The 57671-nt window shown below is 66.2% G+C and carries 48 protein-coding genes (2 of these 48 cut by a window edge); 25 read left to right on the top strand and 23 right to left on the bottom strand.

Translation table 11 applies throughout. The annotated features are described in order from the left end of the window. From NL241_RS07890 to NL241_RS07880, 3 genes are all read right to left on the bottom strand, one after another. Positions 1 to 680, bottom strand: partial view of a crotonase/enoyl-CoA hydratase family protein gene (locus NL241_RS07890; RefSeq protein ID WP_487690684.1) — the 5' portion only. Its footprint begins 259 nt before the window's first position; the window shows 680 of its 939 coding nt (coding positions 1-680); it begins with the start codon at positions 678 to 680; its stop codon lies beyond the left edge, outside the window. Positions 681 to 768: 88 nt separating this feature from the next. Further along, positions 769 to 2391 carry an acyl-CoA dehydrogenase family protein gene (locus NL241_RS07885; RefSeq protein WP_494397238.1) on the bottom strand — a complete coding sequence of 541 codons (1623 nt, stop codon included), beginning with the start codon at positions 2389 to 2391 and terminating at the stop codon, positions 769 to 771. A gap of 46 nt (positions 2392 to 2437) precedes the next feature. Continuing rightward, positions 2438 to 3586, bottom strand: a complete 1149-nt coding sequence (locus NL241_RS07880; RefSeq protein WP_494397237.1) for a hypothetical protein — start codon at positions 3584 to 3586, stop codon at positions 2438 to 2440. A gap of 65 nt (positions 3587 to 3651) precedes the next feature. Here NL241_RS07880 and NL241_RS07875 point away from each other — a divergent pair, with 65 nt between their 5' ends. Beyond that, positions 3652 to 3987 (top strand): cupin domain-containing protein, encoded by a 336-nt coding sequence (locus NL241_RS07875; RefSeq protein WP_487690678.1) that lies wholly within the window; start codon positions 3652 to 3654, stop codon positions 3985 to 3987. Between the two features lie 111 nt (positions 3988 to 4098). On the opposite strand, the gene NL241_RS07870 is transcribed toward NL241_RS07875, so the two are convergent. The 3 genes from NL241_RS07870 to rpoB all read right to left on the bottom strand — a co-directional run bounded on the left by NL241_RS07870 (position 4099) and on the right by rpoB (position 12855). After that, a complete protein-coding gene (locus tag NL241_RS07870) occupies positions 4099 to 5013 on the bottom strand; it encodes a putative endonuclease domain-containing protein (protein ID WP_494397236.1) in 915 nt (304 codons plus the stop codon). Positions 5014 to 5361: 348 nt separating this feature from the next. Beyond that, entirely contained in the window at positions 5362 to 9309 is a 3948-nt protein-coding gene (locus tag NL241_RS07865) for a DNA-directed RNA polymerase subunit beta' (protein WP_487690674.1), read from the bottom strand. A 39-nt stretch (positions 9310 to 9348) separates the two neighbouring features. Beyond that, entirely contained in the window at positions 9349 to 12855 is a 3507-nt protein-coding gene (gene rpoB, locus NL241_RS07860) for a DNA-directed RNA polymerase subunit beta (RefSeq protein WP_487690672.1), read from the bottom strand. A 439-nt stretch (positions 12856 to 13294) separates the two neighbouring features. On the opposite strand from rpoB, the gene NL241_RS07855 reads away from it, so the two are divergent. Next, positions 13295 to 13699 carry a RedY/HapK family protein gene (locus tag NL241_RS07855; protein ID WP_494397235.1) on the top strand — a complete coding sequence of 135 codons (405 nt, stop codon included), beginning with the start codon at positions 13295 to 13297 and terminating at the stop codon, positions 13697 to 13699. A 429-nt stretch (positions 13700 to 14128) separates the two neighbouring features. Here the strand turns inward: NL241_RS07855 and NL241_RS07850 are convergent, their stop codons facing one another. Together NL241_RS07850 and NL241_RS07845 are read right to left on the bottom strand one after the other, a co-directional pair. Continuing rightward, a complete protein-coding gene (locus tag NL241_RS07850; RefSeq protein ID WP_494397234.1) occupies positions 14129 to 15238 on the bottom strand; it encodes an adenosine deaminase family protein in 1110 nt (369 codons plus the stop codon). Positions 15239 to 15256: 18 nt separating this feature from the next. Beyond that, complete coding sequence (locus NL241_RS07845; protein ID WP_494397233.1) at positions 15257 to 16192, bottom strand: isopenicillin N synthase family dioxygenase; 936 nt, start codon at positions 16190 to 16192, stop codon at positions 15257 to 15259. 86 nt (positions 16193 to 16278) lie between these two features. On the opposite strand from NL241_RS07845, the gene NL241_RS07840 reads away from it, so the two are divergent. From NL241_RS07840 to deoD, 6 genes are all read left to right on the top strand, one after another. Then, a complete protein-coding gene (locus NL241_RS07840; protein ID WP_494397232.1) occupies positions 16279 to 17325 on the top strand; it encodes an Lrp/AsnC family transcriptional regulator in 1047 nt (348 codons plus the stop codon). 289 nt (positions 17326 to 17614) lie between these two features. After that, on the top strand, positions 17615 to 18508 hold the full coding sequence (locus tag NL241_RS07835) for an ABC transporter permease (protein ID WP_494397231.1): 894 nt from the start codon (positions 17615 to 17617) through the stop codon (positions 18506 to 18508). After that, positions 18505 to 19350, top strand: coding sequence for an ABC transporter permease (locus tag NL241_RS07830; RefSeq protein ID WP_487690662.1), 846 nt, complete (start codon positions 18505 to 18507; stop codon positions 19348 to 19350). Before NL241_RS07835 ends, NL241_RS07830 begins: the two co-directional genes overlap by 4 nt. A 35-nt stretch (positions 19351 to 19385) precedes the next feature. After that, entirely contained in the window at positions 19386 to 20459 is a 1074-nt protein-coding gene (locus NL241_RS07825; protein ID WP_494397230.1) for an ABC transporter substrate-binding protein, read from the top strand. Next, on the top strand, positions 20456 to 21229 hold the full coding sequence (locus NL241_RS07820; protein ID WP_487690658.1) for an ABC transporter ATP-binding protein: 774 nt from the start codon (positions 20456 to 20458) through the stop codon (positions 21227 to 21229). Before NL241_RS07825 ends, NL241_RS07820 begins: the two co-directional genes overlap by 4 nt. Beyond that, positions 21229 to 21945, top strand: coding sequence for a purine-nucleoside phosphorylase (deoD, locus tag NL241_RS07815; RefSeq protein ID WP_494397229.1), 717 nt, complete (start codon positions 21229 to 21231; stop codon positions 21943 to 21945). The genes NL241_RS07820 and deoD overlap by 1 nt, the downstream gene beginning before the upstream one ends. Positions 21946 to 22067: 122 nt before the next feature. On the opposite strand, the gene NL241_RS07810 is transcribed toward deoD, so the two are convergent. Beyond that, positions 22068 to 22574: an Lrp/AsnC family transcriptional regulator gene (locus tag NL241_RS07810; RefSeq protein ID WP_487690655.1), complete on the bottom strand. Its 507-nt coding sequence runs from the start codon at positions 22572 to 22574 to the stop codon at positions 22068 to 22070. A 146-nt stretch (positions 22575 to 22720) separates the two neighbouring features. Between NL241_RS07810 and NL241_RS07805 the strand changes: the two genes are divergently transcribed. Next, positions 22721 to 26179, top strand: coding sequence for an indolepyruvate ferredoxin oxidoreductase family protein (locus NL241_RS07805; protein ID WP_494397228.1), 3459 nt, complete (start codon positions 22721 to 22723; stop codon positions 26177 to 26179). On the opposite strand, the gene NL241_RS07800 is transcribed toward NL241_RS07805, so the two are convergent. Beyond that, entirely contained in the window at positions 26168 to 26854 is a 687-nt protein-coding gene (locus NL241_RS07800; RefSeq protein ID WP_487690651.1) for a FadR/GntR family transcriptional regulator, read from the bottom strand. The two genes, NL241_RS07805 and NL241_RS07800, sit on opposite strands and share 12 nt — an antisense overlap. Positions 26855 to 26943: 89 nt before the next feature. On the opposite strand from NL241_RS07800, the gene NL241_RS07795 reads away from it, so the two are divergent. The 4 genes from NL241_RS07795 to NL241_RS07780 are packed head-to-tail and all read left to right on the top strand — an operon-like array spanning position 26944 to position 31282. Then, positions 26944 to 27702: a gamma-glutamyl-gamma-aminobutyrate hydrolase family protein gene (locus tag NL241_RS07795; RefSeq protein ID WP_494397227.1), complete on the top strand. Its 759-nt coding sequence runs from the start codon at positions 26944 to 26946 to the stop codon at positions 27700 to 27702. Continuing rightward, positions 27699 to 28466: an SDR family NAD(P)-dependent oxidoreductase gene (locus tag NL241_RS07790; RefSeq protein ID WP_487690647.1), complete on the top strand. Its 768-nt coding sequence runs from the start codon at positions 27699 to 27701 to the stop codon at positions 28464 to 28466. The genes NL241_RS07795 and NL241_RS07790 overlap by 4 nt, the downstream gene beginning before the upstream one ends. After that, on the top strand, positions 28451 to 29833 hold the full coding sequence (locus NL241_RS07785) for a glutamine synthetase family protein (RefSeq protein ID WP_487690645.1): 1383 nt from the start codon (positions 28451 to 28453) through the stop codon (positions 29831 to 29833). Before NL241_RS07790 ends, NL241_RS07785 begins: the two co-directional genes overlap by 16 nt. 6 nt (positions 29834 to 29839) lie before the next feature. Next, positions 29840 to 31282 (top strand): aldehyde dehydrogenase family protein, encoded by a 1443-nt coding sequence (locus tag NL241_RS07780; protein WP_494397226.1) that lies wholly within the window; start codon positions 29840 to 29842, stop codon positions 31280 to 31282. Positions 31283 to 31436: 154 nt separating this feature from the next. Here NL241_RS07780 and NL241_RS07775 read toward each other — a convergent pair whose 3' ends face one another. From NL241_RS07775 to NL241_RS07725, 11 genes are all read right to left on the bottom strand, one after another. Continuing rightward, the gene (locus NL241_RS07775; protein ID WP_494397225.1) at positions 31437 to 31757 is read right to left on the bottom strand and encodes a hypothetical protein; all 321 of its coding nucleotides are present in this window, start codon (positions 31755 to 31757) and stop codon (positions 31437 to 31439) included. Between the two features lie 343 nt (positions 31758 to 32100). After that, on the bottom strand, positions 32101 to 33591 hold the full coding sequence (locus NL241_RS07770; RefSeq protein WP_494397224.1) for an APC family permease: 1491 nt from the start codon (positions 33589 to 33591) through the stop codon (positions 32101 to 32103). Positions 33592 to 33727: 136 nt separating this feature from the next. Further along, positions 33728 to 36256 (bottom strand): Ig-like domain-containing protein, encoded by a 2529-nt coding sequence (locus NL241_RS07765; RefSeq protein ID WP_494397223.1) that lies wholly within the window; start codon positions 36254 to 36256, stop codon positions 33728 to 33730. Between the two features lie 91 nt (positions 36257 to 36347). Further along, positions 36348 to 37370 carry a hypothetical protein gene (locus NL241_RS07760; RefSeq protein ID WP_494397222.1) on the bottom strand — a complete coding sequence of 341 codons (1023 nt, stop codon included), beginning with the start codon at positions 37368 to 37370 and terminating at the stop codon, positions 36348 to 36350. A 467-nt stretch (positions 37371 to 37837) separates the two neighbouring features. Continuing rightward, positions 37838 to 39079, bottom strand: a complete 1242-nt coding sequence (locus NL241_RS07755; protein WP_494397221.1) for a hypothetical protein — start codon at positions 39077 to 39079, stop codon at positions 37838 to 37840. A 362-nt stretch (positions 39080 to 39441) separates the two neighbouring features. After that, positions 39442 to 40530: an ABC transporter ATP-binding protein gene (locus NL241_RS07750; RefSeq protein WP_494397220.1), complete on the bottom strand. Its 1089-nt coding sequence runs from the start codon at positions 40528 to 40530 to the stop codon at positions 39442 to 39444. 219 nt (positions 40531 to 40749) lie between these two features. Further along, the gene (gene rplL / locus NL241_RS07745; RefSeq protein WP_487691462.1) at positions 40750 to 41139 is read right to left on the bottom strand and encodes a 50S ribosomal protein L7/L12; all 390 of its coding nucleotides are present in this window, start codon (positions 41137 to 41139) and stop codon (positions 40750 to 40752) included. Between the two features lie 58 nt (positions 41140 to 41197). After that, positions 41198 to 41797, bottom strand: coding sequence for a 50S ribosomal protein L10 (gene rplJ / locus NL241_RS07740; protein ID WP_487691463.1), 600 nt, complete (start codon positions 41795 to 41797; stop codon positions 41198 to 41200). A 481-nt stretch (positions 41798 to 42278) separates the two neighbouring features. Further along, positions 42279 to 43175: an ROK family protein gene (locus NL241_RS07735; protein WP_487691464.1), complete on the bottom strand. Its 897-nt coding sequence runs from the start codon at positions 43173 to 43175 to the stop codon at positions 42279 to 42281. Further along, positions 43175 to 43744, bottom strand: a complete 570-nt coding sequence (locus NL241_RS07730) for a DUF7158 domain-containing protein (RefSeq protein WP_494397219.1) — start codon at positions 43742 to 43744, stop codon at positions 43175 to 43177. Before NL241_RS07730 ends, NL241_RS07735 begins: the two co-directional genes overlap by 1 nt. Positions 43745 to 43986: 242 nt before the next feature. Next, positions 43987 to 44781 (bottom strand): endonuclease/exonuclease/phosphatase family protein, encoded by a 795-nt coding sequence (locus tag NL241_RS07725; RefSeq protein ID WP_494397218.1) that lies wholly within the window; start codon positions 44779 to 44781, stop codon positions 43987 to 43989. A 38-nt stretch (positions 44782 to 44819) separates the two neighbouring features. Here NL241_RS07725 and NL241_RS07720 point away from each other — a divergent pair, with 38 nt between their 5' ends. After that, entirely contained in the window at positions 44820 to 45371 is a 552-nt protein-coding gene (locus NL241_RS07720) for a hypothetical protein (RefSeq protein ID WP_487691467.1), read from the top strand. Here the strand turns inward: NL241_RS07720 and NL241_RS07715 are convergent. After that, positions 45354 to 46310: a helix-turn-helix transcriptional regulator gene (locus NL241_RS07715; protein WP_487691468.1), complete on the bottom strand. Its 957-nt coding sequence runs from the start codon at positions 46308 to 46310 to the stop codon at positions 45354 to 45356. The genes NL241_RS07720 and NL241_RS07715 overlap by 18 nt on opposite strands. Before the next feature lie 61 nt (positions 46311 to 46371). Between NL241_RS07715 and NL241_RS07710 the strand changes: the two genes are divergently transcribed. Genes NL241_RS07710 through NL241_RS07700 form a run of 3 tightly spaced genes read left to right on the top strand, consistent with a single transcriptional unit; the run spans position 46372 to position 48087 of the window. Then, positions 46372 to 46911, top strand: coding sequence for a DinB family protein (locus NL241_RS07710; protein WP_494397217.1), 540 nt, complete (start codon positions 46372 to 46374; stop codon positions 46909 to 46911). A gap of 9 nt (positions 46912 to 46920) precedes the next feature. Next, positions 46921 to 47478 carry a DinB family protein gene (locus NL241_RS07705; protein ID WP_494398265.1) on the top strand — a complete coding sequence of 186 codons (558 nt, stop codon included), beginning with the start codon at positions 46921 to 46923 and terminating at the stop codon, positions 47476 to 47478. Positions 47479 to 47481: 3 nt separating this feature from the next. After that, a complete protein-coding gene (locus tag NL241_RS07700) occupies positions 47482 to 48087 on the top strand; it encodes a DinB family protein (protein ID WP_494397216.1) in 606 nt (201 codons plus the stop codon). Positions 48088 to 48411: 324 nt separating this feature from the next. Here the strand turns inward: NL241_RS07700 and NL241_RS07695 are convergent, their stop codons facing one another. Further along, on the bottom strand, positions 48412 to 48840 hold the full coding sequence (locus NL241_RS07695) for a hypothetical protein (protein ID WP_487691472.1): 429 nt from the start codon (positions 48838 to 48840) through the stop codon (positions 48412 to 48414). 148 nt (positions 48841 to 48988) lie between these two features. Here NL241_RS07695 and NL241_RS07690 point away from each other — a divergent pair, with 148 nt between their 5' ends. The 8 genes from NL241_RS07690 to NL241_RS07655 all read left to right on the top strand — a co-directional run. After that, a complete protein-coding gene (locus NL241_RS07690; RefSeq protein WP_494398264.1) occupies positions 48989 to 49447 on the top strand; it encodes a DUF5994 family protein in 459 nt (152 codons plus the stop codon). Between the two features lie 53 nt (positions 49448 to 49500). Next, positions 49501 to 50517 (top strand): zinc-binding metallopeptidase family protein, encoded by a 1017-nt coding sequence (locus tag NL241_RS07685; protein ID WP_487691473.1) that lies wholly within the window; start codon positions 49501 to 49503, stop codon positions 50515 to 50517. 109 nt (positions 50518 to 50626) lie between these two features. Further along, positions 50627 to 52783, top strand: a complete 2157-nt coding sequence (gene glgX / locus NL241_RS07680; protein ID WP_494398263.1) for a glycogen debranching protein GlgX — start codon at positions 50627 to 50629, stop codon at positions 52781 to 52783. A gap of 203 nt (positions 52784 to 52986) precedes the next feature. After that, the gene (locus tag NL241_RS07675) at positions 52987 to 54345 is read left to right on the top strand and encodes an ABC1 kinase family protein (RefSeq protein WP_487691474.1); all 1359 of its coding nucleotides are present in this window, start codon (positions 52987 to 52989) and stop codon (positions 54343 to 54345) included. Continuing rightward, entirely contained in the window at positions 54346 to 55338 is a 993-nt protein-coding gene (locus tag NL241_RS07670) for an alpha/beta fold hydrolase (RefSeq protein WP_494397215.1), read from the top strand. A 100-nt stretch (positions 55339 to 55438) separates the two neighbouring features. Continuing rightward, the gene (locus NL241_RS07665; protein WP_487691476.1) at positions 55439 to 56305 is read left to right on the top strand and encodes a cyclopropane mycolic acid synthase family methyltransferase; all 867 of its coding nucleotides are present in this window, start codon (positions 55439 to 55441) and stop codon (positions 56303 to 56305) included. A gap of 134 nt (positions 56306 to 56439) precedes the next feature. Continuing rightward, positions 56440 to 57324, top strand: a complete 885-nt coding sequence (locus NL241_RS07660) for a cyclopropane mycolic acid synthase family methyltransferase (protein WP_494397214.1) — start codon at positions 56440 to 56442, stop codon at positions 57322 to 57324. A gap of 100 nt (positions 57325 to 57424) precedes the next feature. After that, positions 57425 to 57671: the start of a YciI family protein gene (locus tag NL241_RS07655; protein WP_487691478.1), read on the top strand. The gene runs 455 nt beyond the window's last position; only the first 247 of its 702 coding nucleotides appear in the window; its start codon is at positions 57425 to 57427; its stop codon lies off the right edge, out of view.

Here is a 57671-nt window from a genome sequence, read left to right as displayed (position 1 = left end):
CGCTCGTCGAGATCCTCGGGTTCGGGCGCCTCGACGGCCAGGCCCCACTCGGCGGCCTGCTTTCCGCTGATGCAATCGCCGGTGAACAGCAACCGCTTGGCCCGCTGGTCACCGAGACGGTGGGCCCACAGCCCGGCCGCGGGCACTCCCCACACCCGCATCGGCGGGTACCCGATCTTCGCGTCGGCGGCGGTGATGATCTGGTCGGCATGCAGGGCGATGTCGGTGCCGCCGGCCACGCAGTAGCCGTGGATCTTGACCACCGTCGGCTTGTCGGCGCGCATCAGGCTGGAGAAGCCGCGCACGAAGCGGCTCATCATCTGGTAATCGATCATCGGATCCCAGGGCTGATCCGGAAGATGGTTGATGGCTTGGGTTTTCCCGGACAACACCGTGTCGCGGTAGGGGCTGCCGCCACCGGCCGACGACGAACCTTCGGCATAGGCGGACAGGTCGAACCCGGCGCAGAACCCTTCTCCCCTACCCGAGATCAGGATGACGTGGACGTTCGGGTCGAGGTCGGCGCGCTCGACCAGCGCCGAGAGTTCCAGTGGGGTGTCGGCGACAATCGCGTTGCCCTTTTCCGGCCGGTTGAACGTGATGCGGGCAACCCGGTCGGTGACCTCGTAGGTCATGGTCTTGAGGTCGTCGAAGTCGACGGGCCTGATGGCGTGCGTCACCGCGCCACCCCCACCTCTGCCGAGCGCGCGTGTCTGTACACAACACACCGGGCGATTCCGGTCATTTGCGCGCGCTCGTCGATGGAACTCATCCCTTGACCAGCGCCCGCTCGATGATCGGCGCCAGGTCCAGGCCCGTCGGCAGGGTGCCGTACGCGCCGCCCCACCGTCCTTCCATCCGGGTGGCCAGGAACGCCTCGGCCACCGCCGGATGACCGTGCCGCACCAGCAGCGAGCCCTGCAGCGCCAGGCCGATGTCCTCGGCGATCTGGCGGGCGCGGTACTGGATGTTGTCCAGATCGTTCAGCTGCGCCTTCAATCCGGCGACGTGGGCATCCAACCGGGGCTCGGCGGTCTGCGAGAGTTCGTCGAACAGCACCTCGACGCACTCCGGCCGGGTTGCCATGGCGCGCAACGTGTCCAGTGCGCTGACGTTTCCCGATCCTTCCCAGATGCCCATCAGCGGCGCCTCACGGTAGAGCCGCGGCATGCCGGATTCCTCGGCGTAGCCGTTGCCGCCCAGGCATTCCATCGCCTCGGCCGCATGTCCGGTGGCGCGCTTGCACACCCAGTACTTACTGGCCGCCAACCCGATGCGCCGCAGCATCGCCTCGCGCTGATCGCCGCGCACCGCCTTGTCGGTGGCGCCGGCCATCCGCATGGCCACCATGGTGGCGGCCTCGGACTCCACCGCCAGGTCGGCCAGCACGTTACGCATCAGCGGCTGGTCGATCAGGTATTCCCCGAACGCCTTTCGGTGCTGGGCATGGTGGATGGCGCGGGTCAGCCCGGTACGCATGCTGGTGGCGCTGCCCAGCGTGCAGTCCAGGCGGGTCAGGTTCACCATCTCGATGATGGTCGGGACGCCGCGACCTTCCTCGCCCACCAACCACGCTGTAGCGCTGTCGTATTCGACCTCGCTGGAGGCGTTGGCGTGGTTGCCCAGCTTGTCTTTGAGCCGCTGCAGGAACATCCGGTTGCGAGTGCCGTCCGGCAGCACTCGGGGCAGGAAGAAACAGCTGAGCCCGCCGGGCGCCTGCGCGAGCACCAGGAAGATATCGCTCATCGGTGCCGAGGTGAACCACTTGTGCCCGGTCAGCCGGTAGGTTCCGTCCCCATTGGGGGTGGCCTGGGTGGTGCCTGCGCGGACGTCGGAGCCGCCCTGCTTCTCGGTCATCGACATCCCCGCGGTGATACCGGCTTTGGCGGACGGCACTTTCAGTTCGGGGTCGTAGACGCGGCTGGTCAGCAGCGGTTCGTAGATGGCCGCCAAGTCAGGATTGGCCCGCAGCGCGGGCACCACCGCGTACGTCATCGAAATGGGACATATATGTCCCGGCTCGGGTGTCCACACCGAGTTCTTCGCGGCCCGGACCACATGCGAACCCGCCCGGTCGTCAGCCCAGGGCGCGGCGTGCAGACCGTGGCCCACGGCGACGGTCATCAGCTCGTGATAGGCGGGGTCGTACTCGACCTCGTCGACGCGGTGGCCGTAGCGGTCATGGGTGTGCAGGATCGGCACGTTGCGGTCGGCCAACTCGCCCCACCGTTGCGCCTGCCGGGTACCCGACAGCGCGCCGAGCTCGGTCACTTCATCGAGGCCCCACTCGCCGCCCTCGCGGATCAGCGCCTCGATCAGCACCGGGGAGGTCGCGGGGTTGTGGTTCTCCAGGGGTGGCACCTGGTTGGTGACGACATGCGTGTCGGACATGATCGCCATATTACAGTTTGACGACAACCGCACAATAGTCGTAATACTACTTCGCGGGTGGCTGATCGGCAGACCGCACGCTGTTGAGCACGCTCTGCCCCTGTTGATCAACGAGGCGGGTGAACAGCTCCTGGGCGTAGCCGAACACCAAGGCCCACGCCAAGATCTGCGCCGAGGTGTCCAGCGCGCTGAGACCGGGCACGAACTGGCCGCGCATGAGCATCAAGCCCAGGAACGCCGTCAGAGCGCCGGTCGGCAGCTTGAGCGCCGCGAGCGCGACAGGTATCCCGTGCCGCTCCGAGGAACCCTTGATGCGCCTGATCGCCGTCGCCGCCGCAATGGCCGCGGCGGTCAAACCGACGAGTTCCACCACGATGAGATCCCACCCCGTGACGGTCCGGGCCACCACGTCGTCGATGTCCTGCGCCAGCGGTTGGCCGATCCCCTGCGCCGGTGTGAACTCCTCCTGATTGATCGGGCACACCACCGTCACCCGGCCCGAGCCCTCGGGCGCGAAGCACAACGGGACCAACGCCGGGCGGAAGAACCCGGTCAGGCCCACGCCCGCCGCGAGCAGCCCCAGCAGGACGGTGGTGATGACGACGATGTTGCGGAAACTGCGTAGCCGCACGTGTTCTCGCAGCGCTTCCGAACTGGCGGCCCGCACGGTGGTGACGATCTTGCCGCGTTCCTGATCGACGGTGTCCACGGCCCGCTTCTGCTCGCCGTTCACCAGGCCGGCAGAATCCGGATTCGCGATGCCCACGCTGCGGGCGATCCGCTCGAATTCCTGACGTCCGGGGTCGGTCGGTCGCAAGTGCCGCTGCACGTGCCGCAGCAACGACGGCATCTGCCCGAGAACATATCTGGGCGGCGCGAGGTTCAGCAGTTGCGCCTCTGCGGCATCGAGATTGCTCGTCGCCCTTTCGATGAGCGAGCCGTTACGCAGCATCACAAATCGTCGGCGAGGATTCGTCTTGTCGGCCCGCGCCGCTTGCCGCGCCGCGTTCAGATGGCACCGGACCGCCTTGGCGAGCGCCCCCTGGTCACCACCGGAGTCCGTGGACACCAACCAATCGCACAGGGTCTCGAGTTCGTAAGCCCGCGTCAGGGTGCCCTCCCGCCACGCCACCCACACCGGGCCGCCGACGGGCCGAACCAGTGCGGTCGGTGGACGGTCCGCGATGGTGGTCATGCGCAGGAGCGTAGGTTCGCGTCCTCGCTTAGGGCATGAGTAAGTCACTACCTGATACTGATCGCATGGAACCCAACACCGTCGTCCATGCCGCCACCGTCGATCTGACCCACGAGTCCGTACCGGCCGACCAATCCGTCGGCGGCTCGCCCACCACCGGCACCACCGCGGTGGGCGAATTCAGCGGCTTCGAGGTCGGCGTCTGGGAGATGAGCGTCGGCGTGATGACCGACGTCGAAGCCGACGAGCTTTTCGTGGTGCTCTCCGGTTCAGCGACAGTCGAATTCGCCGACGGCAGCCCCTCTCTGCAGCTCGGTCCCGGCGACGTGGTGCGTCTGGCGGCCGGATCGGAGACGACGTGGACCGTCACCGAGACCCTGCGGAAGGTGTACGTCGCCTGACTTCACCGGTTGGCCCCTTTTCGGGGACATATGTGTGCGGAGGGACGCGACACGCCGTTGCGGCGTAGCGGTGGACATATATGTGCCGGAAAAGGGGGCAACACGATCACCTCACCCCCGCGCGTCGCCGATGAGCGTGTCTGGCAGAACCCACTCGCCGTCTCTCGGCCACGTCCGCGGGCAACCGCGAGAAGTCAGCGCATCGCTGACCCTGCCCAGAAACACCTGCGGACGGTTGTGCAGTATTCCACTGGTCAATCGGATGTCGGTCCAACCCAACTCCGGCAGTACCGCGTACCGCTCGACGTCCTTGCTGAACTGCTTCGGCTCGGTCCAGTGCTGCGCTCCTTCGAAGTCGACGCCGACCTTGTATTCGCGCCACCCCATGTCGATGCGCGCGACGACGAACCCGCTGCCATCGAGCACCGTGAGCTGCGTTTCGGGTACCGGAAAGTTGTTCTGCACCAACAACAGCCGTGTCCGCGATTCGTACGGCGACTCCGCTCCTCCGTCGACCAGCGCCAACGTATCCCGGAGCTGAACGAGTCCTCGTGCCCGCGGGTGCCGACGCGCGATTGCCTCGACGTCGAGAACCTTGACGTCGGTGGCGTTCATCAGTGCGTCGATGCGCAGGACCCCGTTCTCGAGGTCGAGTCGACGGCCGAGGTCATAAGCCGTACGAGCGGCAGTGGTGACGGGCAGACCTTTCGCGATCGTCGTCTCTCCGGGCAGCAGGCTGTCTGCATGGATGACTACCCCGACGGGCTGCCGGCGGTTGGAGTGGATCAACTCGACAGGTGTGTTTGCGTCAATCCACTTGGAGCCCAACGCCGCTGCAGCCGACAGGCCGGCCAGAATTGCCTTGCGCCGCGACCACAGCCACCCAGCCTTGCTGTACCCGACGATGGACAGGTCCGCGCAGACATCCACGAATACACCGGGGAAGACCTCCACGAAGTTCCGCTCGAGCTCGCGGAACGTCAGCTCTCCAGCGGCCACCGCCTCCGCTGCCAAGAATGGCTCCATCCCTGAACTCTGGCGGTTTCCGCGGCGCCACGATGTCCACTATCCACAGGGCCCCCCGCCGCGCCCACATATATGTCCACCACTACCGCGTCACGGCGTGTCGCGGCTCTCAGCACATATATGTGCCGGCGGCCAGGCCCCACCGCGCCCACATATATGTCCACCACTACCGCATCACGACGTGTCGCGGCCCCCAGCACATATATGTCGCCAAAAACAGCGCCAAAACATACGAAGCCAAGACATACGAAAAGGGCCCCCGCTCGAAAGCGAGGGCCCTTCCCGTCAAAGCGAACTACTGCCGGCTCCTCAGCGGGGCTCGTACCTCACCCCGCATCGGTCGTCGAACTACCGGTAGTCGCTGTAGCCGTAATCGTCCAGCGGCACCGCAGCACCGGTCGCCTGGCCGAAGTCCGGGCTGTAGTACTGATCCTCGTAGGACGGGATCGTGTACGCCGCAGCGCGGGCTTCTTCGGTGGGCTGCACCTGGATGTTGCGGTAGCGGTTGATACCGGTACCGGCCGGGATCAGCTTGCCGATGATCACGTTCTCCTTCAGACCCTGCAGCTTGTCGCTGCGGCAGTTGATCGCCGCATCGGTGAGCACGCGGGTGGTCTCCTGGAACGACGCCGCCGACAGCCACGAATCGGTGGCCAGCGACGCCTTGGTGATACCCATCAGCACCGGACGGCCGGCGGCGGGCTCGTTGCCCTCCGCCACCACGCGACGGTTCTCCGACTCGAACTCGCTGCGCTCGGTCAGCGATCCGGGCAGGAATTCCGTTGCGCCGGAATCGATGATGGTCACGCGGCGCAGCATCTGCCGAACGATCACCTCGATGTGCTTGTCGTGGATCGACACACCCTGGGCGCGGTAGACCTCTTGCACCTCGTTGACGAGGTGCACCTGGACCTGACGCGGACCCTGGACACGAAGAACCTCGTGCGGGTCGGCCGAGCCTTCCATCAGCTGCTGGCCGACCTCGATGTGGTCACCCTCAGCCAACGGCCGCTCGGAGCCGTCCTCGTGCTTGAACACCCGCAGGCGCTGACGACGCGGCAGCTTGTCGTAGACGACTTCCTCGCCACCATCGTCGGGAACGATGGTGATCTTGTAGAACTTGTCGGTCTCCTCCAAGCGCACCCGCCCGGTGACATCGGCGATCGGGGCCCGGTTCCGCGGAATGCGGGCCTCGAACAGCTCCTGCACGCGGGGCAGACCACCGGTGATGTCGCCACCGACGCCACCCTGGTGGAACGTACGCATGGTCAGCTGCGTACCGGGCTCACCGATCGACTGCGCGGCCACGATACCGACGGCCTCACCGATGTCGACGAGCTTGCCGGTGGCCATGGAGCGGCCGTAGCAGGTGGCGCACACGCCGGTGCCGGTGGTGCAGGTCAGCACCGAACGCACCTTGACGTCGGTGATGCCGGCAGCCAGCAGCGCGTCGATGGCCGGATCGCCCAGGTCGTGTCCACGCTCGACCACCACGTTGCCGTTGGCGTCGACCGCATCCGCGGCCAGCGTCCGGGCGAACGCGGAGGTTTCCACGTGCGGATCCCGGATCAGGGCGCCGTCGTCGGTCTTCTCGGCGATGGACACCACGATGCCGCGCTCGGTGCCGCAGTCGGTCTCGCGGACGATGACGTCCTGCGACACGTCCACCAGACGACGGGTCAGGTAACCCGAGTCGGCGGTACGCAGGGCGGTGTCGGCCAGACCCTTACGGGCACCGTGGGTGTTGATGAAGTACTCCAACACCGTCAGGCCCTCGCGGAACGAGGACTTGATGGGACGCGGGATGTACTCACCCTTCGGGTTGGTCACCAGACCCTTCATGCCGGCCAGGTTGCGCACCTGCGTCATGTTGCCGGTGGCACCCGACTTGGGCAGCAAGGTGATCGGGTTGTCCGCCGGGTAGTACTCCTCCAGCGCCTTACCGACCTCATCGGTGGCTTCCTGCCAGATCTTGACCAGCGATTCACGCCGCTCGTCGGCCGTCAGAGCACCTCGCTGGTACTTCTTCTCGATGCCGTCGGCTTCGCCTTCGTAGCGGTCGAGAATGGCAGCCTTCTGCGGCGGCACCAGCACGTCGGCCATCGAGACCGTGACGCCCGAACGCGTGGCCCAGTAGAAGCCGGCGTCCTTGAGCTTGTCGACGGTCTGCGCGACGACGATCATCGGGTAGCGCTCGGCCAGATCGTTGATGATCGCGGCCTGCACCTTCTTGTGCATCTGCTTGTCCACGAACGGATAGCCCTGCGGCAGCAGCTCGTTGAACAGCACGCGGCCCAGCGTGGTGTGCGCGGTCCAGGCGTCGCCCGGCTTCCAGCCCTCCGGGAACAGCTCGGCCTCGAGCTCGGCCGGCGGACGCAGACGCGTCATCCGGACCTTGATCTTGGCGCGGACACTCAGCGCACCGCGGTCCATGGCCATGATGGCCTCGGCGGGCGAGCTGTACGTACCGGTCTCCGGGGCGTCGGTTGCGGCGGGGGTGAACTCACCCTTGTCGCCGGGCACCTCGGTGGTCAGGAAGTACAGACCGGTCACCATGTCCAGACGGGGCATGGCCAGCGGCCGGCCCGACGCCGGGGACAGGATGTTGTTGGACGACAGCATCAGGATGCGGGCCTCGGCCTGCGCCTCCGCCGACAGCGGAAGGTGCACGGCCATCTGGTCACCGTCGAAGTCCGCGTTGAACGCCTCGCAGACCAGCGGGTGCAGCTGGATGGCCTTGCCTTCGACCAGCTGCGGCTCGAAGGCCTGGATACCGAGGCGGTGCAGCGTGGGTGCGCGGTTCAGCAGCACCGGGTGCTCGCCGATGACCTCTTCGAGGACGTCCCACACCTGCGGACGCTGACGCTCGACCATGCGCTTGGCGCTCTTGATGTTCTGCGCGTGGTTGAGGTCCACCAGTCGCTTCATCACGAACGGCTTGAACAGCTCGAGTGCCATCAGCTTGGGCAGACCGCACTGGTGCAGCTTGAGCTGCGGGCCGACCACGATGACCGAACGGCCGGAGTAGTCGACGCGCTTGCCGAGCAGGTTCTGACGGAACCGGCCCTGCTTGCCCTTGAGCAGATCAGACAGCGACTTCAGCGGACGGTTGCCCGGTCCGGTGACCGGACGGCCGCGGCGGCCGTTGTCGAACAGCGCGTCGACGGACTCCTGAAGCATGCGCTTCTCGTTGTTGACGATGATCTCGGGCGCGCCCAGATCGATGAGTCGCTTCAACCGGTTGTTGCGGTTGATGACGCGGCGGTACAGGTCGTTCAGGTCGGAGGTGGCGAAGCGGCCACCGTCGAGCTGGACCATCGGACGCAGCTCCGGCGGGATCACCGGAACAGCGTTGAGCACCATGCCCATCGGCGAGTTCCGATTGGTCTGGAACGCCGCGACGACCTTCAGTCGCTTGAGCGCACGCAGCTTCTTCTGGCCCTTGCCGTTCTTGATGGTGTCGCGCAGCGACTCGGCTTCGGCGTCGATGTCGAAGTTCTCGATGAGCTTCTGGATCGACTCCGCACCCATGGCGCCGGTGAAGTACTCGCCGTAGCGGTCGACGAGCTCGCGGTAGAGGTTCTCGTCGACGATCAGCTGCTTGACGGCCAGCTTGGTGAAGGTGGTCCAGATCTCGTCGAGCCGGTCCAGCTCACGCTGGGCCCGGTCGCGGAGCTGACGCATCTCGCGCTCGCCACCGTCGCGCACCTTGCGGCGCACGTCGGACTTGGCGCCCTCTTCCTCGAGTTCCTTGAGGTCCGCTTCCAGCTTCTGGGCGCGGGCCTCGAGGTCGGCGTCACGCTGATCGGCGACAGACTTCTTCTCGACGACCATCTCGGCCTCGAGGGTCGAGAGCTCGTTGTGACGCATCTCTTCGTCGACGCTGGTGATCACGTAGGCGGCGAAGTAGATGATCTTCTCGAGATCCTTCGGCGCCAGGTCCAGCAGGTAGCCGAGACGGCTCGGCACACCCTTGAAGTACCAGATGTGCGTGACGGGCGCGGCCAGCTCGATGTGGCCCATCCGCTCACGACGCACCTTGGCACGGGTCACCTCGACGCCGCAGCGCTCGCAGATGATGCCCTTGAACCGGACGCGCTTGTACTTGCCGCAGTAGCACTCCCAGTCGCGAGTCGGTCCGAAGATCTTCTCGCAGAACAGGCCGTCCTTCTCGGGCTTGAGCGTGCGGTAGTTGATGGTCTCCGGCTTCTTGACCTCGCCGTAGGACCAATTACGGATGTCGTCCGCGGTCGCGAGACCGATTCGGAGTTCATCGAAGAAGTTGACGTCTAGCACGCAAACTTCCTTTCCCCTTGCGGGTGTTGAAACTGATAGTTAGGCGAGATCTTCGACAGACGCGGATTCGTTGCGCGACAGGTTGATTCCGAGGTTGGCAGCGGCGCGCTCCAGATCCTCGTCGTCACCGTCACGCATCTCGATCGCGGCGCCGTCCGAAGACAACACCTCAACGTTGAGGCACAACGACTGCAGCTCTTTGAGAAGCACCTTGAACGACTCGGGGATACCGGGTTCGGGGATGTTCTCGCCCTTGACGATGGCCTCGTACACCTTGACGCGACCCACCGTGTCGTCGGACTTGATGGTGAGCAGCTCCTGCAGCGTGTAGGCGGCGCCGTAGGCCTGCATGGCCCAGCACTCCATCTCGCCGAACCGCTGACCACCGAACTGCGCCTTACCACCGAGCGGCTGCTGGGTGATCATCGAGTACGGACCGGTGGAGCGGGCGTGGATCTTGTCGTCCACCAGGTGGTGCAGCTTCAGGATGTACATGTAGCCGACCGTCACCGGGTACGGGAACGGTTCGCCACTGCGGCCGTCGAACAAGGTGGCCTTGCCGTCGGCGTCGACCATCACTTCGCCGTCACGGTTGGGCAGCGTCGAGCCGAGCAGCCCCGACAGCTCTCCTTCGCGGGCACCGTCGAACACCGGCGTGGCCGTGTTCGTGTCGGCGGGCGCGCTGTAGAGATCCTCGGGCAGGTTGCTCGCCCATTCCGGGACACCTGTGGCGACGTCGATGTTCCAGCCGGTCTTGGCGATCCACCCGAGGTGGGTCTCCAGGATCTGGCCGATGTTCATACGACGCGGCACACCGTGGGTGTTCAGGATGATGTCCACCGGGGTGCCGTCCGGGAGGAACGGCATGTCCTCGATCGGCAGGATCTTGCCGATGACGCCCTTGTTGCCGTGGCGTCCGGCGAGCTTGTCGCCGTCGGAGATCTTGCGCTTCTGGGCCACGTAGACGCGGACCAGCTCGTTGACACCGGCGGGCAGCTCGTCGTCATCCTCGCGAGAGAACACGCGGATGCCGATGACCTTGCCGGACTCACCGTGCGGCACCTTCAGCGAGGTGTCGCGGACCTCACGGGCCTTCTCACCGAAGATGGCACGCAGCAGGCGCTCTTCCGGGGTCAGCTCGGTCTCGCCCTTCGGGGTGACCTTGCCGACCAGGATGTCGCCGTCGCGGACCTCGGCGCCGATGCGGATGATGCCGCGCTCGTCGAGATCGGCCAGCACCTCATCGGAGACGTTCGGGATGTCCCGGGTGATCTCCTCGGCGCCCAGCTTGGTGTCGCGGGCGTCGATCTCGTGCTCCTCGATGTGGATGGACGTCAGGACGTCCTCCTCCACCAGGCGCTGCGAGAGGATGATGGCGTCCTCGTAGTTGTGGCCCTCCCACGGCATGATCGCCACGAGCAGGTTCTTGCCCAGGGCCATCTCACCGTTCTCGGTGCACGGTCCGTCGGCGATGACCTGGCCGGCCTCGACACGCTGCCCGGCGTCCACGATCGGGCGCTGGTTGGCGCACGTGCCGTGGTTGGAGCGGGCGAACTTGCGCATCCGGTAGGTCTGGCGAGTGCCGTCGTCGGCCATCACCGTCACGTAGTCGGCGGAGACCTCTTCGATGACACCGGCCTTCTCGGCGACGGCGACGTCACCGGCGTCGATGGCCGCACGCAGTTCCATACCGGTACCCACCAGCGGTGCCTCGCTGCGCACCAGCGGAACCGCCTGGCGCTGCATGTTGGCACCCATCAGGGCACGGTTGGCGTCGTCGTGCTCGAGGAACGGGATCATGGCCGTGGCCACCGACACCATCTGGCGCGGTGAGACGTCCATGTAGTCCACCTCGGTGGCCGAGACGAACTCGACCTCGCCACCTTTACGACGGACCAGGATGCGGTCCTCGGTGAAGCCACCGTCGTCGTTGGTCGGCGAGTTGGCCTGCGCCACGACGTGGCGGTCCTCCTCGTCGGCGGTCAGGTAATCGATCTGGTCGGTGACCTTGCCGTCGATGACCTTGCGGTACGGCGTCTCGATGAAACCGAACGGGTTGACCCGCGCGTACACCGACAGCGAACCGATCAGACCGATGTTCGGACCCTCAGGGGTCTCGATCGGACACATGCGGCCGTAGTGCGACGAGTGCACGTCACGGACCTCGAGGCCGGCGCGCTCACGGGACAGACCGCCGGGGCCCAGCGCCGACAGGCGACGCTTGTGGGTCAGACCCGACAGCGGGTTGTTCTGGTCCATGAACTGCGACAGCTGCGAGGTGCCGAAGAACTCCTTGATCGCCGCCACGACGGGACGGATGTTGATCAGGGTCTGCGGCGTGATGGCCTCGACGTCCTGGGTGGTCATCCGCTCGCGGACGACGCGCTCCATACGCGAGAGGCCGACGCGGATCTGATTCTGGATCAGCTCACCCACGGTGCGCAGACGACGGTTGCCGAAGTGATCGATGTCGTCGACCTCGACCGGGACCTCGACGCCGCCGGGGGCGGTCATCGTGGTCTGGCCCTCGTGCAGGCGCACCAGGTATTCGATGGTCGCGACGATGTCCTCTTCGGTCAGCGTCGAGCTGGTGATCGGCTGGCCCGCGTTGAGGCCCAGCTTCTTGTTCACCTTGTAGCGACCCACCCGGGCCAGGTCGTAGCGCTTCTCCTTGAAGAACAGGTTCTCCAGCAGGGTCTGCGCGGATTCCTTGGTGGGGGGCTCGCCCGGCCGCAGCTTGCGGTAGATGTCGAGCAGCGCCTCGTCGGTGCCGGCGGTGTTGTCCTTCTCCAGCGTCGACATCATGATCTCGGAGAAGTTGAAGCGCTCCGTGATCTGCTCGTTGGTCCAGCCGAGCGCCTTCAGCAGCACCGTGACGGGCTGGCGACGCTTGCGGTCGATACGCACACCAACGGTGTCGCGCTTGTCGACGTCGAACTCGAGCCACGCGCCGCGGCCCGGGATGACCTTGACCGAGTGCAGGTCCTTCTCGGTGCCCTTGTCGACGGTGTGGTCGAAGTACACACCCGGCGAACGGACGAGCTGCGACACGACGACGCGCTCGGTGCCGTTGATGATGAAGGTGCCCTTTTCGGTCATCATCGGGAAGTCACCCATGAAGACCGTCTGGCTCTTGATCTCGCCGGTGTTGTTGTTGATGAACTCGGCCGTGACGAACAGCGGAGCCGCGTACGTCATGTCCTTGTCTTTGCACTCGTCGACCGGGGCCTTCACCTCGTCGAAGCGCGGGTCCGAGAAGGACAGCGACATCGAGCCGGAGAAGTCCTCGATGGGCGAGAGCTCCTCAAGGACCTCTTCGAGGCCACCCTTGGGATCCAGCTCGCCTCGCTCGACCGCTTTCTCACGCCACTGGTCGGAGCCGACCAGCCACTCGAACGATGCCGTTTGCACGTCGAGAAGCCCCGGAACCTCGAGAGGCTCACGGAGCTTGGCGAAAGAAACGCGGTTTGGAGCACCGGGTACGGAGGAATTAGAGCTAATGTTCTGGCGGGAGACTGCCAAGATGCGTCCTTCCAGGCACCTCATGCGACGAGCAGAGGCCGGCCTGGACCGGGTTTCTCGCCGCGTTATCTGCTTCGGTTTGGGCTGGTGACAGCCTGTCCGGATCACAGACGCACGGCACGCGACTAGATCACTGAGCAGAACTCAGGCTAGTTACTGCGGTCGGAGGCGGTGAGTGGGCAGGAGGCAGCCAGCGCAACGTCCAACGATAGCGCACGACCGCACATTCCTCAACTAGCCCATGCAAAGTAATTCAAACGCTGGCTGGCGCTCGTATCCGCTGTTGCAAACATGCTGCGAAACAGAGTGACCCCTTCAGCCGTTTCCGTCAAGAGGTGACGCGCGTGTCAGAGAATTCCGCCGTGAACACCGGTTGTTCCCGAAACGCCAGCGCTACGCGGCGTTCGGTGTCGCGTTGGCTAAGCGCCACCCGCACGCCATCACTGCTGCGATCCTTGGCTTCATGAGTGCCCCTGACGGTGACGTGGTGGCGATCACCATGTTCTCGCTGCGACCCGGTGTCGACTGGGCCGACTTCCACCGCTTCTCGGTGTACCTCGACCAGCCGACGTGCCTGGCGTGCGACGTCGTGGAGTCATTTGAGGCCTACCGCGTCACCTCGGCACCCGACGGCGGCCGCGCCGACGTCGTGGAGGTGATGCACGTGCGCGACTGGGCGGCCTGGGAGCGGGTGCGCGACCACGACCCGGCGTTCGCCCCGGTGATGAACCGGTTCGTCGAGCTCGTCGACGTCACCGCCGTCCGCACCTGGTTCACCCGCCGGATAGTCGAAGGCCTCCGGGTTCTGGAGACGTTCGACGACCCTGCACCGGACGAGCAACTGGCGGAGCGCGAAGGCCGGGCGTGACACCGGCGGCACCGCCGTGCTGCTGGACACCAATGCCTTCCTATGGTTTGTGAGCTCTCCGGAGGACAGCACTCTCTGCCCCTGCGAGACACCGCTGACTCGTCTGGACCGGGGAGCGCCTGATGTAGGCCTGTTCAGACATCGCAACCGACCCTCGACGCTGCGGACTGATTCTTGCCTGCCGCCAGGGATCACCAGGACCCGTTCGGCCTGATGGTCGTGACGGAGGCACTCGGCGCAGTCTCACCTTGCAATGCGAGACCACCTCATTCTCTGCGCCGCCAACACAGCCACCACTCAGGTGCGAGGACGCGAGACTCGTTGGCGCCCTGGGTGATCAACAGCGCCGTGCGGATCTGATCACGGGTTTGTCGCGAACGGGCTCGGCTCGACGCCGGGGTTGCGAGATCTGCGGAGGCTACCTGGCAGTCAGCGCAGGGCCGCCACCTCGTCCCGTACCGGGCTGCGTGGGTCCGCGGTCAGCGCATCGATCTCCGCGAACCAGGATTCTCGGACAGTGCTGGCTGACTCGTCGGGCAGCCAGGCGATATCGAAGGACGCCCTGGCGGCCGCCGCCAGATCCTGCTTGGACCAGCTCAGCTTGGCCGCAAGGTTGGCGTAGCACTGCGCCAGATCGGTGTGATGGAGCTCCGGGTCGTCGGTTCCGATCGCCATCGGCACACCCGCGTCGTTCAACATCGTCCACGCCTGCGTGTATGGGATACCGGCGTGCAATCCACCCAGCGCGTAACTGTCCGGGGTGAAGGTCAGGGGCGTCCCGGCCGCTGCCAGCCGCGACAGGATCGCGCCGTCGTCGACGGCCATCCACCCGTGGTCGATCCGGTCCAGCCCGATGTCGAGTGCAGCGGTCACGTCTTCGATGACGTCGGCGTGGCCGGTGAGCAGAAAGCCCTCGTCACGAGCGCGCTGATAGGCCGGCGCCAGCGCTTCGAAAGGCACGCTGCGATGGTCGCCGTCGTTGCCGTAGCCCAGGATCGGCACACCTTGTTCGCGCAAGCCCACGGTCTGCTCGACGAGCTGCATCGCAACATCCGGGCCGTCGAACCGATGCAGTTCGACGATGATTCCGCCGGTGAGCCCGAGTTCGCCGGCGGCGGTGGCGAACGCTTCACCGACAGCCCGCAGCATCACGTCGGGTTCCATGCCGATCTGCTGGCGGTGCAGGTCGGGCGTGCACAGCAGTTCCAGGTGGCGCACGCCGCGGTCGTAGGCGGCCGCGATCATGTGCAGCGCGCCGAGCGTCACCGTGGCGGCGTCGCCCCACAGGCTGACCGCTTTGTCGAGGTCGTCGAAGAACTTCCCGACTCCGCGATTGTCATAGGCGCTTCGACGTTCCGCCTCAGTCTGCGGACGGCCGCTGCGTGCCGACAACGCCGCCATCTGGGCCGGCGACAGCGAGCCCATGTGGTGCATGTGCATCTCAGCTTTTGGCACACGACGAGCGAGCAGGCGTAGCTCGTCGTCGGGCTCCATCGGGGTGCGGTCCTCGGTTTCTCCGGGGTCGCGGGTGGACGGCATCGGTTCCTCCTGTCTGGGTCAGGCTTCGATCGCGAGGTCGTACTTCGCGAAGTACTGGGACTCCCACTCGAACGGCGTGGTGGGCGGATAGCGCGGAGGTTCGCCGCCGGTGCATGTGCTGAGCGGTTCGATGATGGTGTCGATGGAGGGCCCCTGGAACAGCGTGAGCGAGGTACGCCGGGTCCCCTTCTGTTCGGGCAGCAGTACCCGGTGCCGGGTGGCGATGAAGCGGTCGTTGGTCCACCGCTCCATCAGCTCACCGATGTTGATGACGAAGGCGTCGTCGCGCACGGGCACGGTCATGAAGTGCCCGTCCGTGCGGAGCACTTCCAGTCCGTCGTACTCACCGCGCTGGTGCAGGATGGTCAGCGTTCCCGAGTCTTTGTGCTCGCGCAGCGCAATTGTGTTGTCGCCGTGGATATGTCCGCCTTCGTAATGGTTGATCGCAAAGGTGCTGACCTGGTGTTCGAAGAACGGGGTGAAGTGGTCGGCGGGCAGGTCGAGCGCTTGGGCGAACAGCGACATCAGTGTCAGCCCAAGGCGTTTCTCCGCCTCGATCAGCGCTTCGAGTGAGGCGCGCAGGCCCGGCACCTCCGGCCACACATTGGTCTGAAAGTACCCGTGGTATTTGGCGTCGATGCCTCGGGCTGCGGCATCTTCGGCCGAGCCGATGTCGCACACCTGCAGCCGCTGCTGGATCACGAGGTCACCGGATCGGGGCCGGCGTTCCCAGCCGCGAAACGGATGTGGGTGTTTCCATTGTGTTTTGGCGCTCTCGGGTAGGGCCATCAGCTCGTCGGCGCTGCGGTAGGCAGCGTTGATCAGGTCGGCGGGCACACCATGTCCGATGATCTGGAAGAAGCCCACGTCGACGGCGGCATGCCGGATGGCGTCGACGGTGGACTGCTTTGCCGACCCTGTGATGGCGTCACGGATGTCGATTACAGGAATCATGCGATCCCGGCGTCCTTTCGGCCCGGCCACGACATGACGGCGCCTGCTGGACGCCCTCAGGGGACCGGAAATTCGGTTCAGAAGTTGTGCCGGCGCGAAAGTCTGGCAACATTACGGCCATCACCGACGGTTTGAGTATTGGCGAATTGATTGCGAGCGTCAACTTGAGCAACACAATCGTAACCCCCACATGGCCGGGGCTTGACGAATTGGACTTCCGGATCATCGCGCTGCTCCAGCGGGACGGTCGCGCCTCCTTCGCCCGGATGGCCCAGGCGCTGGGATCTGCGGTGGCCACGGTGCGGCAGCGCCATGAGCGGCTGGCCAGAGAGGGTTACATCCGCGCGGTGGCCCTTGTCGATCCCGCGCGATTGGGCCGCGGGGTGGTCAGCCACCTCGAGATCAGGACCGCCGGCGAGGCAGAGCAGGTGGTGGACGAGCTACGTAACATCGACGAAATCGCTTGGTTGGCCATCGGTTTGGACTATCAGACGATTTACGCTCAGCTCAGCACCGCAAGCAACGCGACCTTGGTGACGTTGCTCAACAAACGGGTCCGCCCCCTACCGGGGGTCGGATCCATCTGCAGCTCGATCCAGCTGAGGAGCTGGTCACCGACGTTCCTTTACGCAGGCTCGCCGATACCGGTGCCATCGGAGCCTTCCGGCGAAGAAGCACCGTGGGCCGGAAATGACGACTATGCGTGCGTCGACGACATCGACCGCGGACTACTGGAATGCCTCGAGGTCGACGCGCGCATGACGGTGACGGCGATGACCGAGCGGGTCGGGCTCTCGGTCCCCGCCACCCGTCAGCGGCTGATGAAGCTGTTGGCCAACGGCACCGCCCGGATCCGCATCCGGCCAGATCCCTTGTCCGACAAGATTATGCCAATCCGCCTCAACATCTTCATCGATTGCGACAGCTCGCTCGCCGCGCAGCGACTGGCGGGACTCCCGCACGTCACCTACATCATGGAGTCCACGGGTCCGGCGATCCTCCGCATGGAGTTGCTCTGCTTCGATGAGGCCCACCTCAGATCCAGTTATCTCGCGGTATGTGCGGTGCCCGGCGTAGCTGCCGTCGAGATCGTCCGTTACGCCCGGGTGGTCCTGCACGCCGGCCACTGGTGAGACCACTGAACACAACAGAAGCGTGACGTCATAGGGCGATTCCCGAGCTCAGAGTGTTGCCTGCACCGCATCACACGACAGACACGAACGTCGGCAATGTGACAGATGATCGACCTGCATGACGATCGTGTTACTCAGATTGACGCAGTGCACCACCGCTGCTTGACTCGTTTTCATCGACCTACCGAAAGTGTTGCGAAACAGCGCTGTCGCAACAGTGTCGAACAATCTCACCGTGGTCCGCCAGCGATCGGCGCCGGACCGCCTCTTTCGCGAAAGGGCACTCAGCATGCCGCGTGCCGTCCCCGCATCGGGTCCCCGTATGGGCCACGCCGGTGAGCCTGCCGCCGCGGCATCCGAGCGACGGGCCAGCCGCGGCGACGCACCTTCGCGGCGGGGCAAGGGCACCCTGCTCCGGGCACTCGGCGCACTGCCAGGACGTAGCTTGCTGCTGACCGTGCTTGTGTTGCTGGGGATGTGGCAGTTCACCACGACTCTTCTTCTCCCCGATTCACCTGCGCTCATACCGCCGCAGGACGTGGCACGGGCACTGTGGGACGACCGCGAGCTCCTGATCACCAACACCGTCGCGACGGTGCGAGTCGCCGTCCTCGGCTTCGCCCTCGGCAATCTGGTGGCTTTCGCTCTGGCGATCGTGTTCGTGCTGTCCCGCACCGCCGAGAGGGTTCTCGCGCAGTTCACCGTTGCCCTGTACGCCCTACCCACGCTCGTGCTCGCACCGATCCTGACGTTCCTGCTCGGACCCGAGAACACGAAGATCACCGTCGCCGCGCTCGTCGCGTTCTTCCCGACTCTCGTCAGCGTCACCACCGGCCTTCGCTCCCCCGGCCGCGACACCATCGACCTGGTGCGTTCGCTGGGCGGTTCGAGGTGGACCGCGCTGGTGAAAGTGCGCCTGCGATGGTCAATTCCGTACCTGTGTGACGGCATGCGGGTGGCGGTTCCCGGCGCTCTCCTGGGCGCGATCGCCAGCGAATGGCTGGGGGCCGACGTCGGCCTCGGAGTGTTCATGGTCAACGCACTCGGTTACCTCAACACGGCCAGGGTATGGGCCTCCTGTGTTGTCTGCGTGTGCCTGACGTTGGTCGGATACGCGGCCGTCGGCGTCTTCAACATCCTGGTGAATCGGTGGTACATCGACAGCACGCGGAACCCGGCATGACCGCCGCCGGGGCCGTCGCCGACAACCGTGCATCGGTGGCAGCACAGGTTGCCGCCAAGATCGCCGGCACCTTTGGTTGGCTCGCAGCAACGTTCGTGCTGATCGGCCTGCTGTGGGAAATAACCGTACGGGCATTGAGCCTCGATTCGTTCGGCACCAAGTCCGCCGGCGACGTCCTCGCCTACCTGTTCACCGTGCCGGCGGCAGCGGAGCACCGCGCCGAGCTGACCACGGCGCTGGGCCAGACGGCTTTTCACGCCGTTGCCGGCTTCGCCGCCGGGACTGCGGTGGGTATCGCGTTGGCGCTGGCCCTGGTGGCGGTACCGGCATTGCAACGCCCCGTGATTCCGCTGCTGCTGCTCACTCAGGCGGTGCCGATCCTGGCCGTCCTGCCGCTGTTCATCCTGATCCTCGGGCGTGGACTCGTGGTCACGATCGTGATCACGACGCTGGCAGTGTTCTTCCCGATGTTCGTCATGGTGACCCAGGGGCTGCGCAGCCCGCGATCGGCGCATCTCGACTACTTCGCCAGCCTCAACGCTTCTCCCGCCCAGATCCTGCTGCGACTGCGGATCCCCTCGGCGGTGCCGAGCCTGTTCGCCGCAACCAGGGTCAGCGTGCCCAGCGCGATGTTCGGGGCCATCGTCTCCGAGTGGTTGGCGACCGGTAACGGTTTGGGCTATCTGATGACCGGGGCGGCAGCCGGCGTGGGCGGTTACAGCAAGCTCTGGGCTGCCGTCGCGCTGACGACCGCTTTCACCATGGTCTGGTACGCCCTCGTCACCGCCGCCGAAACCGTCGCGCTGGGCAGATTCGCACCCGAGCGCCTGCGCACCGACTAGTCCTTCACTACCGCACAATCGTGAGGAGTACGACCATGAAGTCCGTTGTGAACAAACAGCTTTCCCGTCGACAAGTGCTCACCGGCACCGCCAGGCTGGCGGGCGGGCTGGCCCTGCTCGGCGGTTCCGCGGCCGCGCTGAGCGCCTGCTCGTCGGCATCGCAGGGCACCCAGCCCACCTCGTCGTTCCCCTATCAGCTGTCCTGGACCAAGGATTACGAGTTTGCGGGCAGTTACATCGCCGACTCGAAAGGGTATTGGCGTGACCAGGACTTGACGGTGGAACTGCTAGCCGGCGGACCGTCCACCCAGTCACTGCAATCACTGGCCGCCGGGCAGGCGATGATCGCCAGCGACCAGGTCAGCAATGTCGCCAAGATGGTTGCCGAAGAAGGCATCGCACTCAAGGTAGTGGGTGCGCTGTTCCAGAAGAACGGTCTGAACATTCTCTCCCGCCAGAACATGCCGATCCGGTCACCGAAGGACCTGGAAGGCAAGCGGATCGGCGTGTTCCCGTCCAACGACCCCGCCTGGTCGCTGTTCCTGGATCTCAACGGCGTGGACCGCGCGACGATCACGGAGGTGCCCGTCCAATTCGACGTCACCCCGTTGATCTCCGAGGAGGTGGACGGTTTCCAGGGGTACGCAGGCGGTGAGCTGACCACGCTGCGTTCACACGGCGTCGATCCGGTGGTGATGCTGTTGGCCGACTTCGGCTACAACCCGGTGTCGGCCGGCTACGTTGTGCGCGCCGAGTCGCTCGAGGACCCGGCACAGCGCGAACAGGTCAGCGCGTTCCTGCGCGGCGAGATCCTTGGCTGGCAGGATGTGGTGTACAACAACGCCATCGACGAAGGGGCGGCGCTCACCGTCAACGAATACGGCAAGAACCTGGGTTTGGATCTGGCCACTCAAACCGAAAGCCTGAAGGCGCTCATCCCGTACATCTCTACGCCAACCACCGACCAGCACGGCCTGTTGTGGATGTCCGACGAATCCATCAAATCCTCACAACAGGTGATCGACCAGGCCAAGCTCGATGTGCAGGTCGCCGACATCGTGACGACAGACCTGCTCAGTGAGATCTACGACGGGCAGAACCGGTTGTGAGCACCGTGGAAGACACCGGCTTGATCCTGGAAGACGTCACCAAGACGTTCCGGCTTAAGGGGTCGGAAATTGTAGCGCTCGACCATGTTTCGGTGCATGTCAAACCAGGGTCACTGGTGTCGCTGGTGGGGCCCTCCGGCTGCGGCAAGTCCACCGCCCTGCGCATCCTGGGCGGCCTCGAGGCGCCGACATCGGGACGCGCCCTCGTCGGCGGTGAGGCACCCGAGGAGGCCCGCGCGCGGCATCACCTGTCCATCGCGTTCCAGGACGCCGCGCTGCTGCCGTGGCGCAGCGTCACCGCCAACATCGCCTTGGCGCTGGAGATCACCGGGAAGCAGACAGACAAGGCGGCCGTCGCCGACATCATCGATCTCGTCGGATTGACGGGGTTCGAATCCGCCAAACCCGCTCAGCTCTCCGGTGGCATGCGACAGCGTGTGGCAATTGCGCGGGCGCTGATCACCGAGCCGCGAACCTTGCTACTCGACGAGCCCTTCGGGGCTCTGGACGACCTCACCCGCCGGCGGCTCAACCTCGAACTCATGCGCATCTGGTCCGAGCGCGAACTGACTACGCTGTTGGTCACCCACGGCATCAGTGAGGCGGTGTTCCTGTCCGACACCATCGTGGTGATGTCCGCACGGCCCGGCCGCGTCAATGCAGTCATACCCGTCGACCTGCCGCGCCCCAGGACACCAGAGCTCTTGCGCAGCCCCGAGTTCCACGCACTGGAGGACGCCGTATCCGGCCGGCTGTTCCAGGAGGTGTGATGGCCGCACCGACAGCTCACATCGAAGCCGTTCGCGGTGCCATCTCGGAGCGCGTGCTCCTGCCGGGGGATCCCCGTCGTGCCGAACACATCGCGCAGCGTTTCCTCGACGACGCGAGTTGTTACAACCGGGTGCGCAACATGTCCGGGTTCACCGGGGTATATCGGGGGGAACGGATATCGGTGCAGGGCACCGGTATGGGTATGCCCTCGATTGCCTTGTACGCCACCGAATTGTTCCGGTACTACGGCGTCACAACCGCCATTCGGGTGGGCACCTGCGGTGCCATACAACCGGGTCTGCCGCTCAGAGAAGTCATCATCGGCACCGCTGCCCACACCGATTCGGCCATGTCGGCCAACATCTTCGGCCCCGTTCACTACGCGCCGGCAGCAGATTTCGCCCTGGCGCAGACGGCGTGGCGTAGGTGCCGTGAACTGTCCGTTCCGGCCCGCGTCGGCAGCGTCTACTCCACCGACAACTTCTACGGCGGTGACCCGCAGGTCACTGCCCTGCTCGAAAAATACGGAGTGCTCGCCGTGGACATGGAAGCGGCGGCCCTCTACCTGGTGGCCGCGGCGCACGGTGCGCGCGCACTGACCTTGTTGACGGTGACCGACGGGGTGGACCACCAGATCGATCTTGATGCCGGCGAGCGTCAGAACACTCTCGACACGATGATCGAAGTGGCTTTGGACACCCTTATCGAGGCGTGATCATGGTCGACCGCCGAGGTGTTCGGCCACGAACTTCTCCACTGCGTGGAACATGTTGGTCGGTGTCGGAGCCGTCCGTGTCCATGCCACCAGCGCAGACCAACTGTCGCGTCATGCGCACATCAGACCTCCGGCGCCGGCGTGGCCCTGCCCCACCCGGAGCGCTCCGTCAGTGCCCGCAACAACGGAGTGATCCGGTACGGCAGCGGCGTCGTCAGCGCCAGCGTCGTGCTGGAATGCCGGACGCCGGGCAGTGACACGATCTGCTCCACCAGGTGTTGCAGATCGGCCTGACTGACGGTGGCCACGCGCACCAGCAGATCCTCCCGGCCGGTGGTGGCGTGCACTTCCAGCACTTCCGGGATGTCGGCCATACTGCGCGCGATCGCCGACAGTTCACTCTGGCGGACTTCGAGCGCCACGAACGCCTGGACCGCGACCCCCACCGCGGCCAGATCGATGTCGGGCTGGAATCCACGCAGCACCGTCGCTTCGGTCAGCCTCCGCAACCGGGCCTGAACGGTGTTGCGGGCCACCCCGAGCGCCGACGCCAAGTCGCCGATGCCCACCCGGGCGTCGCGTGACAACGCTTCCAGCAGTCGCGCGTCGAGCCGGTCGATGTTGAGCATTGCGGTCACCTCGTAACGTGATGGACATCACTAACTGATCATTTCGCACAGTTGTAGTCGCAATAGTTGAACAAATCTTTCCTCGCGGCGAGGGTTGAAGTGTCCAAATCGGCAATTCGATGTTTCGGATGTGAGGTTGGCGGCCCATGAGCACCATCGATGACGTGAGGCGAGCGCCCCTGCACGCCGACCATCGCTACCGCACGGATTCCGGCCCGGTGCTGCTGACCGGCGTCCAGGCGATCGCGCGACTGCTCGTCGAACAGCACGAGCGCGACCGCAGGCAGGACATTGGGTCGGCCACCTTCGTCTCCGGCTACCAGGGCAGCCCTCTGGCCGGCCTGGACACCCTGCTGGCCGGCATCCCGGCACTGCGCACTGATCACGACGTCCGCCTGGTGCCCGGTCTCAACGAGGAGTTGGCCGCGACATCGGTGTGGGGCAGCCAGCTCGAGCTGCCGGCCGGGAACCGCACCCACGACGGCATCATCGGCGTCTGGTACGGCAAGGGGCCGGGTCTGGACCGGGCCGGTGATGCCATGCGGCACATGAACACCTACGGAATCCACCCCAAGGGTGGGGTGCTGGCCCTGGTGGGCGACGACCCTGCGGCCAAGTCGTCCACCGTTCCGGCCGCCAGCGAACGGACTCTGGCCGCGCTGAACATGCCGATCGTGTTCCCGCGCAACGCCGAAGAGGTCGTCAGCTTCGGGTTGCACGCCATCGCGCTGTCGCGGGCGTCGGGCTGCGCGGTCGCGATGAAGCTGGTGACCGATGTCGCCGACGGACTGTGGACCTTCGACCAGGATGTCAGCGCACTGCCCATCACCGTTCCCGCCATCACCTGGCAGGGCACCCCGTGGACCTATCGCCAGCGGGTCATGGCCTCGCCCCCCGACAGCGTGCTGGCTGAGGCCGACCTGTACGGCCCCCGATGGGAGATGGTGCACGCGTTCAACGACGCCAACGATCTCGACAGCATCGAGATCGACCCGCCGCACGCCTGGTTGGGCATCGTCGCCGTGGGCACCGCACACGACGCGCTGCGCGGGGCGCTGGCCGACCTGGGCCTCGACGAGGACACCGTGGCGGCCGCCGGTATCCGCCTCATGCGGGTCGGCATGCCCTACCCCCTGGGTCGGCGCAAGATCCGTGAGCTCGCCCGCGGAGTGGAGACGGTGCTGGTGGTCGAGGACAAGACCGCATTCGTCGAATCGCAGGTCAAAGACATCCTGTACGGGACGGCATCCGCTCCCGCGCTGCTGGGCAAGCGCGACCACGACGGCAGCCTCCTGGTTCCCGCCGACGGTGAACTGACGGCTGCGCGCCTGATGGCGCCGCTGCGACGGGTCCTGCGCGGCCGCGTCGAGTTGCCCTCGGCCACCCGCGGACCGATCCCCCTGACGGTGCTGCCGACCACGCGCACTCCGTACTTCTGCTCCGGCTGTCCCCACAACAGGTCGACGGCGGTTCCGGCCGGCTCGCTGGCCGGCGGCGGGATCGGTTGCCACACCCTGGTGACGATGTCGGGGCGCACCGATTCGCAGGTCACCGGGCTCACCCAGATGGGCGGTGAGGGCAGCCAGTGGATCGGGCAGGCCCCCTTCACCGATGTCGGGCACATCTTCCAGAACGTCGGTGACGGCACTTATTTCCACTCCGGCCAGCTGGCGGTGCAAGCGTGCATCGCCGCGGGGGTGAACATCACCTACAAGATCCTCTACAACAGCGCAGTCGCGATGACGGGCGCCCAGGACGCCGAGGGCGGATTGCCCGTCGCGGACCTCACCCACAAGCTGACCGCCGAGGGCGTCGCGAAGATCATCGTCTGCGCCGACGAGCCGGAACGCCATGCCGGCTCCCAGTTTGCTGCAGGCACGGCGCTCTGGCACCGGGACCGCCTCGACGAGGCCCAGCGCATTCTGCGCGACGTCCCCGGCGTCACCGTGTTGATCTATGACCAGCAGTGTGCGGCGGAAGCCCGACGCAAGCGCAAGCGCGGAAAACTCCCGGTGCGACGCACCCGGGTGATCATCAACGAAGCGGTCTGCGAGGGCTGCGGTGACTGCGGTGTGAAGTCCAACTGTCTGTCGGTGCAGCCCGTCGACACCGAGTTCGGCCGCAAGACCCGCATCGATCAGACCGGCTGCAACACCGACTACAGCTGCCTCGACGGCGAGTGCCCGTCGTTCGTCACCGTCGAGGTACACGAGGAGCCGGTCTCGGCAACGCACACTCCACCCACCCCGCCAACCGTCACCGAACCCGAACTGCCGCAGGTGCATTCGCCTTACAACGTGTTCCTGGCCGGAATCGGCGGCACCGGCATCGTCACGGTCAACCAGGTGCTGGGCACCGCGGCGCTGCGCGCCGGCCTGCACGTGCAGGGGCTCGATCAGACCGGGTTGAGCCAGAAAGCCGGGCCCGTCACCTCACACCTGCGGATCAGCCCGACGCCGACACCGACGTCCAACCGTATCCGTCTCGACTCCGCGGATTGTGTGCTGGCTTTTGATCTGCTGACCGCGGCGGAACCCAAGAACGTGGCGCTGGCGTCGGCGCAGCGCACCACCACTGTGGTCTCGACCAGCCGCACCCCCACGGGGGCCATGGTCTACGACCCGACCGTCGCTTATCCCGCCGACGCTGAACTGCTCGGCCGGCTGGAGTCGGTGTCCCGCAACACTGTCACCATGGACGCCCTCGCGGCGGCAGAGATACTGTTCGGCAACACCACGGTGGCCAACTTCCTGTTGGTCGGCGCCGCGTATCAGGCTGGCGCGCTACCGATTCCGGAACAGTTCATCATCGACGCCATCGAATTCAACGGCGTCGCGGTTGCCGCCAACGTCGCCGCATTCCAGTGGGGACGGGTGGCGGTGGCCGACCCGACCACCTTCGCGGCGGCCACCTCGACACCCGTCGCGGCGCCGCGGACGCTGGCACCGGATCACCCGTTGCTGCGCAACTCGCCGTTGACCGGCGACACGGCGGTGCTGGCCGCTCGCCGCGCGGCCGAGCTCATCGCCTACCAGGGCCGGCGCGTGGCGGCCGACTATCTGCGTGAGGTCGAAAAAGTCTGGCGTGCCGAGCGTTCCGTCGGCGATGCCACGGCCTTCAGTGAGGCGGCGGCTCGTGGACTGCACAAACTCGCCGCGTACAAAGACGAGTACGAGGTCGCCCGGCTGTTGACCGATCCGGCTTTCCTCGACACCGTACGGGCCGAGGTTCCCGGGGCGCAGAACCTCACCTACAAGTTGCACCCGCCCACCCTCAAAGCGCTGGGCCGCGATCACAAGGTCGGATTCGGCCCCAGATCCCATGTTGCACTGCGGGTGCTCAAGCACGGAAAGCGGCTGCGCGGAACACCATTCGATCCGTTCGGTTACACCCGCATGCGGCGCCTCGAGCGGGCCCTGCTGGAGCAGTACCGGTCGTTGCTGTCCGAGGCGGCCGCGTCGCTGACCGCCGACACCTACCAGCGGGCCACCTCGATCGCGGAGGCCGCCGACCTGATCCGCGGCTACGAGGACGTCAAGCTGCGCAGTGTCGAGCGTTACCGGGCCCGGCTGCAGGAGTTGGGTGTCGAGACGTCAGCCCAATGACGCGTAGAAATGGTCGATCTCCCCGGTAGCGGTGGCGATATGCGTGCGCATGGCCTCTTCGGCGCCGTCGGGGTCCGCTGCGGCAATGGCATTGAGCACCGCTTCGTGCCCGGAGTGCGTCGAGGGCACCACCAGTTCGAAGTTCAACAGGTCGAGGGTGTCGAACATGGCGATCCGGGAGCTCTCCACCGCTTCGAGCAGTGGTGGGCAGTCGGCCCACTCCGCCAGCGTCAGGTGAAACCGTGAGTCGATGGACCGGAACGCCCCGACGTCGCTGACCTCGGTCAGACGGTCCAGATCGGCCTGCAGTACGGCCATGGCGTCGGCCGAGATGCGGCTGGCCGCGCGCCGGGCGGCCAGCGGTTCGACCGCCATCCGAAACTCCTGCAGCGCCAGCGCCTGTTCGTGACTCAAGCTGGGCCGGTAGTGGGCTCCGTGCTCCGGGCGTTTGACGAAGGCACCGCCCCCTGGGCCCCGCCTGATCTCGATGGCGCCTTCGCCTTCGAGGACGCGCAGCGCCTCGCGCAGCGTCACGCGTGACACCCCGAGCTGTTCGGCGTATTCGCGTTCCGGTGGTAGCCGCTCCCCCGGGGTCAGCCGACCCAGCCGGATCTCGCGATGCAGATGCGTGAGCACCACGCTGTAGGCGGTGGGCACGTGAACCCGAGACGTCATGACCGCACTCTAGTATCTTCCGCAACAGGGTCTATAGGTCTACACTTCATACCTACTCACCGATGTTTCCCACCGAGGAGGTTCGACGCATGCAGGACGCTCGGCCAGGCCACAGCTCGCCGCCGCTCATCGGCCTGACCGGACGCCGGGTGCCGGCGCTGGTTCTCGGTGTCCCCCACGGCTGGGCCGATGCCCCGATCGACGCGTACTTCAGCGAGTACGCGCAGTCGGTGACCGCCGCCGGCGGCCTGCCCGTGCACACTCCGATGACCGCCGACCCGCGAGAGCTGGCGCAGCGCTGCGACGGCTTCGTCTTCAGCGGCGGCGAGGATGTGGACCCGGTGCGCTACGGCGGTGCCATCACCCCGGCCACCACCGTCGTCGACCCGGCGCGCGACGAGTTCGAGATCGCGCTGCTGGAAGCGGCGCTGGCCCTGCAGAAACCGGTACTGGGTATCTGCCGCGGCGCGCAGCTGACCAACGTCGTGTGCGGCGGCACCCTGATGCCCGACCTGACCATCGGCCAGGGCGACTCGCACGCGTCCTACGCCTATCCGCGCACCCATCGTCGCCATGAAGTGCGGTTCGAAGACGGATCGCTGAGCCACCGCCTCTACGGTCCTCGCATCGCGGTCAACTCGTTTCACCATCAGGCGGTGGACCGGGCCGGCACCGGCATAGCCATCACCGGCCGCGCCGCCGACGGCGTGGTCGAGGCCATCGAAATCGAGGGCGCCCCCGTCCTCGGATTGCAGTGGCACCCCGAATGTTTCGATGTCGATCCGGCCTTCGGCTGGCTCGTCGACGTCAGCCGGATCCAGAACACCGACAGACAGGATGCAGCATGAATACACACCAGGACAAGGTCGCGTTCGTGACCGGCGCCGGTTCGGGCATAGGCCGCGCCATCGCCACGCGACTGGCCGCCGAGGGCGCCAAGGTGGTGGTCACCGACGTCGACCTCGACGCGGCGACAGCCACCGCAGACCTGTTGCGCGACGCCGGCGGTGCGGCGGTACCCGCCCGGGTCGACGTCCGGGACCGCGCCGAGATCAGTGCGGCCGCCGACCTGGCGATCAGCACTTGGGGCGCATTGCACTTGCTCGTCAACAACGCCGGAGTGGTCACGCCCCATTCGTTCTGGGACCTGACCGAGGAGGCCTGGGATACGGTGCTCGATATCAACCTCAAAGGCCAGTTCCTGGTGTCTCAGGAGGTCACCCGCCGGATCGCGGACTCCGGCGGTGGCGCGGTGGTCAACCTCTCGACGGTGGAGGCGTCAGTTGTGGTGACCTCCGGCGGCACCTCCCAGCCGCACTACAACGCCAGCAAGGCCGGTGTGCCGATGCTGACCAAGGCCATGGCACTGGAGTTGGCGCCCAACAACATTCGGGTCAATTGCATCGCCCCCGGGCCCATCGCCACCAACTTCTTCGACTACGACCTGGTGACCTCGGCGGCCGGCCTGGAGTTCCTCAAGCAGCGGGTGCTGCTCGGCCGGGTCGGCCAGCCCGACGACATCGCCAACGCGGCCAACTTCCTGCTCTCCGACCAGGCGTCCTACATCACCGGCATTCAGTTGCCGGTCGACGGTGGATGGCTGACCCGATGAAGGACTACCTACTGGACCCGAAAGAGCTGGGCGCCAATGGTATCCACACGGTTATCGTTGGCTCCCCTGATCTGCAGGGCAGGCTGGTGGGCCGGCGGGTGCCCGTCGAGTCCTTCGACCGGGTCGCCGAGGAAGGCGTCGAGGTCTGCACCGCCGTCTACGCCTGGGACGTCACCCAAGGACTTGACCTCATCGAGAGCGACGTGCTGGAGATGTGCAGCACCGCCAACGGCATTCCGGACGTCACCTTCCAGCCGGATCTGTCCACCCTGCGCCGCGCCGCCTGGCTCGACGGCGTCGCGGTGTGTCTTGCCGATCCCTATGACCCACGCAGCGACGAGTTCCTTCCGCTGTCACCGCGCACCATCCTCAAGCAGGAGATCGCCCGGCTGAAAGAGCTGGGTTTGCATGCCAAGACCGGCACCGAACTCGAGTTCTATCTCTTCCACAACGCGCCACGCGAACTGCGCGATGCCGGGTTCGCCGGCCTGCGGCCCACCACCGCCATTCCCGCGGATTTCCAGATCCACGAAGGCAACACCTTCGAACCGTTCTTCCGGGGGCTGCGCACAGCGCTGTACCAATCGGGCATCGAGGTCGAAGCCGCCCAATCGGAGTGGGGCACAGGGCAATGGGAGATGACGTTCCGCTACGGCGATCCCCTCGAGATGGCCGACCGCCACCTGCTGTACAAGCTGGCCGTGCGTGACTACGCCACTGCGGCCGGGATGAGTGCGACTTTCATGGCGCGGCCGCTCAACGGCCAGCCCGGGTCGTCCTGTCACGTGCACCTGTCCCTGGTAGACGATGACGGCACACCGGTGTTCTCCGATGGTTCGTCTCCGGTGTCCATGACGCCGACGATGACCCACGCCGTCGGCGGGGTGCTGGCCCACACCACCGACTACATGGCCTGGTACGCGCCGACGGTGAACTCCTACCGGCGGATCAACTCACACGAGGTCGCGGGCTGGGGACTGACGTGGGGTATGGACAACCGCACCACGTCGGTGCGGATCGTCGGACGCCGCCCGCAAGACCTGCGATTGGAGTTCCGGCTGCCCGGTGCCGATACCAATCCCTATCTCACCCTCGCCGCACTTCTGGCGTCGGTGCGCGACGGGGTGCAGAACTCGGTCGAACCGCCGGAGATGACAACCGGCAACGGTTACGCCACGGCCGTCGACCCCACCTTCCCCCGTCATCTCGGGGATGCCGCCGCGGCCCTGCGTAATTCGGCGTTCCTACGCGCCCAGCTCGGCGATTCCCTCGTCGATCACTTCGCCACCCTCACCGACTTCGAATGGGACTCGTTCCTCGGTGTGGTCAGTGGCTGGGACCTCGACCGCTACTTCGATCGGATCTGAGCCACCATGTACACACCGCCGGACCAGCTCACCTGGATCAACGGCCTGGGCGAACAGTGTGCACTGCCCACCGAGACGATGCTGGCCGATCCCAACACCGGCCAGGACCTTCAGCGGCTGGAGGCTTCGTCCTTCGAGCAGCTGGACCGGGCCATCGCCGTGGCCGAGGGTGTTCACCGGGACGGCTGGTGGCGCACCGGCGGGGTGGTGGCGCGGGCCGGCGCGCTGGAACGTTTCGCCGACGCCCTGGCCCAACGATGCGAGAACATCGCGGTTCTCGATGCGGTGAACACCGGCGTGCCGGTGAGCGTGACGCGGATGTTCAGCGCCTCCTTGGCCGGCACTGTTCGGCAGGCGGCCGCACTGGCGGTCGAACTCGGTGATGAAGTCGCTCTGCCCGCGCAGCAGGGTCCGGTGCGGCTGCGCCGGGTGGCTTGGGGCCCAACGGCGTTGATCATTCCGTGGAATGCGCCGTCGGCGATCATGGTGAAGAAGATGGCGTTCGCTCTGGCGGCGGGCGCACCCGTGATCGTGAAGCCGTCGCCGTTCGCGCCGTGGAGCGCGCAGGTGGTCGCCGAGGCCGCAGCCGCGGCGCTGCCGCCCGGTGTAGTGGGTGTGGTGCTCGGTGACGGCGAACTGGGGGCCCGGTTGTGCGCCGACCCCCGCATCAAGGCGATCTCGATGACGGGTTCGACGAACACGGGCAGGGCGATCGCACGGGCAGCCGCGGACAATCTCACCCGGTTGCGCCTCGAGCTGGGGTCCACCAATCCGGTGGTGGTGTGCGCGGATGCCGATCTGGCCTTCGCCGCGCAGAGTCTCCGCGACGGCATGGTCAAGCTGAACGGGCAGTGGTGCGAGGCGCCCAGGTCGGTGTTCGTTGATCAGTCCGTGCACGACGATCTCGTCGAAGCTCTGTCGGCACTGGTGTCCCAGATGTCGGTGGGCTCCAGTCTGGACGAGGCGACGGCAGTCGGCCCGATGGCTTACCGTGCTCGCCGTACCGAGCTGGAACGTCAACGCGCGCAACTTGTCACATCGGGGCGCCGCGTCGTCGCCACGGTCGGGGTGCCCCCGTCCGGCGCCTTCTTCGGCCCGACAATCCTCGACGGGGCCGGCGCGGACCTCGGCGAAGAGGTGTTCGGCCCGATGCTGGTGGTGGAATCGTGCCCGTCCGAGCGCGAGGCGGTGGCACGGGCCAATCAGGTCGCCGGTGGTCTGGCTGCCTACGTGTTCAGCCGCGACGTCGACCGCGGCCTGGCACTCACCGGCGCTCTGTACGGCGGTGAGTGCAAGCTCAACGGCACCAGTGTGTTGGACATGTCCGAGGAGTCCGCCCAGAGCTTTTTCGGGCTCAGCGGCATCGGCGGCCACGGCGACCGCGACGTCCTGCAGTTCTATTCCGGGAAACAAGTGGCGGGCGTCGACCTCGTGGGCCCGCCGCTGTAGCGCACCGTCGCCGGGCACACTCCGGGCGCAGCTTTTACAGCCTCTGCGCACCTCGCCGCCCGCCTTACACCAGAAAAACTGCACACCTCGCCGCCCGCCTTGCAGCGACAAACCAGCGACTGCGACCCGACACGGCCGGTCTCCCCGGATATCGCTAGGCGGCGTGCCCGCCTCCACGCGACAGTTCAGCGACTCGACGCCTGAGATCCAGGACGCGCTGATCGATGCGATGCTCCGTGCTGCGCGGCATGAGGCCCTTGACATAGACGCCTCGTGCAGATCGAAAGACTCTGCCGCGCTGCACCTCCCACCGCAACGCGTCGGATACTCTTTTCGATGCAGGGTCGCCCACGTCGAAACCCTGCACGGCCAGTGAGTCCACGAGTTCCTCCACCGTCGCCTGTGTGTTGTCGAAGAGGTACGTGGTCAGCAGATAACGTAGCTCGATGCCGCGGACCGGCAGTAAATTGCTCATGGCCGACCATGGCATGGCCCTCCGACAGACGGTGCCCGTCGCTGAATCGTCGCTCCAAGCCGGGCACCGCAACAACACAAATCCCCAGGGACTGACGTGACAACTGAGACTACGGCACCCGTGTCGACGCCGCTCGTATCCGTCAAGACCGTTTGAGGACTCGTCGAGACACCTACGTACCCGCCAGGGCCATGCGAGCACTCGTCGAGACATCCACCCCGTCAGGACCATTCACCCACCCGCCCGCCTGGCAGCGACGTCCCAGCGACACCCCCGTCGCTGAATCGTCGCTCCAAGCCGGGCATTCCAAGAACACTGGGCACCGTACGACAACCCAATGCACTCAGCCGGTCGAGGTGGCCGAACTCCGGTCAGAATCCTCTGCGCTCAGGTCGAGCGCCCGGGTGATCGCCCGATAAGTCTCGGGCCGGCGCGATCTCAGGACCAGCGCCTGCACCATGCCGCCGATGCCCACCACCACGATCATGACCAGCAGTGCGACGCTGAGGATTCCGAATGTCGGTGTGCCGGAGTCGTCGACGTCACCGACCAGCAGGGGGAAGTTGGCGGCGATCAGCACGGCTGACAGCGTGAGGGCGATCGCCGCCACCACCGTGCACACGTAGGTCCCCGGTCCAACCACGCCCCGCCGGTGCACCAGGAAGTAGCGCATCACGGCCACCGAGGTGGTCACCATCAGGACCACGATGATCAGGGTGCCCACCCCGGCGAACCACGCGAACAACAGCGCGGCGGGGGTTCCCGACAGGGCGCCGATCACGATGAGCAGTCCGGCCACCGCCGCCTGGACCGTCGAGGCGATGCTGGGTCCGCCGTGCCGCGGGTGCAGTGCTGCAAGCTGTTTGGGCAGCAGCCCGCTGGAGGACATGGACTTCAGATACCGCGCCACCACCGTGTTGAGCCCCAGCACACAGGCGAACATGCTGCCCAGGAGCAGGACGGTGACCAGCACCGAGCCCACCGGCCCCAGGTAGTCCTCAGCGGTGCGCGACAGCAGCAGAGCGGGTTGCTCGGCCGCGACATCGATCACCGAATTGGTACCCCAGGCCATCACGATCGCCCAGGAACCGAAGGCGTAGAACAGCCCGATGATCATGGCCGCCGCCATGGTGGCGCGACGGATGGTCTGGTCGGGGTTCTTGGCCTCGCTGCGGAACACCACGGTGGACTCGAAACCGATGAAACCCGCCAGTGCGAACATCAGCCCCAATGCGGGTGAGCCGCTGAGGATCTCGGCCGGAGTGAAGGGAGCCAAGGACAACCCGTCGGCGCCGCCCCGGGCGATCACCGCGACGGCCAGCGCCACCACGATGGCCATCTCCGCGATCAGCACCACGCCGAGCACCCGGGAACTGAACTCGATCCGACGGTAACTCAGCAGACCGACCGCCACGACGGCAGCCAGGGAGAACAGCCACCACGGCAGACTCGGCCCGCCGACGCTCGCCAGTGCCGCGCTGACAGCGTCACCGAGGTAGGTGAAGACGGCGAATTGCACGGCGGAGTAACACATGACCGCCAGCCAGGCCGCACCCGTGCCCGCGGCGGCACTCAATCCGTGGGCGATGAAGCCGAAGAACGACGAGGTGTGGGGCACTTCGCGACTCATCTTGATCATGCCGACCGCGAAGAGCAGCAGGATCGCGGCGGACACCACGAACATCGCCGGAAAGCCGATTCCGTTGCCGAGCAGCAGGCCCACCGGCACGGCGCCGCCCATGACGGTCAGGGGCGCAGCGGCGGCCACAACAAGCAGGGTGATCGCGGGCGTTCCGAGCGCGGCCCGCGTGGGAATGTGTGTGATGGCGACCACCTCCAGGTCTAAGGGTATGAAATATATACCTGTAGGCCAGGCCTGTCACCCTTGGATTCTGACGATGCGCCACGGTGCGGTCAGTGGACCAAGCCCTCGAGGTCCCTGCACCGCACGGAAACGGTCCCGCAACTCCCTACGTCAGTGCCACGTGCAGCGGAACATTCACCGTGCCCAATCCGACCGCCGTCGCCCGCCCCAACTGCACCGACTCCCCCGCCGTCGGGTACACACCGTCGTCCGTTCCCGCGAACATGTCCGTGATCCAGCCGGCGGCGATCCGCTGCACCGCGGTGGGGTTTCCCGGCTGGGAGAACCCGCACGCCAGGCTGCTCAGCAGATCGGTACTGACGCCTTCAGCGTCGACGTGAGTTCCCGCGGCCAGGCGGACACCGACGAACTCGCCCGGCCGCTGCGTCTCCAGAACCGTTGTGCCCGAGCCGAAGTTGTTGCACAGGCAGGGTTCCGCGGCGATCTGGTACACCGGCACACCGTCCAGGTTCTGCAACCCTTCGGCCATGTCGCCGTCGCGGTCCACGGCGTCGAGCAGGACGATGCCCTTCAGATAGGGGTCGTCGCCGAGCAGGCCACCGGCCGCGGTCACCAGATTGCCCCCGGCCGAATGCCCGGCCAGCACGTAGTCCTGCGGCAACTCTCCGGCGTATCCGGCGGCAGCAGCGCTGGCGTTCAGCGCTGCGCGATCGGCGAACAAGGCGGCCACCGCCTCCTGGGTCTGCGATCCGTTGATCCAATACGGGTCAGAGCCTAGGAAATTCGACGACAAACTGGGTGCCACGACCACGGTGTTGGTCTGGCGCGCCAGAGCGGCGGCCAGGGCGCTGACGTTGCCGCTGCTGCGGAAGAAGCCGTGCTGCAGGTAGATGACGCCGGTGGGCTCGCCCTCGGGGAAGTACCAGTCGGCGTTCACCGAGACGCCGTCGGCGAGGTCGAGATTGGAGTGGCCGACGCGCACACCTGCCGGCTCTTCCCCGCCGCGGTCGAACAGTAGTCGCATCGCCACATTGGTGACCGTCTTGAGCAGCAACTCGAACTGGTTCAGTTCGCCGGGCGCGCCCAGAACCGACACCGTCACGTGGTCCACCACCAGCTCTTGGCCGGGAGTTCCGTACACGCCCAGCTGTTCGCCGGTGAAGAGGTCGTTGATCCAGCCGGCCGCCACCGTACCGACCGCCTGGGTGTGCCCGGGCGGTGAGATCTGCGTGACCAGCTGCACCGCGATGTCGAACAGCGGGTTGACCCCCAGCATGGCGTCAGCGTGCGATCCACCGACGAGCACCACCCCGTTGAACCGGTCCGGTCGCGCCGCCAGCAGTTGATCGGTGCCGCGGTCGAAGGCATTCCACAACTGCGACGGCGCCGCGATCTGATACACCGGGATGTCGCCCAGCTTGGCCAGCGCGTCGGGCAAGGCCTCGTTGAGTGCCACCCCGTCCAGCATCACCACTCCGGCGAGGTGTTGGGCGGCCCCGTTGTCGACGGTGTATCCGGCGACGGTGGCCGCAAAGCCCCCGCCCGCCGAGTGCCCGGCAAGGACGAACTCCTGCGGCAGGGTTCCGGTGTAGCCAGCCGCGGCCGCGCTGGCGGCCAGGACGGTGCGGTCACCGGTGAACAGGTCGGCGACGGCCTTCTGCAGCGGCCGCCCGTTGAGCCAATAGTTGTCGGGCATCAGGAAATTCGACGTGAAACTGGGTGAGACGACGATGCTGTTGGTCTGCTCGGCCAGTGTGGTGGCCAGCGCCGGATAGAACGCCTTGTCGAGCAGGAAGCCGTGCTGTAGCCAGATGATGCCGTTGGGCGGCTCGTCGCTGGTCGGGAAGTACCAGTCGGCCGGCGCGACGAGGCTGCCGTCACCGCGCGGGATGTCGACACTGGAGTGCCCGACCGTCACGCCGACTTTCCGGGCAATGGGTGCGCTGGCCAGGTTGACGCTCACCACGATCACCCGCACACCGCCGGCCAGTCCGTCGTCGACACCGACGGCGAACGAATCCGCCTGCTCGCCTGTGCTTCCCGGGGTGTAGGTGAACTCTCCGCTCACGGAGTCGACGTTGACGGTACCGGCGTCGGGCTGCCGCACCACGGTGTAGGTCAGTGCATCGCCTTCGCGGTCGGTACCGGTGATGACGCCCGTGGCGGTCTGCTCGGTCGGATCGGGAACGTCGACGACGTCCGCCTCCGGCGCGGTGTTGCGCCACAGCCCGACATCGCGCAGCACCCGCAGCACCATCTGCGACGGGGTGCGTTCGGGTTCTTCGGTGCGTTCGGTTTCGCGCACTGTTGCGCCGAATCGGCGCGCTGGTTCATCGGACTTGACCCGCTTCGTCGAGACCGACGTTCGGGTGTCGTCGTCTCGGGACTTTTCCGCCGAATCGTCCGTGGGGTCAGGAGACGGAGTGTCCTCGCGCTCGGCGGTGCGCGCCGCCCTGCGCTCGGCGCGCTCGCTCGAATAGGACTGCCGCTCCGTCGCCTTCGACGGCCGATCGGTGGATTCCGAGGTGGATTCCGAGGCGGATTCCGAGGTGGATTCCGAGCCGGAGTCCGCAGTGGTATCGGCAGCCGCCACTCCAGCCCCACCGAACAGACCGACGCCGGCCGCCACCGCCCCCGCGCACAACCACCACCGCACCCGCCCGACCGAGTTCACCCGACGACGGTAACCACTACCGCTGGTCCGGCGGGTCTTTTTGCGTTGACTCGGCGTCACACGTCGGCCCGGTGAGCGCAGAGCCAAGGCGTTACCCCAGCCTCACCACGGGCGCCGTGCCGACTTGGACCGTGACGCCCTGGGCGGGGTAGATACCCGTCCTCCCGGGGCTGTCGGGTCCCAGACCCGCGAACATATCGAAGACGTAGCCGGCGGCGATGCTCTGCAGCGCAGCCGGGTAGCCGGACCGGGGGAACCCGCACGCCAGCTTCCCGATCAGGTCACCGCTGCTGCCCTCGGCGTCGATGTGTTCGCCACGGACCATCCGCACCCCGACGAACTGACCGCGCCGAACTTGGAGCAAAGCCTTTGTCCCGGAGTCGGATCCGTTGCATGGACAGGGGTCGGCGGAGATCGTGTACACCGGCACCGCACTGGGTATCTTGCTCAGCCCGGTCACCATATCGGTGTTGTAGTTGAATGCATCGAGCAGCAGAACTCCCTTGAGACCGGTATTCGCCGCCGCCGCGCCACCGGCCAGGCTCACCAGATTCCCGCCCGCCGAGTGCCCGGCCAGCACGAATTTCGAGGGCAAGGGCCGCGTGTAGCCGGCCGCTGCCGCGCTGGCGGTGAGCGCGGCGATGTTGGCGCCGAACAACGCAGCGATGGCCCCGGGGGTCGCGGTACCCCTGATCCAGTACGGATTGCTGGAGGAACTCGAAATCAAGGGCGCCACCACAAGACTGCCGGTCTGGCTGGCCACAGCCTCGGCCAGGGCGCTGATGTCCACGTTGTCGCGTGTGTATCCGTGCTGCAGGAAGACGACGCCGGCAGGGTTGGTCACCGCCGGGATGAACCAGTCGGCATCGACCGTGACGTTGGTGGCCAGCTTGAGGGACGAGTCCCTGACCGTCACCGACACGGGTGCGGGCAGTGCAGCCGCGGACACCACCTGGGCCGCCAGGGTTTCGGCCGGAGGTGGCGCCACCGCCGGCTCCCAGGCCGGCACGCTCTCGCGCGACACATGCGCAGTGCGTGCGCGCAGCGGTGCGGCGGGCACCTTGTCCGACGGAGTGACGACCCGGACGGTCTCCCGCACCGGGACCTCGCGCATGCGCTCCGTTCCTGCGATCGGATCCAGGGCTGGTTGGCGGCGGGTGGGTTCCGAGCCGAACCGTCGCGTTTTCTCCGACGGCTCCTCCCGGGTGCTTACTGCGTCGGATTTGGCGCGCTTCGATGAATTCGTTCGATCTTGTTCAGCGGCAGCTGGTTTCGTCGACTGATCCCGTGAGGTATCGGAACTTTCCGAGGACTGCGACGTAGCCGACGCAGGACTGGTTTCGGTGTCGGCGGACGCCAGGCCCCCGCCGACGAACATTGCCGCCCCGATGCTGGCCGCACCCGCACTCGCGGTCAGCCACAAGGGCATTCGCTCGACTGTGATCATTCACAACGGTAGGCCCGTCGCGGTTGCCCGCATGGTTTCTCCGCAGAAAGATCTCCGCAAATTTGAATTATTGGTGTCACGTATTCAACTGCGGGACAACATATTTGCACAATTCCCCAGGGCACGCCGGGCACTCACCCCAGTCCGACGACCGCCGCGCCGCCCACCGTGACCGACTGCCCCGTGGAGGGATAAAACCCGGAGCCCTTGCCGATACCGGCCTCGTCGAACATGTCGACCACCCAGCCCGCCGCAATGCTCTGCAGTGCAGCGGCGTCGCGCGCTTTGGAGAATCCACCGGTGAGGCCGCCCAGCAGATCGCTGCTGGCGCCCTCGGCGTCGACGTGGCTTCCGCCGGCAATGCGCACCCCGACGAACTCCTCCGGCCGCGATCGGACCAGCAGCGCTGTGGTGGAGCCGAATCCGTTGATCAGGCGGGGCTCGGCGGCGATCTGGTAGACCGGCACGCCGGCGCCCAGTCTGCTCAGACCGGTGGCCATGTCACTGCCGTTGTTCACCGCGTCCAGCAGCAGGATGCCCTTCAGGGTGGCGCTCGACCCGATGATCCCGCCCGCGGCGGTCACCAGGTTACCCCCGAAGGAATGCCCGGCCAGCACGAAGTTCGTCGGCAGGCTGCCTCCGGTGTACCCGGCCGCGACAGCGCTTGTTGTGAGGGCCGTTCGGTCCGTGCCGAAGAGTCCCGCGACGGCGCTGAATGTGCGCGGTGCGGTGATGCGATACGAATTGAAGGCGTTGGTCGACACCGAGGGCGCGACCACGATGCTGTTGGTATCGCGGGCCAGCGCGTTCGCCAACGCCTCCATGTTGTTGTTGGTGCGGAAGTTGCCGTGGTTGAGGTAGACGATGCCCCTGGGTTCCGTGCCGGCGGTCGGGAAATACCAATCGGCGTTGACGTTCACGCCCGCGGTCAGCCGAAGATCGGAAGTGCCGACCGTGACGGCGGGCGCGGCCACGGCGACGGGAGCACCGCCTGTGGCGCGTGCGAACCGTTCCTCATCACGCGCGCTGACCGACGCGCGCGCACGCCTGTCGTCTTCGGCAGCCGGCGCGAGCTGGACGAGGACCGTCCTCTCGGCCGTACGCCGGGGCGCCATCGCAGCCGACCGCTCGGTGGTGTCGTCGTCGGCGCGGGTCGGTCTCGTCTCGCGCTTCGGCGCGGAATCACGCGCCGAGGTTCGGGGTCGGTCGGCACGAGGCGTATCGGAGCGTTCCGATGAGGTCGACGAGGACGAACTCGTGCCAGTATCCGATTTTCTGGTCTCGGCGCTCGCCGCGCCGGCTCCGAACGTCAACGCCAGGCCCACCCCGCCGGACACGACCGCGGCGGTCAGCCACCATTTGCCATTCCAGTTCACCAGGCGACCAAATCACGGTCGGCGACGGATAGCCAGCTACTTGACTCATTAATTAAAAGATCAAGTAGCCAACTTCGTCACAGCCGAAAAGCGCCTGCGTCTTCGTTATTCGGCCAGTTCACGGGTGCCCGGTTCGCCATGGGCACCGATGTACGTCGGCAACATCAGCTAACTGAACCGGGAGCAATGACTTTGAAGAAGGTAACCAAAGTGTCGGCGCGCTGCGGGTGTGCGGTGTTGCTGGGCGCGTCCATCGGAGCGGCCCTGTTGCCGCAACTCTGGGGTGCTACACAACGAAAACCGCCGACCGCGGGAAGTGAGTGCGGTCGGCGGCGTCGCCGTGACAAAAGCGGAGTTGCTGTCTACGCCTCGCGCTGCGCGGGGATCGCTCCGGTGGGAGCGTCTTCCTCGTGCACGCGCTGCGGCGCCGTGCTGGGCTCGTCGTAGCCCGGCTCGTGAGCCTTGTACTTGTGGGTGCCTTCGAGATCGTCGCGGATGGCTTCCTGCGCAGCCGGCGGCAGGGTGTGCAGGATCCCGCGGACGCGTTCCTGACGGCGCCGCACCGCATCCCGGAACGGCATCCCCGGCGTCGGGGTGACCTGCGGCGGCACACCTTCGATTTCCTCGACACCACCGTCGTGGTGACCGGCCTCGATCTGCGCGGCCTCTTCGGCCATCGTCGCTTCGTCCTTCTCCTCGGACATGCCGATCGGACCGATGCGACGACCGTTGAGGAACTGCTTGACCACCGGCTCGTCCGAGGTCAGCAGCACCTCACGGGGACCGAACATCACCAGGTGCTTGCGGAACAGCATGCCGATGTTGTCCGGCACGGTCCGGGCGATGTTGATGTTGTGCGTGACGATCAGGATGGTGGCGTCGATCTGGGCGTTGATGTCGATCAGCAGCTGCGACAGGTAGGCCGTACGCACCGGGTCCAGACCGGAGTCGGGCTCGTCGCAGAGGATGATCTGCGGGTCCAGCACCAGCGAGCGGGCCAGGCCGGCACGCTTGCGCATACCGCCGGAGATCTCGCCGGGGAACTTGTTCTCGTCACCGCCGAGGCCCACCAGGTCCAGCTTCTCCATCACGATCTGACGGATTTCGCTTTCCTTCTTCTTGGTGTGCTCGCGCAGCGGGAAGGCGGTGTTGTCGTAGAGGTTCATCGACCCGAACAGCGCGCCGTCCTGGAACATGACGCCGAACAGGGTGCGGATCTCGTAGAGCTCTTTGGCCGAGCACTCGATGATGTTGGTGCCGTCGACGATGATCTTGCCGCGCTCGGGACGCAGCAGACCGATCAGCGACTTCAAGAACACCGACTTACCGGTACCGGAGGGGCCCAGGAGCACGCTGACCTCACCCGGGGGCAGGTCGAAGGTCACGTCTTCCCAGATTCGCTGGGAACCGAAGGACTTGGTCAGTCCCTCGACCTGGATACCAATGCCCACGCGAAATCCTTCCGACTGTTCATCACCCCGGCCACCAGCACCCCGCCTGTGGCTTGAGTCACTGTAGCGCACGCCGTAACGGCCTACGCCCTTTGTGTCATTACCTTTATTGACGCAGTTGACGGGCTTGCCGTCGGTGAACCCCGGCGTCGAAGTCACCCTAGACGACAAACCGCCCGGGATCGCGAGGATCCCGGGCGGCTGTTGCAGAGCGTGGAACTACTTGACGGTCACCGAAGCGCCGGCAGCCTCGAGCTTGGCCTTGGCGTCCTCGGCGGCTTCCTTGTTGACCTTCTCGAGCAGCGGCTTGGGGGCGCTGTCGACCAGATCCTTGGCCTCCTTGAGGCCCAGGCCGGAGACGATCTCGCGGACGACCTTGATGACGCCGATCTTCTTGTCGCCGGCACCCTCGAGGATGACGTCGAACTCGGACTGCTCTTCAGCAGCCTCGGCGGGGGCGCCACCGACGGGGCCGGCAGCGGCGACGGCCACGGGGGCAGCCGCGGTGACGTCGAAGGTCTCCTCGAACGCCTTGACGAACTCCGAGAGCTCGAGCAGGGTCAGTTCCTTGAAGGCGTCGAGCAGTTCTTCGGTGCTGAGCTTGGCCATGGTGTGGTCCTTTCCTGATTCCTTGACCGGGTTGTCGATCGAGATGTGGTTCTTGGGGTTATTCGGTTGTCTCGGCAGGAGCCTCGGCGGACTCCTCCGCGGCGGGAGCCTCGTCGGCTGCCGGCGCCGCGGGGGCACCTTCGGCCTCGGTCCGCTTGTCCTGCAACGCCTGAGCCAGGCGGGCGACCTGCGACAGAGGCGCCTGGAACAGCGCCGCGGCCTGGCTGGTCTTCGCCTTCATCGCGCCGGCCATCTTGGCCAGCAGGACCTCGCGCGACTCCAGGTCGGCGATGGCCTGGACCTGCTCGACGGACAGCGGAGCGCCGTCCATGTAGCCGCCCTTGATGACCAGCGCCTTGTGGTCCTTTGCGAAGGCCTTCAGTGCCTTGGCCGCCTCGACCGGCTCGCCCTGGATGAAGGCGATGGCGGTCGGACCGGCGAAGAGCTCGTCGAGACCCTCGACACCTGCTTCTGCCGCGGCACGCTTGACCAGCGTGTTCTTTGCGACAGAGTAGGTGGCCCCAGCGCCGAGCGAGCGACGCAGTTGGGCCAGGTTGGCCACCGTCAGACCGCGGAACTCGGTGACGACGGTGGCAGTCGAGGCCTTGAACTGCTCGGTGATCTCTGCAACGGCGGTGGCCTTGTCAGCCTTGGCCATGCATGCCTCCTCGGTGTGTCTAGCTGCTTACGTTCTGCCACCGAGGCCTGAAACGACGAACGCCCCGACGCAGGATGCGGCCGGGGCGTGAATAATCCAGGTTTTGACGCTGGTACCTCGTCCTCCTGCGTGGGCCGCCGGGATGTTCCCGGACCTTCAACCGATTGCTCGGTGACCGACGGTCTTCGGTGGATCGTCGACCAGAGTAGCGTGCCGGTGCCCGATCAGCCAAAACGGCGCGACAAGCGCGGTCCCTGACCCTCCATAACCCGCCCCGGGTGCTATCGCGAACTGCAGCTGAGGGCTGCTTGCCGACACCCCGCACCACTCATGCGCAACCATCAGCTACATCGACAGGCCTTGTTTCCGCCAAACCAGCCACCCCGCCGCAGCACATGGCCGCAACAGCGATCACAAACACAAGAACTGACCACCCACAGCTGCGTTTCGCCGTAGTCCCGCAGCAGAGACATGACAGCACCTAAGACCGCAGCAGCGCCGCCGCACCCACCAGCCCGGCGTCAGCGCCCAGCACAGCGGGCACCACCTGCATCCCGGCCAGAAAGTCGAGCCGGGCATAACTGGCCACCGCTTCGCGCAGCGGGTCGAACAGAACGGGGCCCGCGTCGGCCACGCCCCCGCCGATCACCGCCAGATCGAGATCACACACCGCGCCCACCGAGGCGATCATCGCCCCCAGCGCGTCGGCCGCTCGTTGGAACGCACGCAGTGCCACCCCCTCACCGATGCGAGCCGCCTCGGCCAGCTCTCGGGCTCCGGCCGAAGGCGGTGCATCCCAACCCAGTTCACGCGCCCACTGCGCCATCCGGGGTCCGCCCGCTATCGCTTCGACGCAGCCCCGCGCGCCGCATGAGCACAGCGGCCCACCGGGTTCGACGACAACGTGCCCGACGTGTCCGGCGTTGCCGGTGCGGCCGAAGTACGGCTTCCCGTCGAGCACCAGCCCGCCGCCCACCCCGGTGGAGATCACCATGCCCAGCACGAATGACGCCCCGCGGCCGGCGCCGCGCCAATGCTCGCCGAGCGTCATGCACACGCCGTCACCCGCCAGCCGAACGGGCTTGCCGGGAAGCGCAGCGGCCACGCGGTCGCGCAGCGGGAACTTCGACCATGCCGGGATGTTGATGGGGCTGACGGTTCCCGAGGGCAGATCGACGGGCCCGGCCGCGGCGATGCCCACCCCGGCGACATCGCTGTGCGCCGCGATCAACCCAGCGACCACGGCCCACACCGCTTCGGGATCACTGCTGCGCGGGGTGGGCTCGGTGCGTGCGGACACCAGGTTGCCGTCGTCGTCGACGAGGCCGGCGGCGATCTTGGTTCCGCCGATGTCGAGGGCGAGCGTCAGGTCGGCCATCAGCGGCGACGGGCGCGGTGGTAGCCGGGGTTGGAATGAGCCAGTTCGGCGCTGCGGGTCTCGAGCCACTGCCGGAAGGCGCGGCGGCGTGCGGAGCCGCGCAGATGGGCCGCGATGGCCGGGCGGACGGCGTCCAGGGACGGCGTGCCACCCCGCAGGAGCGCCACCGTCGACGCGAACCGCCGGGGGTTGCGCTCGTGGTAGGCAGCGACTTCCATCTCGCTGACGTCGACGTCCTCGGTGACGTACCAGAACACCGCCCGCGCCATCGGGTCGGCCAGCGCCGCGGCGGCCAGGCTGCCGATTTCGAACCGGGCGGTGCCGTCGGGCAGCACGTCGGCCAGCGACGGGGCGTGGTCGACGGTGACGCCCAACCGGGCCGCTTCGGAGCGCAGCACCCGTTCAGTGATGATCAGTTGACTTAGCCAGCTCCGAAGCTGACGCCATTGCGCCGTCCCTACCAGCGGTAATGCCGCTCCGGGCGTGCAGGCACGGAACTGCGCCTCGCGCGCGTCGACGTCCTCGATCGATATCGGGACGGCGACCGTGTGCTGAATTGGCCGTGCCATGGCTTCAAGCTTGTCGGCGCGGTCGGCCAAAGCCATCGCCTGTTCACCGATCGTGCCCAAGAGTTCATTGGGCTGTGACCAGGATCCGGCCTCGCATGACAGGCCCCGCGCCCCCTGCTGTGCCACAGTGGAGTCATTGTGAGAAACCGAATCATCACCCGAAATCACAGTGGTGCGCGTGACCTACTGTCGTTGGGATTCGAGGCACACCGCAGCGCGCTGCTGTTGAAATTGCGGTGGCATCACTCGCGAGAGTCGAGGCGCGAGACCGTATCCGCGAACACGTCGACCACCAGTGGCCGGTGGTCGGAGACGGACAGCAGGGGCGCCGAGGACTGACCGGCCTGCAGTGTCGGGTCGTCGGTGAGGATGTGGTCCAGCTGGCGGGTCGGCGCCTGCGCGGGGAAGGTGTTGGCCACCGCCAGCGGCCGGAACCGTGACGTGCGCGCCACCGCGGGCGGCGTCATGTTCAGATCGCCCATCAGCACGCGCGGCCCCGGGAAGCCCCGCACGTCGCGGACCAGGTGGCGCAGCTGCGCGCGGTTCCAGGCCGGCACGAACGACAGGTGGGTGTTGGCCACCGTCAGCGGCCCGATCGGGGTTTCGAAACGCGCCACCATCGCCGCCCGGGGTTCTTCGTTGACCACCAGCACTTTTCCGGGCTCGTGCAGGTACATCGGGAAGCGGAACGGGATGCGCGGCAGTCGCAGCACCTGCCAGTTCACCGCGGGGTACCGCGACAGCAGCGCGATGCCGTAGGCCGCCGTTCCGGGCTGCTCGGTGCCGGTGGCGGCCATCCACGTCGCACCCGGTGTGCCGGAGATCGCCGCGACGAACCGGTGACTCACCGCGCCCATGGCCTCGGCGGCCACCGCCGTCAGGTCGGCCATCGACGAGCGGGTTTGCGCCAGGTCCACCTCTTGCAGGGCCAGGATGTCGGCGTCGAGCTCTTTGATGCTGTCGACCAGCCGGTCCAGCTCCACCGCGCCGTCGTGCACGCTTCTTCCGTGCAGGATGTTGAATGTCGCGATCCGCATGGGGTATTAGGTACCCACCCAAGACCGAGGAGCACCATATGCTCGAACGCAATGACGACCTGCGCGATGCGCTCAAACGCGCCGCGTCGGCCTTCAAGGCGCACGGGCCGGACTTCGCCCTGGCCGGAAGCTATGCACTGTGGGTGCACGGCGGCCCGGAACCGGTGCACGACGTCGACTTCGTGGTGGCCGAGCAGGACGTCGAGACCGCGGCTCTCACCTTGGAGAAGGTGGGGTTCAACATCGAACGCACCCCTGAAGACTGGTTGTTCAAGGCCTGCGTCAAGGACGACTTCGTGATCGACGTGCTGCACCGGCTCAACGGTGTGGAGGTCACCGCCGACACCATCGCCCAGGCCGAGGAGCTCGATGTCCTGGCCATCAGGATGCCGGTGATCCCGCCCACCCAGGTGGTCACCGAGAAACTGTTGTCCCTCAACGAACATCACTGCGACTTCGCCAAGTTCCTGCCCAGTGTGCGCGCCGTCCGCGAGGCCGTCGACTGGGATTACGTCCGTGCCACCACCGCCGGGCACCCGTTCGCCGAGACGTTCCTGTTCCTCACCGACAAGCTAGCCATCACCAGCTGAGGCGCTGAGCCGCCGCGCCATGGTGCGCGCTCCTTCGATCACCTCCGGCGGCCCCAGGATCTCGAAGTCCTCGCCGACCATCGCCAGGAACAGCGTGATCTTCTCGGGGTCGTCGCCCCCGGCCGTCACCAGGCAGGCGTCGGGCCCGTCGGCTTCGACGGTTGCCGAGGCCGGTGAGAAATGTTGTTCCACAACCTCTTTCGAGCAGAAGAAGCGCACCTGCGCGACGTACGGGTACGGGTTGCTGCTGATCGCCCGGCTGACGTAGGTGGCGGCGTCCGGCGCCTCCCGCGGGGTGAACGTGGTACCGCGGGCGCGCACCTCAGCCATCCGGTCCAGCCGCAGTGTGCGCCAGTCCTGCCGATCGCGGTCCCAGGCCAGCAGGTACCACCGCCGGCCGGTGGTCACCAGCTGGTAGGGCTCGAGCCGTCGCTGGGTCTGGTTGCCGCGGATGTCGGTGTAGGTGGCGTCTACGTGTTCGTGGTCGCGGCAGGCGCGGGCCAGCGCCATCAGTGCGTCCGGCTCGACCGGGGTGTCGGTTCCGGAGGTCAGCGTCACCGTCGTCTCGTGCACGGCCGACACCTGTGATCGCAGCCGGGCCGGCATCACCTGATCCAGCTTGGACAGGGCCCGCAACGCCGACTCCCCCACACCGGCGACACTGCCCCCGGCCGCCAAGCGCAGGCAGACGGCCATCGCCACGGCCTCGTCGGGGTCCAGCAGCAGCGGCGGCAGCGCGGCCCCGGCGCCCAGCTGATAACCGCCGCCGTGTCCGGTGCTGGCGTGCACGGGATAGCCGAGTTCGCGCAACCGGTCGATATCACGGCGCACGCTACGGCCGGTGACCCCGAGCCGTTCGGCCAGCTCCTCGCCCGTCCACACTCGGCGGGCCTGCAGCAGGCCGAGCAGTTGCAGCACGCGACCGGTTGTTTCGGACATGCCAAGAGTCTGCCGCACTTCTAGGACCGAAACTGTCCTAAATGCCTGCGACGCTGTAGTCATGACAGCCCGAAGCCTCACCGATGAACTGGTGTTCCAACTGGACCTCCACTGGCAGAACGCGCTGCGGCCCCGCCTGGACGGTCTGACCGACGACGAGTATTTCTTCGAGCCGGTGCCTGACTGCTGGACGTTGCGACGCAACGCCGCCCGAATGGTTCCAGACTTCTCGTATCCGCCGCCGCGGCCCGAGCCGTTCACCACCATCGCGTGGCGGATGGCGCATCTGATCGTCGGTGTGCTCGCCGCGCGCACGCACAGTCACTTCGGCGGTCCGCCGGCCGACTATTACAGCTGGGAGTACGCCCTCGACGCCGACACCGCGCTGCGCCAGTTCGACGACGCCTACCGCGGCTGGATCGACGGGGTGCGCAACCTCGACGACGACGGCCTGGCCCGCCCCGTCGGTGCGGCCGAAGGCGAGTGGGCGGCCGAACCCATGACCACGCTGATCCTGCACATCAACCGCGAGGTGATCCATCACGGAGCTGAGATCGCTTGTATCCGTGATCTTTACGCTCACATGACGAAGGAGTCTTGATCCATGACCATGCCCGCACCGGTGGCCGATGAGCGTGCCGGCCTGCGTGAGTACCTCACGGCGCAGCATCAGGCCTTCCGGATCGTCACCGTCGGCCTCACCGATGAGCAGGCCCGCTCCACCCCGTCGGCCAGCGCCCTGTCCCTCGGCGGTCTGCTCAAACACCTCACCCAGGTCCAGCGCGGCTGGATGGCGCGGGTGTCCACGGCACCCGAACTCACCGTCGCCGACCGGCGTCCCGTCGACGAACAGGGTGCCGAGTTCCACCAGGGTTTCGCCATGACTGATGACGACACGCTCGCCGAGCTGCTGTCCGCCTTCGACGACAGCTGCGCCGAGGCCGTCCGGCTGGTGGAGACCGCTGACCTGGACATCACCGTGCCGGTACCGCCGGACGTTCCGTGGTTCCCCCAGGACGGATCCAGCTGGACGGTCCGCTACGCATTCTTCAAACTCATCGAAGAGCTGACCCGGCATGCCGGACATGCCGACATCATCCGCGAAACCATCGACGGCGCAACCCTTTACGAATTAGTGTCCGCTTATCACACCTCGAAGGAGAACTGACCCATGGCCGCCATGCCCCCACCCATCGCCGACGAACGCGCCGGGCTGCTGGAGTACCTCAAGGCCCAGCACTACGCCTTCCACGCCATCGCCTTCGGCCTCACTGATGAGCAAGCCCGGCAGAAGCCGACGGTCAGCGCCCTGTCCATCGGCGCGATCATCAAGCACGTCACCAGTTGCCAGCGCGGCTGGATGCAACGGGCGGCGTCGGCTCCGGAGCTGGCGCCGGCGGACACGCGGTCCATGGAAGAGCAGTCCGCTGAGTACGAGAGCCAGTTCGTCATGCGTGACGACGAGACGTTGGCCGGGATACTCGCCGACTTCGACGCCGGCAACGAGGAGGCGTTGCGGTTGATTCAGACCGTCGATCTGGGCGCGGCGGTGCCCATTCCCCACGACGTGCCGTGGTTCCCGAAGGACGTCGCAGCGTGGTCGGTGCGGTGGGTGCTGTTCCACATGATCGAGGAGCTGGCGCGCCATGCCGGTCAAGCCGACATCATCCGCGAAAGCATCGATGGCGCAACGCTGTACGAGCTGCTGGCCGGGCTCGAAGACTGGGAGCCGACACCGTGGCTGACGCCGTGGGGCAAGGAGCCGGTGAGCGGCTGAGCACCGCATCCCGACTTGCCCGCGTCTGTGCGACAACCCCGGATCTGTCGCACCGTAGTCGCACAGACGCGGGCAATTCGACCATCGCCCCAGCCGGGTGCGGTACGGGGTAACCCGCCCCGGGGGAACGCGAATTCGCCCGCCGACATGGGAACGCCGGCAATACGCCCCGGGAGCCGACCCGACTCGACGAGTTCTTCCACGGAAACGACCCCGTGGTCGTAGATGTGAGTAACCAGTAGGTAGCGCAGGTCGGTGCAGCGCAACGGTACGAGCGGGTCCATCTCCAGACCATGGCACCCGTCACCGACAAAGCCGGCGAGGTCAGTGGCAGGCCGACCTGGTGGCCATCATCTCGAGGTAGGCGGAGGTCATCTCCGTCATGTCGAACCCGATGTCAAGGTCGGCCCTCGGGTGCACTCCGCCGGGGGCCGACTCCAGGACAGCTTCCCGGTGCTCACGGGGCACGGCGTCGGCCCGGCACTCGATGAGCGCTGCGCGCACCTCGGGCGCCAGGTCCTGCCACCAATCGTCGAGCCGGTGCCTTTCGTCCTCGAGCAGGTTTGCTTCGGCGCTGCGCAGCAGCCACCGCCGCGGGTACTGCACGGTCTCGTCGTGACGGGCCGAATCGACATGGGGACGGATTTCTTCGGCTACCCCGTCGGGGAGATACCCGTGCGGGTCCGCCAACAGGGCAGCTTGCTGACCGAGATCGAGCCGGTGGAACCATGACAGTGTTCGATCTCTACGCATACATCCAGGCTACGCATGAGCGCTCATTCGCTTGCCGGCCGTGATTCAGCGTAGGCTGGACTTGTCGGCGGTACTTCGCACACGGTCCATTCGAGCCGTGTCATCGCTGATCACCGGCCATCTGGTGGCCGCAGATAGGAGCGTCACCATGACGCCACAACAGACACGCAGCGACACCCAAGACCATGCCGCACCCGAACGCCGACCGCGGTTACGGCTGAAACCAAAAGCCCCACAAAGCGGTTTCGTCGACGGCGCATGGTGGCCTCATACCGATGACCTGGCCGCGGAACTGCCGGACCTGCTGTCGGTTCTGTCGGTTCGCCTGGGCCGTATCAGTCGAGTGTTGTACAACCTGGACACCTGGCCTCCGGTGCCCAAGAAGATGGTTTTCGACGGGAACGTCGTGCGGCTCGGTGGATATCACCGGCAGCCGCTGAACACCGTCGAAGCTCTCGGGCTTCATGGTGGCCGAATCGTTCTACTGGTGGTACCGCCGAACACCGACGCGGGCGACGCCCACAACACCATGATGGCCGCCGCGCAGCCCGAGGACAGGACCACCACCGAAGGACTGCTCGCAGTCAAGTCGCCGGTTCCTGCCTGACCCGTCGCATCGGCGCAGCCACCTCAACCGCTCAACCCGAACGGAGCTCGCCGATGCGCGACTTCATCTGTCCGCGCTGCGGCCAGCACCTGGCTTTCGAGAACTCGCTGTGCCTGTCCTGCGGCAGTCGCCTGGCCTTCTCCCTCGAGCAGCGCACGATGGTGGTGATCGCCGACGCTGGTCCGTCCGCCGCCAGCTGCGCGAACGTCGACGTCGCCGGATGCAACTGGCTGGTTCACACCGTCGGCGGCGTCACTCCACTCTGCGCGTCCTGCCGGTTGACTCGCACCCGGCCCAGCGATTCCGATCCGGCGGGCATGGTGCAGTTCGCGACCGCGGAACGCGCCAAACGACGCCTGATCGCCGAACTGGCCGAGCTGAAACTGCCGATCGTCAGCCGCCAGGAGGACCCCGACTTCGGGCTGGCCTTCGACCTGCTGTCCAGCACCCATGAGCAGGTGCTCACGGGACACGAAAATGGTGTCATCACATTGGATCTGGCGGAGGTCGACGACGCCTACCGCGAGCAGCTGCGCATCACGATGGACGAGCCGTATCGCACCTTGCTGGGCCATTTCCGGCACGAGACGGGTCACTACTACTTCCACCGCCTGGTCGGAGCATCGGCGTCACAGTCCGCGCGGTTCCGTGAGCTGTTCGGCGATCCGGACGCCGACTACCAAGCCGCACTCGATCGTCACTACACCGGGGACACAGTGCAGGCATGGCGGGACAATTATGTCTCGGCCTACGCCGCCATGCACCCGGCCGAGGACTGGGCCGAAACCTTCGCCCATTACCTGCACATCCGCGAAACCCTGGACACCGCGGCGGCATTCGGGTTGGCGCCGGCCAATGCCACGTTCGATCACAAACCGTTGGGCGCCAGCGCTTTCGACACGATCATCGGCATGTGGCTACCGCTGGCATGGTCGCTGAACATGGTGAACCGCTCGATGGGCCGCGACGACCTCTACCCGTTCGTGCTGCCCACCCCGGTGTTGCAGAAGATGCGATTCATCCACACCGCCATCGAGGAATTGTCCCGCGCCGTCGACCACGCCGCCTGAACTCGCACCGGCAGGGGTTGGACGCCGACAAGGAGGGGTACTAATCACCACCACCATCAGCACAGCCCCGGGGGCCCACATGGTCGCTACCAACTCTTCGGCCCATGAGATGGCCCATGGCAAGGCCCCTGAGACAACCCCCGAATTCCTCGAGGCCGAGATCTGGGCAGGCAAGGCGTACCCGCTGGGTGCCACGTACAGCGGGTCCGGCACCAACTTCGCGCTGTTCAGTGAAGTCGCCGAGCGGGTCGAGTTGTGCCTGTTCGATGTCGACGGCACCGAGACCAGGCTGGAACTACCCGAGGTCGACGGCTTCGTGTGGCATGGGTTTGTGCCCAGCATCGAGCCCGGGCAGCGGTACGGCTACCGGGTGCACGGCCCCTTCGACCCGGCCCGCGGGCACCGCTGCAACCCCAACAAACTGCTCACCGATCCCTACGCCAAAGCAGTCGACGGCACCTTCCAGTGGGATCAGTCGCTCTTCGGTTACAACCTGGGCGACCCGGACAGCCGCAACGACGACGATTCCGCGGCGAGCATGCCGAAGGCGGTGGTGCTCAATCCCTATTTCGACTGGGCCAACGACCGCCCGCCCGGCCATCACTACGCCGACAGCGTCATCTACGAAGCCCACGTCAAGGGGCTGACTCAGACTCACCCCGGCATTCCCCCACGCGATCGTGGCACCTACGCCGGTATCGCGCACCCGGTGATCATCGATCACCTCAAAGCCCTGGGCGTCACCGCCATCGAGCTCATGCCGGTGCATCACTTCGCCAACGACTCCACCTTGATCGACAAGGGTCTGTCGAACTACTGGGGTTACAACACCATCGGATTCTTCGCCCCCGACCCGAAATACAGCAGGAGTTCCACTCCGTGCGGGCAGGTGCAGGAGTTCAAGGCCATGGTGCGCACACTGCACGAAGCGGGTATCGAGGTGATCCTCGACGTGGTCTACAACCACACCGCCGAGGGTGATCACCTGGGCCCCACCGTGTCGATGCGCGGTATCGACAACGCCGCCTACTACCGCCTCACCGACCACGACAAGCGCTATTACACCGACTACACCGGCACCGGTAACACCCTCAACGTCGGGCATCCGCACTCCCTGCAGCTGATCATGGATTCGTTGCGGTACTGGGTCACCGAGATGCACGTCGACGGTTTCCGGTTCGACCTGGCCTCGACGCTGGCGCGCGAGTTCTACGACGTGGACAAGCTGGCGACGTTCTTCGAACTCGTGCAACAGGATCCGGTGGTGAGCCAGGTGAAGCTGATCGCCGAACCCTGGGATGTCGGGCCCGGCGGTTACCAGGTCGGCGGCTTTCCCCCGCAGTGGACCGAATGGAACGGCAAGTACCGCGACACCGTTCGCGATTTCTGGCGCGGTGAGGCAGACGGCATCGGCGAGTTCGCCTCGCGGCTCACCGGCTCGGCGGATCTGTACGCGAACACCGCCCGCCGCCCGGTGGCCTCCATCAACTTCGTCACCTGTCATGACGGCTTCACGTTGCGAGACCTGGTGTCCTACAACGAGAAATACAACAAGGCCAACGGCGAGGACAACAACGACGGCGAACGCCACAACCGGTCGTGGAACTGCGGCGTCGAAGGACCGGCCGAAGATCCCGAGGTCAATGCGCTGCGCGCCCGGCAGCAACGCAATTTCATCGCCACCACGTTGCTCTCCCAGGGCGTGCCCATGCTGTGCCACGGCGACGAACTCGGCCGCACGCAGGGCGGCAACAACAACGGTTATTGCCATGACAACGAGATCACCTGGATCGACTGGGCGGCCGCCGACACCGACCTCTTGGAGTTCACCCGCTCGGTGTCGGCGCTGCGGGCCGCGCATCCGATCTTTCGCCGGCGCCGGTTTTTCACGGGCCTACCGGTGAAACATCGCGGTGTCGAAGGTCGGTCCGACATCTCCTGGTTCAGCCCGGACGGGTCGGAGATGACCGACGAGACCTGGGGTTCAGGGTCGGGCCGAGCGGTCGCCGTCTACTTCAACGGCCACGGGATCTCGGGCCATGACGACCGCGGCCGCCCCGTCACCGACGACTCGTTCCTGCTGTGCTTCAACGCTCATCACGAGGACATTGAATTCACCCTTCCCCCGGGCGATTTCGCGTCGGCGTGGACACCGGTGATCGATACCGCGGCCCCACGCGGGCCGCTCGACGCCCAGCCCGTCGTGGCGGGTGCGGTCGTGTCGGTCAGCAGTCGCTCGGTGGTGGCGCTGCAAGCCGTGCCTTGACGGTCCCGCCGCCCCCGAACCGCGATCCGGGCCAGATCTGGCAGCAGGCGTGACCACACTCACGCACCCCGAGACCGTCACCGAGAAATGCCCGTCTACCAGGGCGGACAACAGCCGGCCACGCCGCGAACCGGCGCCACAGGCAAAGCCCATAGCACAGCTTCGTTTGGGCTCACACCAGAGGATTTGAGACACTGCAAGACATGAGTTCAACCAAACACCGCGAGGTGGCCAAACTCGACCGGGTGCCATTGCCCGCCGAGGCCGCCCGGATCGGCGTGACGGGTTGGCAGCTCACCCGCACCACCGCCCGCGTCGCCGCCAAACTCCGCGCCCGTGGCCCGTGGCAGTCGAAGGTCATCAAGGAGATCCCGCAGACCTTCGCCGACCTGGGGCCCACCTACGTCAAATTCGGCCAGATCATCGCCTCCAGCCCCGGCGCCTTCGGTGAGCCGCTGAGCCGGGAGTTCCGCACCTTGCTGGACTCCGTGCCGCCGGCCGACCCCGAGGAAGTGCACAAGCTGTTCATCGAAGAGCTCGGCGACGAGCCCGCGAAGCTGTTCAAGCACTTCGAGGAGAAGCCGTTCGCCAGCGCGTCCATCGCGCAGGTGCACTTCGCGACCCTGCATTCGGGTGAGGAAGTGGTGGTCAAGATCCAGCGGCCCGGTATCCGCCGGCGAGTGGCCGCCGACCTGCAGATTCTCAAGCGGTTCGCCCAGCTGGTCGAGGTCGCCAAGCTCGGCCGCCGGCTGTCCGCCCAGGACGTCGTCGCCGACTTCGCCGACAACCTGGCCGAGGAGCTCGATTTCCGGCTCGAGGCACAGTCCATGGAGGCGTGGGTCAGTCACCTGCATGCCTCCCCTTTGGGCAAGAACATCAAGGTGCCCGACGTGCACTGGGACTTCACCAGCGAACGCGTGCTGACCATGGAACGTGTCTCTGGTGTGCGCATCGATGACGTAAAGGCCGTCCGCGAGATGGGCCATGACGGCACCGAACTCGTCAAGGCTCTGCTGTTCTCCACCTTCGAGGGCGGCCTTAGACACGGCCTGTTCCACGGCGACCTGCACGCCGGCAACCTGCTGGTCAATGAGCAGGGCCAGGTGGTGTTCCTCGACTTCGGCATCATGGGCCGCATCGACCCGCGTACCCGCTGGCTGCTGCGCGAGCTCATCCACGCCCTGATCGTCAAGAAGGACCACGCCGCCGCGGGCAAGATCGTGGTGCTGCTCGGCGCCGTCGGCACGGTCAAGCCCGAAGCCCAGGCCGCCAAGGACCTGAAGGCGTTCGCCGAGCCGCTGACGCTGAAGTCGCTCGGCGACATGTCGTATGCCGACATCGGCAAGCAGCTCGGCGCGCTGGCGGAGGCCTATGACGTCAAGCTGCCGCGTGAGCTGGTGCTGATCGGCAAGCAGTTCCTCTACGTCGAGCGCTATATGAAGCTGCTGGCGCCGCGCTGGCAGATGATGAGCGATCCGCAGTTCTCCGGCTACTTCGCCAACTTCATGGTGGAGGTCAGCCGCGAGCATCGCGCGGATCTGGACACCCCGGAGAAGGTGTAAGTGGACATCCGCAAGGGATACGCCAAGTCCAAGTCCAACGCCGGGCCTCTTACTCGCGGAAAAACGCCGCTCGACGAACCCGGCGGGCTGGACATCTACTTCGAAGATCTGGGCGACGAGAACGATCCCGCTGTCCTGCTGATCATGGGCCTGGGTGCGCAGCTGCTGCTGTGGCGCGACGGGTTCTGCGAGAAGCTGGTCAACCGGGGCCTGCGGGTCATCCGGTTCGACAATCGTGACGTCGGGCTGTCGAGCAAGCTGGACGGCCAGGAAGTCGACACCAACCAGTACGCCAGCATGGCGCGCTCACTGGTGGGCTGGAAGAGCCCGGCGGTGTACACGCTGGAAGACATGGCCGACGACGCCGCGGCCGTGCTGGCCCATCTGGGCATCGAGCAGGCCCACATTGTCGGCGCCAGCATGGGCGGCATGATCGCGCAGGTGTTCGCGGCCCGGCACGCCGGCACCACGCAGAGTCTGGGTGTCATCTTCTCGAGCAACAATCGCGCGGCCCTGCCCCCGCCGGATCCGCGTGCGTTGTTCGCCGTCACCCGGGGTCCGCATCCGAACTCCCCGCGCGAGGTGATCATCGACAACGCGGTCCGCGTCAGCAAGATCATCGGCAGCCCGGGTTATCCGGCGGCCGAAGAGCGGATCCGCGCCGATGCCATCGAGGGGTATGACCGCAGTTTCTACCCGTGGGGCGTCAAGCGCCAGTTCGGCGCCATCCTCGGCAGCGGCAGCCTGTTGCACTATGACCGGCAGATCACGGCGCCGACGGTGGTGATCCACGGCCTGGCCGACAAGCTGATGCGCCCGTCCGGGGGCCGCTCGATTGCGACGACGATCCCGCGGGCGCGGCTGGTGTTGTTCCCCGGTATGGGCCACGAACTGCCCGAACCGCTGTGGGATCAGATCGTCGGCGAACTGTGTGTGACGTTTGCCGAAGGCACGCCGTCGTCGGCTCCGGACGCACTTGACTCTGCCTGTTGAGGTTCTCGCGGTAGAGTCCGAACCGGCATCGGGGTGGTTGTTGGTTTCGGGGGAAACGAGATGACCGGCCTCTGGGACTACCAGAAGGACGCACGTCAGTATGGCGAGAAAACTGAAACCGCACTTCGAAGACGTGCAGGCGCACTACGACCTGTCCGATGAGTTCTTTGCGCTCTTCTTGGACCCGTCGCGCACCTACAGCTGCGCGTACTTCGAGAAGGATGACTACACCCTCGAGCAGGCGCAGCAGGCCAAGGTCGATCTGGCTCTGGGCAAGCTGGGCCTGCAGCCGGGCATGACGTTGCTCGACGTCGGCTGCGGCTGGGGCGCCACCATGATGCGGGCCGTCGAGAAGTACGACGTCAACGTCATCGGCCTGACTCTGAGCAAGAACCAGAAGGAGCGGGTGGAGGAGGTCTTCGCCGCGTCGGACAGCCCGCGCACCAAGGAGGTGCGTCTGGAGGGCTGGGAGGACTTCAACCAGCCCGTCGACCGCATCGTCTCGATCGGCGCCTTCGAACACTTCGGCCGCGACCGCTGGGACGACTTCTTCGCCAAGGCCTACGAGGTGCTGCCCGACGACGGTGTGATGCTGCTGCACACCATCACCGCGTTGACCATCCCGCAGATGGCCGAGCGGAAGATCCCGCTGACGTTCTCGGTCGCGCGGTTCATCAAATTCATCCTCACCGAGATCTTCCCCGGCGGGTACCTGCCCACCATCGAGCTGGCCGAGGAGCACGCGCAGAAGGCCGGGTTCACACTCACCCGCACGCAGTCGCTGCAGCCGCACTACGCCCGCACGCTCGACTGCTGGGCCGCCGCGCTCGAGACGCACAAAGACGAGGCCATCGCCATCCAATCGCAAGAGGTGTACGACCGTTACATGCACTACCTGACCGGTTGCGCAGACGCGTTCCGCAAGGGCTACACCGATGTCTGCCAGTTCACGCTGGAGAAGAAGTAACGGCGTTTCGAGGTTCCGGACTGGGCTACAGCAGCGTGTCCCGTCGTTCGGTTTCAGGACCACTAGAGGTAGGGTGCCAGCAACGCAAGGGGCGACCTCGTGCTGCGCACCATCAGGAAGGGCGAGTAAGACAGATGGCTGATCAGACTTCGGGTACCGCGGATTTGCAGCCGCATTTCGAAGACATCCAGGCGCATTACGACCTGTCCGATGACTTCTTCGGGGTGTTCCAGGATCCGACGCGCAAATACAGCTGCGGATTTTTCACCGGCCCCAATTGCACACTGTCCGAAGCGCAGATCGCCAACGTCGACCAGCACCTGGACCGGCTGGAGCTGAAGCCGGGGATGACGCTGCTGGAGGTCGGCTGCGGCTGGGGTCTGACCCTGCAGCGCGCCATGGAGAAGTACGACGTCAACGTCATCGGCCTGACCCTGAGCAAGAACCAGCAGGCTTACTGCAACAAGCTGCTCAGCGACGTCGACTCCGAGCGCACCTTCGACGTGCGCCTCGAGGGCTGGGAGCAGTTCTCCGGCTCCGTCGACCGCATCGTCTCCATCGAGGCCTTCGAGCACTTCGGGTTCGAGCGCTACGACGCCTTCTTCAAGACCTGTTTCGACAGCCTGCCCTCCGGCGGTCGCATGACCATCCAGAGCAGCTGCGGGTACCACCCCAACGACCTGATGGCGCGCGGTAAGAAGCTGACCTTCGAGCTGGCGCGGTTCGCGAAGTTCATCGGCGAGGTCATCTTCCCCGGTGGTCGCATCCCGACCACGCAGATGATGGTGGAGCACGGCGAGAAGGCCGGGTTCACCGTGCCCGAGACGCTGTCGCTGCGCAATCACTACATCAAGACGCTCGGAATCTGGGCTGCCCGCCTGGAGCAGCACAAGGACGAGGCCATTGCGGCCGCCGGTGAACAGTCCTACAACGACTACATGCGTTACCTCACCGGGTGTCAGTACTACTTCGTCGACGAGGCGCTGGACGTCAGCCTCGTGACGTATGTAAAGCCCTAAGAGCTTTTTCGGCTCGGCTGTCGGATCGCTGCATCGTCGTTCGTCCTTCAGGTAGAGAGTGGACACACCGGTTTCCGCTCACTGACGAGGACGGACGACGATGCACTATTTCGTACTGCTGCTGGGCCCGCAGACCACTGAAGGCGGAGAAGCCGCCCAACAGGCGCTCATCGCCGAATACACCGAGTTGGACACCCGCATCGCGTACGCGATTCGCGGGGGCGACGCGCTGGCCGACGCCGCGGAGGCGGTGCGCATCACCGGTGGGCCCGCCAACCCGGTGATCACCGACGGGCCTTTCGCCGAAGGCGCCGAGGTGGCGGGCGGCTTCTACGTACTGGAAGCCG

It is taken from the genome of Mycolicibacterium sp. SMGY-1XX (genome assembly GCF_059132455.1).
This window is presented reverse-complemented; position numbering and strand designations above follow the sequence as displayed.

Bases quoted from the DNA above. Each gene is read 5' to 3' on its own strand.
- NL241_RS07700 (WP_494397216.1), top strand. From the start codon at position 47,482: ATGGCCGCCATGCCCCCACCCATCGCCGACGAACGCGCCGGGCTGCTG.
- deoD (WP_494397229.1), top strand. From the start codon at position 21,229: ATGGCCGCACCGACAGCTCACATCGAAGCCGTTCGCGGTGCCATCTCG.
- NL241_RS07735 (WP_487691464.1), bottom strand. From the start codon at position 43,175: ATGGCCGACCTGACGCTCGCCCTCGACATCGGCGGAACCAAGATCGCC.
- NL241_RS07845 (WP_494397233.1), bottom strand. From the start codon at position 16,192: ATGATTCCTGTAATCGACATCCGTGACGCCATCACAGGGTCGGCAAAG.
- NL241_RS07850 (WP_494397234.1), bottom strand. From the start codon at position 15,238: ATGCCGTCCACCCGCGACCCCGGAGAAACCGAGGACCGCACCCCGATG.
- glgX (WP_494398263.1), top strand. From the start codon at position 50,627: ATGGCCCATGGCAAGGCCCCTGAGACAACCCCCGAATTCCTCGAGGCC.
- NL241_RS07880 (WP_494397237.1), bottom strand. From the start codon at position 3,586: ATGACCACCATCGCGGACCGTCCACCGACCGCACTGGTTCGGCCCGTC.
- NL241_RS07810 (WP_487690655.1), bottom strand. From the start codon at position 22,574: ATGCTCAACATCGACCGGCTCGACGCGCGACTGCTGGAAGCGTTGTCA.
- NL241_RS07780 (WP_494397226.1), top strand. From the start codon at position 29,840: ATGTACACACCGCCGGACCAGCTCACCTGGATCAACGGCCTGGGCGAA.
- NL241_RS07720 (WP_487691467.1), top strand. From the start codon at position 44,820: ATGCTCGAACGCAATGACGACCTGCGCGATGCGCTCAAACGCGCCGCG.
- NL241_RS07695 (WP_487691472.1), bottom strand. From the start codon at position 48,840: ATGCGTAGAGATCGAACACTGTCATGGTTCCACCGGCTCGATCTCGGT.
- NL241_RS07665 (WP_487691476.1), top strand. From the start codon at position 55,439: ATGGCGAGAAAACTGAAACCGCACTTCGAAGACGTGCAGGCGCACTAC.
- NL241_RS07675 (WP_487691474.1), top strand. From the start codon at position 52,987: ATGAGTTCAACCAAACACCGCGAGGTGGCCAAACTCGACCGGGTGCCA.
- NL241_RS07805 (WP_494397228.1), top strand. From the start codon at position 22,721: ATGAGCACCATCGATGACGTGAGGCGAGCGCCCCTGCACGCCGACCAT.
- NL241_RS07790 (WP_487690647.1), top strand. From the start codon at position 27,699: ATGAATACACACCAGGACAAGGTCGCGTTCGTGACCGGCGCCGGTTCG.
- NL241_RS07800 (WP_487690651.1), bottom strand. From the start codon at position 26,854: ATGACGTCTCGGGTTCACGTGCCCACCGCCTACAGCGTGGTGCTCACG.
- NL241_RS07835 (WP_494397231.1), top strand. From the start codon at position 17,615: ATGCCGCGTGCCGTCCCCGCATCGGGTCCCCGTATGGGCCACGCCGGT.
- NL241_RS07885 (WP_494397238.1), bottom strand. From the start codon at position 2,391: ATGTCCGACACGCATGTCGTCACCAACCAGGTGCCACCCCTGGAGAAC.
- NL241_RS07715 (WP_487691468.1), bottom strand. From the start codon at position 46,310: ATGTCCGAAACAACCGGTCGCGTGCTGCAACTGCTCGGCCTGCTGCAG.
- NL241_RS07855 (WP_494397235.1), top strand. From the start codon at position 13,295: ATGAGTGCCCCTGACGGTGACGTGGTGGCGATCACCATGTTCTCGCTG.
- rplJ (WP_487691463.1), bottom strand. From the start codon at position 41,797: ATGGCCAAGGCTGACAAGGCCACCGCCGTTGCAGAGATCACCGAGCAG.
- NL241_RS07795 (WP_494397227.1), top strand. From the start codon at position 26,944: ATGCAGGACGCTCGGCCAGGCCACAGCTCGCCGCCGCTCATCGGCCTG.
- rpoB (WP_487690672.1), bottom strand. From the start codon at position 12,855: ATGAGGTGCCTGGAAGGACGCATCTTGGCAGTCTCCCGCCAGAACATT.
- NL241_RS07685 (WP_487691473.1), top strand. From the start codon at position 49,501: ATGCGCGACTTCATCTGTCCGCGCTGCGGCCAGCACCTGGCTTTCGAG.
- NL241_RS07785 (WP_487690645.1), top strand. From the start codon at position 28,451: ATGGCTGACCCGATGAAGGACTACCTACTGGACCCGAAAGAGCTGGGC.
- NL241_RS07690 (WP_494398264.1), top strand. From the start codon at position 48,989: ATGACGCCACAACAGACACGCAGCGACACCCAAGACCATGCCGCACCC.
- NL241_RS07830 (WP_487690662.1), top strand. From the start codon at position 18,505: ATGACCGCCGCCGGGGCCGTCGCCGACAACCGTGCATCGGTGGCAGCA.
- NL241_RS07825 (WP_494397230.1), top strand. From the start codon at position 19,386: ATGAAGTCCGTTGTGAACAAACAGCTTTCCCGTCGACAAGTGCTCACC.
- NL241_RS07875 (WP_487690678.1), top strand. From the start codon at position 3,652: ATGGAACCCAACACCGTCGTCCATGCCGCCACCGTCGATCTGACCCAC.
- NL241_RS07775 (WP_494397225.1), bottom strand. From the start codon at position 31,757: ATGAGCAATTTACTGCCGGTCCGCGGCATCGAGCTACGTTATCTGCTG.
- NL241_RS07705 (WP_494398265.1), top strand. From the start codon at position 46,921: ATGCCCGCACCGGTGGCCGATGAGCGTGCCGGCCTGCGTGAGTACCTC.
- NL241_RS07870 (WP_494397236.1), bottom strand. From the start codon at position 5,013: ATGGAGCCATTCTTGGCAGCGGAGGCGGTGGCCGCTGGAGAGCTGACG.
- rplL (WP_487691462.1), bottom strand. From the start codon at position 41,139: ATGGCCAAGCTCAGCACCGAAGAACTGCTCGACGCCTTCAAGGAACTG.
- NL241_RS07710 (WP_494397217.1), top strand. From the start codon at position 46,372: ATGACAGCCCGAAGCCTCACCGATGAACTGGTGTTCCAACTGGACCTC.
- NL241_RS07660 (WP_494397214.1), top strand. From the start codon at position 56,440: ATGGCTGATCAGACTTCGGGTACCGCGGATTTGCAGCCGCATTTCGAA.
- NL241_RS07760 (WP_494397222.1), bottom strand. From the start codon at position 37,370: ATGCGCGAGGTCCCGGTGCGGGAGACCGTCCGGGTCGTCACTCCGTCG.
- NL241_RS07730 (WP_494397219.1), bottom strand. From the start codon at position 43,744: ATGGCACGGCCAATTCAGCACACGGTCGCCGTCCCGATATCGATCGAG.
- NL241_RS07725 (WP_494397218.1), bottom strand. From the start codon at position 44,781: ATGCGGATCGCGACATTCAACATCCTGCACGGAAGAAGCGTGCACGAC.